We start from the raw sequence: 56,021 nt of genomic DNA, 5'->3' as shown, positions 1-56,021 counted from the left end.
GGCTTTTTGAATACCGCGCAGAACTTGGACGTTGTCCAGCCCTTCCGGGGTGATCAGGCATTCGCCCGGCAGACGCGCCGCAGCGACAATCGGCCGGTTGGCCGCCGGAAAGTCGTAGTTGGCCAGTTCACGAGAAGACACCCAGACCAGCGGCTGACCTTCGGCACCGTGCGGCTCGCCGGTGAACGCCGAGACTTCCCACACATCCAGCAGCACATGCTTGTCCGGATAGTCGTGCTGAATCTTGATCAGTGGACGTGCCGCCGTGACCACGATGCCCAGCTCTTCCTGCAGTTCGCGCCCCAGTGCAGTCTCGACCGCTTCGCCCGCTTCGACCTTGCCGCCGGGAAACTCCCAAAGACCGCCCTGGTGCTGACTGTCCGCCCGTCTGGCGATCAGTATCCTGCCGTCGGCGCCACGAATGACGGCAGCGGCCACGTGAATGCGTTTCACGATCAGGACTCCTCTAGACCAGCCTGCTGCCAGCGCTGGAAGGCAGGCCATTGGTAGATGGTTTCGATGTAGGCCAGCGCTTCGTCAGGCAATGCGACGCGATACGTGCGTAACCGGATCGCCACCGGCGCGAAGAACGCATCGGCAATGCTTGGGCGACCGAACAGGAAAGGCCCGTCTTGCGTAGCTGCCTTGCGACATTCAGCCCAAAGGGCGACGACGCGGTCGATGTCGGTCTGGGTGTCGACCGGAATGACTTCCAGCGCCTGGTCCTGGCGCAGGTCCATCGGCATGTTGGAGCGCAGGCTCATGAAGCCGCTGTGCATCTGCGCACAGGCAGAACGCGCCTGGGCACGGGCGGCAATATCACGCGGCCACAGATCAGCATCCGGGAAGCGCTCGACCAGATACTCACAGATCGCCAGTGAATCGATGATGGTGCCGTGTTCGCACTGCAACGCGGGTACTTTGCCGGTAGGCGAATACTTGAGGATGTTTTCGCGGGTATCAGGCAGGTTCAGGCGGATGACCTGATCGGTGAACGGCGCGCCGGTCATCTCCAGCACCAGCCAGGGACGCAGCGACCAGGAGGAATAGCGTTTGTCGCCGATGATTAGGTGCAGGCTCATGTTCAACTCCGTTGAATGGCGCAGGCGAGTGATCGCCCGCGCCGGAATGAATCAGGTGCGGTATTCCGCGTTGATCTTCACGTACTCGTGGGACAGGTCGGTGGTCCAGATCGTTTCGCTGCAATCACCTCGGCCCAGCTCAATGCGGATGGTGATCTCCTCTTCGGCCATGACGGCCGAGCCCTGCTCTTCGGTGTAGGTCGTGGCACGGCAACCCTGGCTGGCGATGCACACGCCGCTCAGGAACACGTCGATCCTGCTGACATCCAGATCCGGCACGCCCGCACGGCCTACCGCGGCCAGAATGCGACCCCAGTTCGGGTCGGAGGCAAACAGCGCAGTCTTGATCAGCGGCGAGTGAGCCACCGCGTAGCCGACATCCAGACATTCCTGATGATTGCCGCCGCCATTGACTTCAACGGTGACGAACTTGGTCGCGCCCTCACCATCACGCACGATGGCTTGGGCGACCTCCATGCAGACGTCGAACACGGCTTTTTTCAGCGCATCGAACAACGGACCTTTGGCTTCGGTCACTTCAGGCACGTTGGCCTGACCGGTCGCGATCAGCATGCAGCAATCGTTGGTCGATGTGTCGCCATCGATGGTGATGCGGTTGAAGGACTTGTTCGCGCCGTCGCGGATCAGGTCCTGCAGAACGCTCTGCGAAACCTTGGCGTCGGTGGCGATGTAGCCGAGCATAGTCGCCATGTTAGGCCGAATCATGCCTGCGCCCTTGCTGATACCGGTCACCGTAACGGTCACGCCGTCGTGCTGGAACTGGCGGCTGGCACCCTTGGGCAGGGTGTCGGTGGTCATGATGCCGGTGGCCGCAGCCGCCCAGTTATCCACAGACAGATCATCAAGAGCCGCTTGCAGCGCGCCCTCGATCTTTTCCACAGGCAGCGGCTCGCCGATCACGCCGGTGGAGTAAGGCAATACGGCAGACGCCTCGACACCGGTCAGCTCGGCGAGCTTTTCGCAGGTGCGGCGGGCGGCAGCGAGGCCGGGTTCACCGGTGCCCGCATTGGCGTTGCCGGTGTTGGTCAGCAGGTAACGCACGGTGCCCTGTACGCGCTGTTTGGCCAGGATGACCGGTGCCGCGCAGAACGCGTTCAGCGTGAACACACCGGCAACGCTCGAACCTTCGGCACAGCGCATGACCACGACATCCTTGCGCCCTGGGCGTTTGATGCCGGCAGAAGAAATGCCAAGTTCAAAACCGGGAACCGGGTGCAGCGTAGGCAACGGACCAAGACCAACAGCCATCGGGGTGCTCCTCGTGGAGTGTATGCGCCGCCCACATCGGTACGGCGATTCAATGAAAAAACGCCGCGACGGGCAAGCCGGTCGCGGCGCGGGTATTACAGTGTCAGGGCCTTAGTTGATCTGGCCGTGACAGTGCTTGAATTTCTTGCCCGAACCACACCAGCACAGCTCGTTGCGACCCAGCTTCTGGTCGTTGCGAACCGGTAAAGTGGCCACGGCAACAGCCTCGCCTTCTTCCTCGATCAGCGCAGGCTGGTCGATACCAGGAGCTTCGGCGTGTTCGAACTGCATGCGCTTGGCCAGCTCCTCGGCTTCCTGACGCTGACGCGCCTCTTCTTCCTCGGGGTCTTCGCGGCGAACCTGAACGTGGGACAGAACGCGGATGGTGTCGCGCTTGATCGAGTCCAGCAATTCCTGGAACAGGGTGAACGACTCGCGCTTGTATTCCTGTTTCGGGTTTTTCTGGGCATAGCCACGCAGGTGAATACCGTGACGCAGGTGATCCATGGTCGACAGGTGGTCTTTCCACAGGTCGTCCAGCACGCGCAACAGAATCTGCTTCTCGAAGGAGCGCAGCGCTTCGGCACTGGCCTGATCTTCTTTCTCGTTATACGCGACCAGCAATTGATCCATGATCTTGGTGCGCAGGCTGTCTTCGTGCAGGTGATCGTCTTCGTCGAGCCACTGCTGAATCGGCAGCTTCACGGCGAAGTCGGTGTTCAGTGCAGCTTCCAGGCCTGGAACATCCCACTGCTCGGGCAGCGATTGTGGCGGAATGTGTTGGCTGATCAGGTTGTTGAGCACTTCAGCGCGGAAGTCAGCGATGGTGTCGCCGATATTGTCGGCCGCCAGCAGCGTATTACGCATGTGATAGATCACTTTGCGCTGCTCGTTGGCCACGTCATCGAATTCAAGCAGCTGCTTGCGGATATCGAAGTTGCGACCCTCGACCTTGCGCTGCGCTTTCTCGATGGCGTTGGTCACCATGCGGTGTTCGATGGCTTCGCCGGACTGCATGCCCAGCGCCTTCATGAAATTCTTCACCCGGTCAGAGGCAAAGATGCGCATCAGGCTGTCTTCCAGCGACAGGTAGAAGCGGCTTGAACCGGTATCGCCCTGACGACCGGCACGACCGCGCAGCTGATTGTCGATACGGCGCGATTCATGGCGCTCGGAGGCAATCACGTGCAGACCGCCCGCTTCGATGACCTGCTGGTGACGCTTCTGCCAGTCGGCCTTGATCTGCGCGATCTGCTCGGGGGTCGGGTCTTCCAGGTTGGCGACTTCGACTTCCCAGTTACCGCCCAACAGGATGTCGGTACCACGACCGGCCATGTTGGTAGCAATGGTCAACGCGCCCGGACGACCGGCCTGAGCGATGATCTCTGCTTCCTTTTCGTGGAACTTGGCGTTCAGAACCTTGTGCTCGATGCCTTCAGCATTCAGCAGACGAGACATGTGCTCGGAGGTTTCAATGGTCGCCGTACCCACCAGCACCGGACGGTTTTCCGCCAGGCAGGCCTTGATGTCGGTCACGATGGCCGCGTACTTCTCTTCCGCCGTCAGGTAGACGAGGTCGTTGAAATCCTTACGGGCCAGTGGCTTGTTCGGCGGAATGACCATCACGGCCAGGTTGTAGATCTGGTGGAATTCGAACGCTTCGGTGTCGGCCGTACCGGTCATGCCGGACAGTTTGTTGTACAGACGGAAGTAGTTCTGGAACGTGGTCGATGCCAGGGTCTGGCTCTCGGCCTGAATGTTCAGGTTTTCCTTGGCTTCGATGGCCTGATGCAGGCCCTCGGACAAGCGACGACCCGGCATGGTGCGACCGGTGTGCTCATCGACCAGCAGCACCTGACCGTCCTGGACGATGTACTCGACGTTGCGGTTGAACAGTTTGTGCGCACGCAGACCGGCGTAGACGTGGGTCAGAAGGCCCAGGTTATGCGCCGAATACAGGCTCTCGCCTTCAGCCAGCAGGCCGACTTCGGTGAGCATCTCTTCGATGAACTGGTGACCGGCTTCGTTCAGCTCGACCTGACGGGTCTTCTCGTCGACGGTGAAGTGACCGGCCTTGGTGACCTGGCCTTCCACTTCCTCGATGTGCTGTTCGAGTTTGGGGATCAGGCGGTTGATTTCGGTGTACAGCTTGGAGCTGTCCTCAGCCTGACCGGAAATGATCAGCGGCGTACGCGCTTCGTCGATCAGGATGGAGTCGACTTCGTCGATCACGGCAAAGTTGAGTTCGCGCTGGAACTTGTCGTCCATGCTGAACGCCATGTTGTCGCGCAGATAGTCGAAGCCGTATTCGTTGTTGGTGCCGTAGGTGATGTCAGCGGCATAGGCTGCGCGCTTTTCTTCCGGAGGCTGGAATGGCGAGACGATACCTACGGTCAGACCGAGGAATTCGTACAGCGGGCGCATCCAGTTGGCGTCGCGGCGTGCCAGGTAGTCGTTCACGGTAACCACGTGAACACCCTTGCCCGACAAGGCATTGAGGTAGACCGCCAGGGTGCCGACGAGGGTTTTACCTTCACCGGTACGCATCTCTGCGATCTGACCTTCGTGCAGCGTCATGCCGCCGATCAGCTGGACATCGAAGTGGCGCATGCCCATGACACGCTTGCCCGCTTCACGCGCGACGGCAAATGCTTCCGGCAGCAGTTGATCGAGGGTCTCGCCTTTGGCTATGCGGGCCTTGAACTCTTCGGTCTTGGCGCGCAATTGCTCGTCCGAAAGGGCCACCATTTGCTCTTCGAAGGCATTGACGAGTTGAACCGTCTTGAGCATGCGTTTGACTTCACGCTCGTTCTTGCTTCCAAAAAGTTTTTTCAACAAAGGCGCAAACATATCGACAGGATCTTCCACACATAGGAATGGAGGGCGGCCCCGTGAGTCGCCCGTGCAGCCCTGATGGCTGCATGCGAACGAGCATTCTACCCGGAAACGATGGTGAGGAAAGTGGCGTTAGTCCACGATGCTGGCACAGCGCTGTGACGGGGCAGATTTACAATGGGGCCATTTTCAAGCACTTCAACCCGCAAAACGGGGAAGTTACTCATTGATTTGCATATGAAAGCACGGAAAGGCCTCTGAAAGCAGCCGTTACAATGCTTTCTGTTAAGATGAGCGCCTTGTCACCAAGGCACATTCCCATGGCTTTTCGTCCTCTGAACGCTCGCGCGCCTGCCGTGCTGCTGCGCGAAGCCAAGCCTTTGAAGGCTATCTTCAGGCACGCCGAGCGCCTGAGTCACCTGCAACGCCTGGTCGAAAGCCAGTTGCAGCCGGCTGCCCGCGAACATTGTCATGTAGCTTCGTGGCGCGAAGGCAGCCTGTTGCTGATCGTGACGGACGGTCACTGGGCCACCCGTCTTCGTTATCAGCAGAAGCGACTGCACCGACAATTGGTCGCGTTCGATGAATTCATCAATCTGACGCGCATTGTGTTCAAGGTTCAGCCACCGGCAGCGCCACGCGGTGCGGCAACGCACACAATCGACCTGTCCACGGTCGCCGCCGAAAATATTCAGGCCACCGCCGACGGCATTACCGACCCCAAGCTGCGCGCCGCACTGGAGCGGTTGGCCAGTCACGCCAGAGACAAGCGCTGAAAGGCTCACAGGCCGATCACGGACTCGCTGTGAGCCTCTCACGCATGGACAGCAGATTGAGTCGCAGCTCCGACGGCCTGAGCGGCTTGGACAATATCGAAACCTCCCGCCCCTGCAGCGCCTCCTGCACCTTCTCCACTTCCCGCCCTGTAACGATCAACGCCGGCACATCCCAGCCACGCGCAGCACGTACCTGATCAATGCAGTCGAGCCCATTGGCGGTCGTGCCCAGATCGTAATCGGCAACGATAATGTCGCAGTCGGTGGTCAGCCCCTCGGCGGAGCGCGCGGCCTGAACCAGGCACCCCCAGCGTTCGAGCAACGCGGCGGTGGCCATCAGGACGTTTTGGTCGTCCTCCACCAGACAAATCTTCACCCCCTTGAGCAGGCTGTCCCCCAGTACTTTCCTGCGCACAGGCTGAACGGGCGCGCCCACCTCTTCGAGTCCATCGATGGTGACTGTAGTACCACGATCCACCTTTGAGTCGATTCTGATCCTCACTCCCAGAATCTGGCTGAGCCGTTTCACGATAGACAGCCCCAGCCCGACGCCTTCAACGTCCTTGTCGCGCACGTGACGGACGCGATAGAACTCATCACACACGCGGGGCAGGTGCTCCGAGGCAATACCGCGCCCCTGATCATGAACACTGATTGAAAGCCCGCCTGAGGATCGGCGCACGCCAATCAAAACCGGGCGATCAGGCGCATATTTGAGCGCATTGGAGAGAATATTCTGGACCATGGTAGCAAGCAGCGTGCGATCGACTCTGGACCAGTGCCGACACGGCCTGAGTCTCAACTCGACGCCAGCCCAGCGTGCCGCCGCAGCGTTCTGCTGAACCACATCACGAAGCATCTCGCCCAGATGAACGATATCGGACTTGGCCGAGACCTTGCCGCTGTCCAGCGTATAAATATCCAGAATGGAGCGAAACAGTTGCGAGACGTTGTGCAGAGAGCGATCAATGTTGTCGACCAGTTGGCGCTCGTATTCGCCCAAAGGGCTTGAGCGCAGACAGGCCGTGAACATGCCGATCGAGTGAATGGGTTGACGCAGGTCGTGACTGGCCTGGGCCAGAAACCGCTCTTTCTCCTGATTGGCCATGGTGGCCTGCTCTGAAGCCTGACGGGTCCTTACCAACAGAATGTGGGCGTAGCCAGGCACCAGAATAGTGATCGCCACCAGCATCAGAACCATGAACGGCTGCGCCTGCCAATAAGGCGTCAACTGGTAGATGATGAGGATCGCCAACATCGCCAGAGACGCAGCGATCGCCAGATAGCGAGAGCCGTAGCGCATGCCGTTGCCGAGCGTGACCCAGACCATGACGCTGAAAATGGGCAATGTCGCTTCGCCCCCTACAACCAGCCCGACCGATATTCCGGTGTAGTCATGCACCATCCCAAACACACGTCGCACGACGAACTCACCGGGGTAGCTGATGATGTGCTGACGCAATACCAGTGAAACCACAAGGAAGGCGGCGTAATACATGATGATCGGCTTATATTGGGCGACGTTCAGCCCCGGCAGCAAGCCGATCAATGAGACATAGGTGATCGCAAAGGTAGCCACGATCAGACGCAAGGTCGCCTGATCCAGCTCGGCATTTTTCCGGTCGCTCATCTGCCATCTTCTCTCAATGGAAAAGCCTGTATGAGCTGTCACGATACCTGACACCTGCTGCCGATCGTTACAGACACCTCTTACCGGATAAACAAAAACTCACGGTTTTCTGCTCGCCACAAGGCGCGGCGGATTTGATGAGTGATATGGACAACCAGATCGACATTCTTCAACACATAAAAAAAGGCCACCCGAGGGCAGCCTTTAAAGAACAAAAGGAAAGAGAGTAAAGCTTGCTTACACGGCCGCGACAGGACGCATGTAAGAAATAGGTGCCGTACTGGCATCCTCGAAGGTCACCACTTCCCAGGCATCTGTCTGCGCGATAAGCGCACGCAGAAGACGATTGTTCAGTGCGTGCCCCGACTTGAAGCCCTTGAACTCACCGATCAGGCTATTGCCCAGCAGGTAAAGGTCACCAATGGCATCCAGGATTTTATGTTTGACGAATTCGTCCTCGTACCGCAGGCCGTCTTCGTTCAATACGCCTTCCTTGTCGACCACGATGGCGTTTTCCACACTGCCGCCGAGTGCGAGGTTGTGCTTGCGCAGGTACTCGATGTCACTCATGAACCCGAAAGTACGGGCACGGCTGACTTCCTTCACGAAGGAAGTGCTGGAAAAGTCCACGCTTGCACTCTGGGTGCGGTCACGGAAGACGGGGTGATCGAAATCGATCTCGAAACTGACCTTGAACCCTTCGAAAGGCACGAAAGTAGCGCGTTTACCGCCCTCTTCCACTGTGACTTCACGCAGGATCCGGATGAATTTCTTCGGCGCGTCCTGCTCTTCCAGGCCAGCCGACTGAATCAGGAATACGAAAGGGCCTGCGCTGCCGTCCATGATAGGAACTTCGGAGGCAGAGAGCTCGACGTAGGCGTTATCGATGCCAAGGCCAGCCATGGCCGAAAGCAGGTGTTCTACCGTGTCAACTTTGACATCACCATTGACCAGCGTGGTCGACAGCGTGGTGTCACCGACGTTTTCCGCACGCGCAGGGATCTGCACGACAGGATCAAGGTCGGCTCGGCAAAACACAATGCCGGTATTCACAGGTGCGGGCTTGAGGGTCAGGTAAACCTTCTCCCCGGAGTGCAGGCCTACACCTGTGGCACGGATAATATTTTTCAGGGTGCGTTGTTTAATCATGGCATGGGCCGCTTCAGCGCAAGTTGCGAACTGGTATCAACAAAGGCTGGCGATGATAGCAGACCATGCCTTTGCTGAACACCAATCACCCTAATACCCCTGATACATTTCATCAATCGGCCTGACGACGCAGGAAAGCCGGGATGTCCAGGTAGTCCAGATCATCGTTAGGGTTCATCTTCGCTGCCGCCGTTGCGCCTGCGTGTGCCTGATTGCGCATCACGGTAGGACGGTCCAGGTCGCGGTAGTTGACCGACGGAGCTTCCTGACGAGCCGCTGGCTGAGCCGAAGGCTGCTGAGTGGTCTGCAGGGTGTTGTCGATCACCTTGACAGGCTTCTCGATTTTCGCGCCCAGACCGGTCGCAACCACGGTCACGTGCAACTCGTCACGCATGTCCGGATCGATAACGGTACCGACTTTGACCATCGCGTGCTCGGAAGCGAACGCCTCGATGATGCTGCCCACGTCCGAGTATTCACCCAGAGACAGGTCAGGACCGGCAGTGATGTTGACCAGGATGCCGCGAGCGCCCTGCAGGTTGACGTCTTCGAGCAGCGGGTTACGGATGGCGGCCTCGGTCGCTTCACGTGCACGGTTAGGACCGCTGGCGCAGCCAGTGCCCATCATCGCCATGCCCATCTCGCTCATTACGGTACGTACGTCAGCAAAGTCGACGTTGATCATGCCCGGACGCTTGATGATGTCGGAGATACCGCGAACGGCACCGGCCAGAACATCGTCTGCCTTGGCGAAAGCCGACAGCAGGCTGGCGTCCTTACCCAGGATGGTCAGCAGCTTCTCGTTGGGAATGGTGATCAACGAGTCGACGCTTTCGGACAGCATGCGGATGCCTTCATCGGCGATCTGCATACGCTTGCGGCCTTCGAACGGGAACGGACGGGTCACGACTGCGACCGTCAGAATGCCCATTTCCTTGGCCACTTCGGCAATGATCGGTGCTGCACCGGTACCGGTACCGCCGCCCATGCCCGTGGTGATGAATACCATGTTGGTGCCTTGCAGGACTTCTGCAATGCGCTCACGGTCTTCCAGTGCAGCCTGACGACCGACTTCAGGGTTGGCGCCAGCGCCAAGACCTTTGGTCACGCCTGTGCCCAATTGCAGAATGGTGCGCGCGCCGATGTTTTTCAGCGCTTGAGCATCCGTGTTGGCGCAGATGAATTCCACGCCTTCGATGTTGCTCTTGACCATGTGATTGACAGCGTTACCGCCACCACCGCCTACACCGATGACCTTGATTACCGGGCTTTGCGGGACGTTGTCTACGAGTTCGAACATTTTCTCTCTCCTTCCGCTCTCTAGTTAGTTTGCCTACTGCCTGCCGCTATTGTTTTGAAGCTTTGAATCTTGAATCGTTGAAGCTTAGAAATTGCCCTGGACCCAGCGCTTGATACGCTCAAGCACCGGAGCCTTGGGTTCGTCGCCGTAACTGCTGTTGCCGACAATCCCCGACAGCGAAATGCCATCGGATTGTTTCTGCAGCCCGTACAGCAACAGGCCTACGCCTGTGGAGTAGATCGGGTTGCGTACGACATCAGCGAGCCCTTTGACGCTATGCGGAACGCCCAGGCGCACCGGCATGTGGAAGATTTCCTCGGCAAGTTCCACCGCACCTTCCATTTTCGAGGTACCACCGGTCAGCACGATGCCGGCCGGGATCAGGTCTTCATAACCACTGCGACGCAGCTCAGCCTGGATCAGGGTGAACAGCTCGTCGTAACGAGGCTCGACCACTTCGGCCAGCGCCTGGCGGGACAGCTCGCGAGGTGGACGGTCGCCCACGCTCGGTACCTTGATGGTTTCACCAGCGCCGGCCAGCTTGGCCAGGGCGCAGGCATAACGAATCTTGATTTCTTCGGCGTACTGGGTCGGTGTGCGCAGCGCCATGGCGATGTCGTTGGTCACCTGATCGCCCGCAATCGGGATCACTGCGGTGTGCCGGATCGCGCCTTCGGTGAAGATCGCGATGTCGGTGGTACCACCACCGATGTCCACCAGGCAGACGCCCAGCTCTTTCTCGTCATCGGTCAGGACCGAATAGGCAGAGGCCAGTTGCTCCAGGATGATGTCGTCGACTTCCAGACCGCAGCGACGCACGCACTTCTCGATGTTCTGAGCAGCGTTCACTGCACAGGTCACGACGTGCACCTTGGCTTCCAGACGTACGCCCGACATGCCCAGCGGCTCACGAACACCTTCCTGGTTGTCGATCACGTAGTCCTGAGGCAGCGTGTGAAGGACGCGCTGATCGGCAGGGATGGCAACGGCCTGGGCGGCGTCGAGTACGCGTTCAAGATCCGCAGAGCTCACTTCACGGTCGCGGATAGCCACGATGCCGTGGGAGTTCAGGCTGCGGATGTGGTTGCCTGCGACGCCGACGAACGCCGAGTGAATGCGGCAGCCCGCCATCAACTGGGCCTCTTCGACGGCGCGCTGGATCGACTGCACGGTCGACTCGATGTTCACCACCACGCCCTTTTTCAGGCCGCGGGAGGGATGGGTACCGATACCCACGATTTCCAGCGAGCCATCGGCCGCGACTTCGCCTACCAGTGCCACCACCTTGGAGGTACCGATATCCAGCCCGACGATCATTTTGCCGCTTTGCACATTTGCCATGGTCCTGCCTCTTATCAATTCTTCGCGACGGCGGGTTTTTCCGACGTCGGCGCTGCCTGTTCACGCCAGCCAACCGCAAGGCCGTTGGCGTAACGCAGGTCGATGCGCGCAATATTCGTGATTTGGTCTTTAAGCGTTTTGTCGTAAATCGCGATGAAGCGGCGCATTTTTTCGACGAGATGGTCGCGTCCCAGCAACAACTCGATACCCGGCCCGGCACTACCGGCGCCTGTTGTCAGGAACCAGCTGCCACGCTCGCGCAATTCCAGGCGCACGATGGAGAACCCCATGGGGCGCAACATCTGACTCAACACCTGGTACTGCTGCATCACCTGCTGCTGGGCCCGCTGCGGGCCGAACAACTGGGGAAGATGTTCATAGTTGGACAGTTCACGCGGCGTGAAAGCCTGTCCCTGGTTGTTGAGCAGTGACTCGTCACCCCAACGGGCAACGGGCAACTGCTCTTCCAGGCGAATCACCACCTGGTCCGGCCACACACGCCTGACTTCGGCATGTGCAATCCATGGCATCTGTTCAAGCTCGGTGCGCATCGCGGCCAGATCGATCTTGAAAAAGCTCGAGGCCACGAACGGTGCAATCCGCTGCTGCACGGCCTGCTGACTGATGTAGCTCAGATCGCCCTGCACATTGATGCGGGTGATCGGGCGGTCGGCGTACGGCATGATCCGCAGCGCCGCTTCGTACGTCCCAAAACCCAGCACCACCAGCATCACAGGCCAGAACAGACGCTTCAGGAAACCGAAGCTCGGCTTGGGCATGCGCGCAGACAGCGGCTCCTTGGCCACCATCCGGCTGGCGCCACGAGGCACTGGCTTGCGGTTGGGTGCTGGAGGCTGATGACGTGCCGAAGCGTTCATGCCTTAACCCCTCGCCTGAACGCTGTCGGCCAGAATCGCCAACACCAGTTGCTGAAAATCCAGGCCTGCAGCACGTGCAGCCATCGGAACCAGGCTGTGATCGGTCATGCCTGGCACTGTGTTGACTTCCAGCAGCCAGAACTTGCCTTGCGCGTCCTGCATGACATCCGTGCGCGCCCAGCCTGCGATGCCAATGGCTTCGCAGGCGCGTGCTGTCAGTTGCTTGAGTTCCTGCTCACGCTCGTCGCTCAGCCCGCATGGAATCCGGTACTGGGTATCGGAAGCCAGGTACTTGGCGTCGTAGTCGTAGAAACTGTGAGGAGTGCCCAGACCGATGACCGGGAGCACCTGATCGCGCAGAGAGGCCACAGTGAACTCCGGCCCCTGAATCCACTGCTCGACCAGGACTTGCGAATCGTAGGTACTGGCAGCTTTCCAGGCGGCGATCAATTCGTCGACGCTGGTCACTTTAGCCATACCGATACTTGAGCCTTCATGGGCCGGTTTGACGATCAAAGGGAAGCCCAGTTCCGTCGCGGCAGAAATACAATCCTGTTCGCTGACAAGTACCGCGTGCAAAGGCGTTGCAAGGCCCAGGCTCTGCCAGACCTGCTTGGTGCGCAGCTTGTCCATGGCCAGAGCAGAAGCGAGCACGCCGCTGCCGGTATAGGGGATTTCCAGGCACTCCAGCAGCCCCTGCATGGTGCCGTCTTCGCCGCCACGGCCGTGCAGCACGATGAACGCGCGGTCGATCCTTTCATTCACCAGTCGCTGCAGGAAATCGTCGCCCACGTCGATGCCGAACGCATCCACACCGGCAGCCTGCAGTGCCTCAAGCACTGCCTGACCGGATTTCAGGGACACTTCCCGCTCGGCACTCTTGCCACCAAAAAGCACGGCAACGCGGCCGAAGCTTTTCGGCTCGAGTGTCGAGCGCAGGGAAGACGGGGCGACGGCTGTCATTTCAGCTTACCTTCGGTAGAAGCCACTTTTGCGCCGACGAACAGCGGACTCTTGAGCAGTTGCGGAGCCAGACCACCGATGTCGCCCGCGCCCTGGCACAGCAGGATGTCGCCCGCGCGCAGCAGCGGCTTGACCAGCGGTGCCAGTTCGACGCCACGCTCGATGTAGATCGGATCAAGCTGGCCTCGCTGACGAATGCTGTGGCACAGGTTGCGGCTGTCCGCACCGGGGATCGGTTCTTCACCGGCCGGGTAGACTTCCATCAGCAGCAGTACATTGGCATCGGCCAGCACCTGCACGAAATCGTCGTACAGGTCACGGGTGCGGCTGAAACGGTGCGGCTGATAAACCATGACCAGACGACGATCCGGCCAGCCACCACGAACGGCATTGATCACCGCCGCCACTTCGCGCGGGTGGTGGCCGTAGTCGTCGACCAGCATCACGTTGCCGCCTTCAACCGGCAGTTCGCCATAGACCTGGAAGCGACGGCCCACGCCCTGAAAGCCGGACAGCCCCTGAACGATGGCTTCATCACTGACGCCTTCGTCGGTCGCGATCGCGATGGTCGCCAGCGAGTTGAGCACGTTGTGATTGCCCGGCATGTTCACGGACACATCCAGCGGCTCGCGGTCGCGACGCAGCACGGTAAAGAACGTCAGCATGCCGTCCTGGCGCACGTTGATTGCGCGCACATCGGCTTCTTCGCTGAAACCGTAGGTAAGGATCGGACGCTTGACCTGCGGCAGGATTTCACGGACCACAGGATCATCGATGCACATGACCGCCAGCCCATAGAACGGCAGGTTGTGCAGGAACTCGACGAAGGTTTTCTTCAACTTGTTGAAGTCACCTTCGTAGGTCGCCATGTGATCGGCGTCGATGTTGGTGACCACCGCAACCAGCGGCTGCAGATGCAGGAAGCTGGCATCACTTTCGTCGGCTTCGGCGATCAGATAACGGCTGGTGCCCAGCTGGGCATTGGTGCCGGCAGCATTCAGACGGCCGCCGATCACGAACGTCGGGTCCAGGCCACCGGCCGCGAACACCGAAGCGATCAGGCTGGTGGTGGTGGTCTTGCCATGGGTACCGGCAACCGCGATGCCGTGGCGATAGCGCATCAGTTCAGCCAGCATCTCGGCGCGTGGCACGACCGGAATACGGCGCTCCAGAGCGGTAGCCACTTCCGGGTTGGTCGTGTTGACCGCACTGGACACCACCAGCACATCGGCACCCACGGTGTTCTCGGCGCGATGGCCGAGGAAAATCTGCGCGCCGAACGATTCGAGACGTTCGGTCACCGGAGAACTTTTGAGGTCGGAACCCGACACTTCGTAGCCCAGGTTCAACAGAACCTCGGCAATGCCGCACATGCCGACACCGCCGATACCGACGAAGTGGATGCGACGGATGCGGCGCATTTCAGGTTGCGGCATGGCGCGCTGACTCTCAACCATTGACCACCTCCACACAGACATCGACCACGGTATTGGTTGCATCGGGCTTGGCCAGGCGACGTGCCGTGCGGGCCATGCTGTTCAATTGTTCGGGTTGCATCAAAACCTCTTTCAGGCGTGCAGCCATCTCGGCTACGCCAGTTGTCGCTTGCGGCATGACAAAGGCTGCGCCTTCGCGAGCCAGATAGTCAGCGTTACGGGACTGATGGTCATCGATCGCATGGGGCAACGGGATCAGCAGCGACGGCAGGCCTGCGGCCGCCAGTTCGCTGATGGTCAGTGCGCCTGCGCGGCAGACCACCAGATCGGCCCAGCTGTACGCTTGAGCCATGTTCTGGATGAATGGCGCCACTTGCGCCTCGACGCCCGCGTTGCGATAGCGCTCGGCGGTGATTTCGTCGTGATTCTTGCCCGCCTGATGAAACACCTCTGGACGGATCTCCTCGGGCAGTTGCGCCAACGCTTCGGGCAGCAGTTTGTTCAGCGGCTCCGCACCCAGGCTGCCGCCCAGCACCAACAGACGCGCCTTGCGACCGGCCAGCGCCTGACGCGGGGTTTCAAGAAACAGCTCGACACGCACCGGATTGCCGGTCGTGCGGCGTTTCTTCGAGGCCGCGAAGGTATTGGGGAACGCCTCGCATACACGGCTGGCGAACGACGCAAGGCTGCGATTGGCAGTGCCGGCCACAGCGTTCTGCTCGTGAATGATCAACGGTACGCCTGCCAGCTTCGCCGCAAGGCCACCGGGACCTGTGACATAGCCACCGAAGCCGACCACACACACGGGCTTGAGCTCACGCACCACCTTGCGGGCCTGCATCAGCGCCTTGAGCAACATCAGCGGAGCCTTGAGCAGGGACAGACGCCCCTTGCCACGCAAACCCGTGACATTGATCAGGTGCAGGGTCAGACCGGCCTGAGGCACCAGTTCGTTCTCGATGCCACGCGGGGTGCCCAACCAGTGAACCTTGTAGCCACGCGACTGGAATTCGCGCGCGCAGGCCAGCGCCGGGAATACATGCCCGCCGGTACCGCCTGCCATGATCAACACGTTAGCGTCCATGAGGCGTCTCCTCGGCGAAGTCGCTCTCTTTGAACTCGGCCTCTTCGCTGCCCATGTTGTTGCGCGATTCCCATTCGATGCGCAGCAGCAGCCCCAGGCTGGCACAGCAGATCACCAACGAGCTGCCGCCGTAGCTCAGAAACGGCAACGTCAGCCCCTTGGTCGGCAACAGACCGACGTTCACGCCGATGTTGATCAGGAACTGACCGATCCACAGGAAAGAAAGACCGTAGGCAACGTAGGCACCGAAGAACTGTTTGGCCCTTTCTGCCCACATACCGATATACATGCCGCGAATACTGACGAACAGGAACAGCGCAACCGTGAGCAACGAACCCACGACACCCAGCTCTTCGGCGAGCACAGAGAACACGAAGTCCGTATGCGCTTCCGGCAGATAGAATTGTTTCTGGACACTGTTGCCCAGACCGACACCGAACCATTCGCCTCGACCGAAGGCGATAAGCGCCTGGGTCAGCTGGTAGCCGGAGCCGAACTGATCGGCCCATGGATCGGTAAAGTTGGTCAGACGCGCCATCCGGTAAGGCTGGGCCTGAACCAGTACGACCACCGAAGCAACCGCCAGCACGACCATCAACGAAAAGCGGAACAGCCCGACGCCGCCCAGGAACAGCATTGCAGCCGCAGCCCCCATCATCACGACGGTTGCACCGAAGTCAGGCTCCATCAGCAACAGACCGGCCATGGGCAGCAGCACGATGAACGGCTTGAAGAACCCCATCCAGCTTTCACGCACTTCCTGCTGACGACGAATCAGGTAACCGGCCAGAAAGATCACCACGAAGACCTTGGCGATTTCGGACGGCTGCACGTTGAACGCGCCAAAACCGATCCAGCGCATCGAGCCGTTCACCTCGCGCCCGATACCCGGTACCAGCACCAGCAGCAGCAAGCCGAACGCACCGAGCAGCATCAGCCAGCCCAGGCGCTGCCAGGTGGCGACCGGGATCATCATGGTCACACCGCACGCGCCCAGACCGATCAGCAGGTACACCAAGTGACGCGTCATCATGTACAGCGTGTTGCCCGACTGCACGGCGGCGACTTCCGACGACGCAGAGGTAATCATCACCAGACCGAGGCCCAGCAAGGCAAGACAACCGACCAGCATCGGAAAGTCGAGGTCGATGCCCCGTCCGCTGATCAGCGGCGATGGATACGGCTTGATCACACCGAAGATCATGACAAGCACTCCACTGCCTGCGCGAACACTCGTCCGCGCTCTTCATAATTCTTGAACATGTCCAGACTGGCGCAGGCCGGGGACAGCAAAACGGCGTCGCCGCCCTGAGCCAGTTCAGCACTGCTTTCAACTGCTGCCTGTAGCGTGTCGACACGCACAAGCGGTGCCGCGTCGCCCAATGCCTGAGCAAGCCTTTCGGCATCACGCCCCAGCAGCACGACGCTGCGACAATGCGCAGCAACCGCAGCACGCAGGCCGCTGAAATCGGCGCCCTTGCCGTCGCCACCGGCGATCAGCACCAGCTTGCCCGGAATGTCTGCGCCCAGACCTTCGATGGCCGCCAGTGCAGCACCAACGTTGGTGGCTTTGGAGTCGTTGTAATAATGAACACCGTTCAGCTCACGGACCCACTGACAGCGATGCTCGAGACCCGAGAACTCACGCAGCGCCGACAACATGGCATCAAACGGCAGACCAACCGCATGGCCCAGCGCCAGAGCTGCCAGTGCGTTTGCGTGGTTGTGCGCACCGCGCATTTTCAGCTCGCGAACAGGCATCAGGTTTTCGAACTGGAAGGCCAGATACTTTTCGCCGTTTTCTTCGCGCAGACCAAAGCCGTGGAAGTCCGGTTTGTTCAAACCGAACGTCCAGCACGGCAGACCTTCGCCAATCAACGGGCGGGACAACGCGTCCTGACGATTGACCACCACCTGCCGCGCGCCCCGGAAGATCCGGTGCTTGGCCAGGTGATAGGCCGGCAGACCGCTGTAACGGTCCATGTGGTCTTCACTGATGTTCAACACGGTCGCCACTTCAGCATTGAGCTGATCGGTGGTTTCCAGTTGAAAGCTGGAGAGCTCCATCACGTACAGATCAACGTCATCGCTGAGCAGATCGAGCGCCGGAGTACCCAGATTGCCACCCACGGCAACGCGCTTGCCTGCGGCTGCAGCCATCTCGCCCACCAGCGTCGTCACGGTGCTTTTGGCATTGGAGCCGGTGATGGCAACAATCGGCGCTTTCGCGTAACGCGCGAACAGCTCGATATCGCCTGCCATCTTCACGCCACGCGCCTGAGCCTGTTGCAAGGCAGGCGTCGCGAGGGCAAGACCCGGGCTCACATAGACTTCGTCGGCACGGCAGAGGAATTCCACGTCCAGCTCGCCACAACGCACTTCCACCTGCGGGTAATCCCGGCGCAAGGTCGCCAGTTCCGGCGGATTCTCCCGCGTGTCGGCCACGGCAAAGGACACTCCCCGGTTCGCCAGGAAGCGAACCAGGGACATGCCGCTTTTGCCTAGACCCACGACAATGCGGAAGCGGTCGGAAACGATCAGGGACACTCGCTCTACCTCAGTTTCAGCGTGGCAAGGCCGATCAGCACGAGAATCACGGTGATGATCCAGAAACGGACAATCACGCGTGGCTCGGGCCAGCCTTTGAGTTCAAAGTGGTGGTGTATGGGCGCCATGCGGAAAACCCGGCGACCGGTCAGTTTGAAAGACGCAACCTGAATGACCACTGAAAGGGTTTCCATCACGAAGATGCCGCCCATGATGAACAGCACGATTTCCTGACGAACGATCACGGCCATTGTGCCCAGCGCAGCGCCCAGCGCCAGCGCGCCGACGTCGCCCATGAAAACCTGGGCCGGATACGTGTTGAACCAGAGGAACCCCAGTCCCGCCCCGATCAGCGCCCCGGAGAACACAATCAGCTCGCCCGCCCCCGGTACGTAAGGGATCAGCAGGTATTCGGCAAATTTCACGTTACCGGACAGGTAGCAGAAGATGCCCAGCGCGCCGCCGACCATCACGGTTGGCATGATCGCCAGACCGTCCAGGCCGTCGGTCAGGTTCACCGCGTTGCTGGACCCGACGATCACGAAATAGGTCAGCACCACGAAGCCGATACCCAGCGGGATACGGACATCCTTGAGCATCGGTACGATCAAGGTGGTTTCGGTGGCGGACGGCGCGGTCGTATAAAGGAAGATCGCGGCGCAGAGACCAAACACTGATTGCCAGAAGTACTTCCAGCGACTCGGCAAGCCACGGGAGTTCTTTTCGATCACCTTGCGATAATCGTCGACCCAGCCAATGGCACCGAACAGGAAGGTGACGAGCAGTACGACCCAGACATAGCGGTTGCTCAAGTCAGCCCACAGCAGAGTGCTGATGCCGATGGAAGAAAGAATCAACGCGCCGCCCATGGTGGGGGTGCCCGATTTGGACAGGTGCGACTGCGGACCGTCGTTGCGCACGGACTGGCCGATCTGACGCATCTGCAAGGTGCGAATCATCCACGGCCCCAGGCACAGCGACAGCGTCAGCGCAGTCAGCACGCCGAGGATCCCGCGCAGCGACAGGTACTGAAAGACTGCGAAGCCTTTGTAGAACTGTTGTAAGAACTCGGCCAACAGCAGCAGCATCAATGTTTCTCCAGGCTAGAACCGCACAAAGCAGCCACGACGTTTTCCATCGCAGCGCTACGCGAGCCCTTGATCAATAAAGTGGTGTTTTTATCTTGCTCGGCGCCCAGCGCTTCGATCAGCTCGGCCTGAGTGATGAAATGACGCGCGTGCGGCCCGAAGGCACTGACTGCGTGCGTCATCAGTGGCCCGACGGCATACAGCGCCGAAACCTTGTCTTTGGCGTAAGCCCCCACATCGTGGTGGCCCTGCTCGGCCCATTCGCCCAATTCGCCGATGTCACCCAGCACCAGGACGGTCCGCCCCGGAAAACTGGTCAGCAGATCGACGGCGGCGTTCACCGAAGAAGGATTGGCGTTATAGGTGTCGTCGATCACGCGCATGCCATTGCTGGCGATGTGCGGCACAGCACGGCCCTTGACCGGCTGCACGTTATTCAAACCTTCGACAATGCCGTCCAGGCTGACGCCCAGCGCGCAGGCAGCGGCCGCGGCGGCCAAGGCATTGGTCACGTTGTGCGTGCCCAGAAGATTCAGTTGTACCTGTGCGGAGCCTGACGGGCTGTGCAGCATGAAGCCCGGGCAGCCGCGCTCGTCGCGATGCAGCTCGCTGGCGTGCAGATCCGCGTCGACGTTGCTCAGTGCAAACGTCAGGACTTTGCGATCACCGGCACGTAAGCGCCAGATCGGGAATGCCTTGTCGTCGAGATTCAGAACCGCAGTGCCTTTGGCATCGAGGCCTTCAATGATCTCGCCTTTGGCCTCGACAATACGATCGGGACCGCCGAACTCGCCGACATGGGCCGTGCCCGCGTTGGTAAGAATGACCACATGCGGCTTGGTCAGACTGACGGTGAAAGCGATTTCTCCGACACGCGACGCGCCCAGCTCGATAACTGCAGCAGCGTGCTCGGCGCCCAGTTCCAGCAGGGTCAACGGCACGCCCAGTTCATTGTTCAGATTGCCGCGGGTCGCAAGAACGGAGCCGCGCGTGCGCAGAATGCTGGCGAGCATTTCCTTGACCGTGGTCTTGCCGCTGGAGCCGGTGACGGCAGCCACCGGGCGATCAACAAACGCATTACGATTCATTGCGCCCAGTTGCGCCAGTGCCTTGCGGGTGTCCAGCACGACCAGTTGCGGCAGGTTCGAACCTGGCACTTCGCTCTCGACCAGAGCACCAACAGCACCCTTGGCAGCGACTTGATCGAGGTATTCATGACCGTCGAAACGCGGCCCGGTCAGCGCGATGAACAATTGACCCGGCACGATGGCGCGGCTGTCGGTGCTTACACCGTCAAAGCTGCAGTCGCGGCCCGCCAGACGAGCGTTGAGCGGAGCAACCAGTTCGCTGAAGGTCAGTGGCTTAAACATGTGCAGGCTCCCATGCGGCCAGAGCTTTGGCAGCCTCTTCCAGATCGGAGAACGAATGGCGCTGGCCGTCGATTTCCTGATAGTCCTCGTGGCCCTTGCCGGCCAGCACAACGACGTCGTCGGCTTTGGCACTGGCAATGAGTTGCGCAATGGCTTGGCCACGGCCGTTGACGAACTTCACGTTATCCGCTGCGCTGAAACCGGCACGGATGTCATCGAAAATCTGCGATGGCGCTTCGGTACGAGGGTTGTCGTCAGTCACCAGAACACCATCCGCCAGACGCTCGACCACCTCGGCCATCAGCGGGCGCTTGCCGCGATCACGATCGCCGCCACAGCCGAACAGGCAGAGCAATTGGCCTTTGGAATGCGGGCGCAAGGCTTCGAGGACTTTTTCCAGCGCATCCGGCGTATGAGCGTAATCGACCACCACCAGCGGCTTGTCGGCACCACCCAGACGCTGCATGCGTCCGACAGGGCCTTCGAGTTTTGGCAGTACCTTGAGGATCTCGTCCAGCGCGTAATCCAGGCCGAGCAAGGCGCCAACCGCAGCCAGGACATTGCTCAGGTTGAAGCGGCCCAACAGGCTGCTGCGCAGGAAATGCTCACCTTGCGGGGTAACCAGTGTGGCGCGTACGCCATCGTCGTCGAATTTGGCGTCGCGGCAATAAAGATAGGCCGAGCTGTCCAGCAGGCTGTAGGTAATCAGGCGTGACTCCTGCTTTTCTGCCGCCAGCTCGCGACCGAATTCGTCATCCAGATTGATGACCCGGCAGCGCAGATCAGGCCAGGCAAACAGCTTCGCCTTGGCCGCACCATAGGCTTGCATGGTGCCGTGATAATCCAGATGGTCACGGGACAGATTGGTCAGCACCGCTACATCGAAGGCCAGCGCCGTCGCACGGCCCTGATCCAGACCGTGGGACGACACTTCCATCGCAACAGCACGGGCACCGGCCTTTCTTAGATCGGTGAGCGTGGCCTGAACGGCAATCGGGTCAGGCGTGGTGTGACGTCCGCTTTGCAGCGCGCCATAAAAGCCGGTGCCCAGCGTGCCGACAATGCCGCAATGCTGACCCAGCAGATCGAGCGCCTGGGCAACCAGTTGGGTCACGCTGGTCTTGCCGTTGGTGCCCGTTACGCCGACCAGATTCAGACTGCGGCTCGAATCGCCATAGAAACGGCCGGCGATGGCAGACAGTTGCGCGGCCAGGCCCTTGACCGGAATCAATGGCACATCGGTAATAGGCAACACAGTCGAGCCTTCGGCTTCATAAGCGACAGCGGCTGCGCCACGCTTGAGCGCGTCGGCAATGTGCGCGCGACCATCGACCTTGAGGCCGGGGATCGCCAGAAAAAGATCGCCTGGACGCACGTTACGGCTGTCCAGCGTCAACTCGCGAATCAATGCATCGCGGTCGGTGTGAGCGAAAAGCTTGCTCAGATTAAAGGCCATCAACCACGCCCTCCTTTGACGACTGCCGGGGCAGTGTTGACCTGCTCAGGTGCGAGGTTGTCGGGAGAGACGTTCATCAACCGCAACGTACCGGACATGACCTTGCTGAATACCGGGGCTGAAACCAGACCGCCGTAGTAACCGCCCTTGCTCGGCTCGTCGATCACCACAACGATGGCGTAGCGAGGGTTGCTCATCGGGCCGAATCCGGCGAACAGCGAACGGTAGGAATTCTCGGCGTAACCCTTGGTGCCGATGGACGTCTTTCGCGCCGTACCGCTCTTGCCGCCGACGTGATAGGACGGCACACGAGCGCGGTACACGCCGCGCGGGTCTTCGATCACCTGTTGCAACATGCCTTGCAGTGTCTTCGCGGTCGCTTCCGGAATTGCCTGAACCGCCGTCGGCGCTGCGTCACTTTTCAGAATGGTCAGCGGCACGATGCGGCCGTTGTTGGCCAGCGCGCCATACGCGTGCACCAATTGCAACGCGGTGACCGACAGGCCATAGCCGTAGGACAGCGTGGCCGTTTCAGCCTTGCGCCATTCGCGATAGTTCGGCAGGTTGCCCACACGCTCACCCGGGAAACCCAGGCCGGTGTACTGACCGAAGCCGACGCGCTGCATCGCGCGGAAAATCGACTCGCCGCCCACATCGAACGCAACCTTGCTCATGCCGACGTTACTGGAGTTGATCAGGATGCCGGTGAGGTCAAGCACCGGGCCTTCCGTCTTGGTAACGTCACGGATGGTGTATTTACCGATCTGCAGCGTGCCCGGATATACCTCGACCTTATCGGTCGGCTTCCAACGGCCACTGTCCAGTGCGGCCGTCATCGAAATCGGCTTCATGGTCGAACCCGGTTCGAACACGTCGATGATCGCCCGGTTACGCATGGCGGCCGGCACCATGGTGCGGCGGTTGTTCGGGTTGTAGGTTGGCTGGTTGACCATCGCCAGCACTTCGCCGGTCTTGACGTCCATGATCACCAGACTGCCTGCCTTGGCCTCGTTTTCGACGATGGCATTACGCAGTTCACGGGTAGCCAGATATTGCAGACGCAGATCAATAGACAAAGCCAAGGTCTTGCCGGCCTTGGCGTTCTTGGTGACCTGCACGTCCTTGATCAGTCGGCCTCGCCGGTCCTTGATGACCTGCCGCTTGCCGGGCACTCCCGCAAGCCAGTCGTCATAAGCCAGCTCGACCCCTTCGCGACCATGATCGTCCAGGTCGGTGAAGCCGACCATATGGGCGGTCACATCGCCAGCAGGATAGAAACGACGAAATTCCTCGATGCCATAGACACCGGGGACTTTGAGATCCAGTACCGACTGACCCTGCTCAGGTGTCAGGCCGCGGACCAGATAGATGAACTCCTTGGTGGCCTGGGCATCGAGACGCTCCGTCAGTGCCTTGAGGTCTTGCCCCATCGCCGCAGCGAGCATTGGCCACTTGGACTTGTCCTGCTGCATTTCGCGCGGGTTGGCCCACAGCGTAGTGACGGGCGTACTGACAGCCAGAGGCTCGCCGTTACGGTCAGTGATCAGACCACGGTGAGCCGGAATGGGGATGTGACGAAGGCTGCGCGCATCGCCCTGTTCCTTCAGGAACGTATGGTCGATGACCTGCAGATCGACGATGCGCCAGCAGATGGCGAGCACCAGACTGACGAGCAATCCTACGACAACCCGGAAACGCCACGGGTAGAGAGCGCCATCCAGCTTCATCATGGCGCCACCATCCGTACTTCTGCCGCATTGGGGATGCGCATTTTCAGCTGTTCGGTCGCCAGCGTCTCGATACGACTGTGAGCGGTCCAGGTGCTCTGCTCAAGAATCAGACGGCCCCACTCGGCCTGCGCCTTGTCACGCACACTCATCTCCGAATACAGCGAGTTGAGCAATTGACGATTCAAATGCGCGCTATAGGAAACGCCAATCGCCGAAACGAGGACGGCAATGAACAGCAGCAGCATAATAAAGCTGCCGCCGGGCAGGGGTTTCAGGAAAAGACGGCTCACCTGAGCTTCTCCGCTACGCGCATGACAGCACTGCGCGAGCGTGGATTGGCTTTGGTTTCGGCATCCGATGCAAATTGGGCCTTGCCGTGAATCCGGATCTTTGGCTCGAACGCCTTGTACTGGATCGGCAGGTTGCGCGGCATATTGTCGGCTTCGCCCTTGGCGAGCTTGCGCATGAACAGTTTGACGATGCGGTCTTCCAGCGAGTGAAAGCTGATGACCACCAGACGGCCGCCGATTTCCAGTGCGTCCAGCGCAGCTTCGAGACCCGCCTCAAGATCGCCCAGTTCGTTGTTGACGTGGATACGCAGCCCTTGAAAGGCGCGCGTCGCGGGATTCTTGCCTTTTTCCCAGGCCGGGTTGGCAACCTTGAGGACTTCTGCGAGGTCAGCAGTGCGCTCGAAAGGCTGGACTTCACGGCGCTGCACGACGGCGTTGGCCATACGTCTGGCGAAGCGCTCTTCACCGTATTCCTTGAAGACCCGGGCGATTTCCTCGGCAGGTGCCGTGGCGATGAACTCGGCCGCACTGATACCACGCGTCGGATCCATACGCATGTCCAGCGGACCATCATTCATGAAACTGAAGCCGCGCTCAGGGTCATCAAGCTGCGGAGAGGACACACCCAGGTCCAGCAGGATGCCGCTTACTTTGCCTGCCAGGCCCCGTTCTTGAGCTTCGGATCCCAATTCGGCAAAGCTGCGCTGCACAATGACAAAGCGGCCGTCTTCGGCCGCTAGCGTTTGCCCTGTGGCAATCGCTTGAGGATCCTTGTCGAACCCGAGCAGCCTGCCGTCCGGTCCGAGATGGCTGAGTATCAGTCGGCTGTGCCCGCCACGACCGAACGTTCCGTCCATATAGCAGCCATCCGCGCGCAACGCGAGAGCCTCCACGGCTTCTTCGAGCAGTACGGTGATGTGGGTAAAGCCGCTATTCATAGTCACAGGATCAGGTCACGTAATTCATCAGGCATCGCGCCAGGTTGTTGAATGGCAGCAAGGTCCGCATCAGCAAGTGCGTTCCAGGCGTCCTCGTCCCACAATTGAAACTTGTTGAGTTGCCCCACGAGCATTACGCGCTTATCCAACTTGGCATATTCGCGAAGACGCGGCGGGACCAGAAAACGTCCGCTGCCATCCAGCTCCAGATCGACTGCATTACCAATCAAAAGCCGCTGCAAACGGCGGTTTTCTTCACGAAACGTTGCCAACTCACGAAGTTTGGCTTCAATCAGTTCCCACTCGGAAAGCGGATAAAGACACAAGCAGGGGTCGACAGCGTCTATGGTCACGATCAACTGGCCGGCGCTACGCGAATCCAACTCGTCGCGATACCGGCTCGGCATAGCGAGACGGCCTTTGGCATCGAGATTGATCGCGTTGGCACCACGGAACACAGGCGCATTCTCCAAATATTAGCTTTTTGCGCTCAAAAAACCCACTTCGTGCCACTTTCTGCCACTTGCGCACACTATAGGAATGCGCCTGCCACACCGTCAAGGCACGCTCTCAAGGAAAAGCCTTACATTTCGCAGATTTAGGAGTGGTATTGGAGGGTTTGAGCTAATTTACGGAGGGTTCTGACAGACGAATCCCACTCAACTCAATCCGCTAGGGCTTGAAGTTAAAGTGATTTGTGAGGTTTAAGATTTTTTTGGTATTAAGAGTGGCTTTTGCTGATGAAAAGCAGAGGGGATAAAAAGGTGGAGAGTCGATCTGTAAGCCGGGTTCTGTCGAGGACAGTCATTCCTCTACGACGGCCATCACTGGACGTCTTTAGCAACCTACCCGGTTCCAGCGCGGGCCACGCCTAGGAACCCTATTTGGTCTTGCTCCGAGTGGGGTTTACCTTGCCACGAACTGTTGCCAGACGTGCGGTGCGCTCTTACCGCACCTTTTCACCCTTACCGGCACCGAAGTGCTTAGGCGGTTATTTTCTGTGGCACTTTCCGTAGGCTCGCGCCTCCCAGGCGTTACCTGGCACTCCGCCCTATGGAGCCCGGACTTTCCTCCCCCCCTTGTTGCGGAACAACAAGAGGCAGCGACTGTCCAATCGACTCTCCGCCGACAAGGTTAGCGGCACATGCCATCCAGAACAAGCTTTAAAAGCTTGCGTGGCCTGTGTGAGCTATTGAAAAACCGGCATTTCTCATTCTTTCTGCTTGTCCAGGGCAACCTGATAAAGCAGATTCTTGCGCACCCCGGTGATCTCTGCAGCCAGCGCAGCGGCGCGCTTCAGCGGCATTTCCTCAAGCAATAGATCCAGAATCCTGCGCGCCTCTGCGCCGATCACATCCTCGTCTTCAGGCGGCGTCCAGCCTGCGACCAGCACGACACACTCACCGCGCTGCTGATTGCTGTCCGCCTCGACGAAGGCGCGCAACTCACCCAGTGGCAGCCCCTTCAGGGTTTCAAACGTTTTGGTTATTTCACGCGCCAGCAAGGCTGGTCGACCTGCGCCGAACACCCGCTCCATGTCCTGCAGGCATTCCAGAATGCGATGCGGCGCCTCATAAAAGATCAGCGTACGGGGTTCTTCCTTTACCTGCTCAAGCCTGGCCTTGCGTCCGACCGCCTTGGCCGGCAGAAACCCCTCGAAGATAAATCGATCCGACGGCAACCCCGCTGCAGACAGCGCAGCGATCAAGGCGCAGGCACCCGGCACCGGCACGACAGGAACACCCGCAGCACGCGCCTGACGCACAAGGTGGTAGCCAGGATCGGAAATCAAAGGCGTGCCCGCATCGGAAATCAGTGCGACATCATCCCCGGCCAGCAATCGCGTGATAAACCGGCTACCCTCATCCCGTTCGTTATGCTCATGGCAGGCGGCCAGCGGGGTGGATATGCCGAAGTGTTGCATCAAACGCGACGAGTGACGCGTATCCTCTGCCGCTATCAACGCAACCTCACGCAGAACCTTTAGCGCACGCACGCTCATGTCATCCAGATTGCCGATAGGCGTAGCCACCACATAAAGCGAGCCAAGGGTGGAATTCGAAGCAACCGGGACAGTCAAAGCGCAGACCTCATGTTTATCAAGCAGGGCGTCATAAACGACGCATTGTACAGGCAACGACCCCGATCAGCGTTTTACGCATCAGGGAAGCCTATAAAAAAGGAGTAAGGACACATGATCTTTGTTCAAAGCCGCATGAAGACGCATACCCCGGTAACAGGGATTGCTGGATAGAACACTCTGTCACAATCAATATCACGCCTTCGAAGTCGCGCCCTGGCCAGTGCTTGGGTACAATTCGCCGTTAATTCGCTCGAGTATCAGGAACACATCAATGATCGCCTGCCTGCGGCTGTTCTCTGCCCTCTGCCTCGCTGCCCTTCTTGCAGCCTGTGCCAGCTCGCCCTCGTCCAGCCTTGGCGAGCTTCCTCGTACTCCTGATGCCAGCATCGAGCAACTGCTCGATCAGGCTGCGGCTGCCAAAACGCCTGAACAGGCGGCAACACTGCGCCTGAGCGCTGCCGACCTGGCCAACCGCCAGAACGACGCGGGGCGCGCCGCGCAGATTCTTGCCCAAGTGCAGATGGATCAACTCAAACCCGGCCTGCAGGTATTCGCCAGCACGCTGTCCGCCGAACTGGCGATGGGCCGCAACCAGCCCAAGGCCGCTCTGACCGCCCTGAACCACCCAAGCATGCAACGCCTGGGTGAGCTCTCGGTCGAGCAGCAGGTGCGCACCCATATGGTCAAGGCCCGCGCCCTGGAAGCTGACGGTCAGGTCCTGCCCGCTGCCAATGAGCGCGTCTTTGCAGGTCCATTGCTGAAAGATGCCGAAGCCGCCGCCAACAATGATGCGATCTGGAAACTGGTTTCCTCACTGCCTGCCGAACAACTGCAAGCCAACGCGACCGGCGACATGGGTGGCTGGCTGAGCCTTGCGCGCTCGGTTAAAGGTGCAGGCACACTGGAACAGCAGCAGGCCGCCATCGACACCTGGAAAGCACAGAACCCACAACACCCTGCCGCTCTGCAACTGCCAACGACACTCGCCCAACTGCGCGCCCTGACCAGCGAACCGCTGACCAAAATCGCATTGCTGCTGCCGCAGGATGGTCAACTGGCTTCCGTTGCAAAAGCACTGCGTGAAGGCTTCATGGCCGCACACTATCAGGCTCAGCAGGCAGGCCAGAATCCTCCGGCCATCCAGGTCTTCGACAGCTCGCGCCTGACGTCGATGGATGAGTTCTATCGTCAGGCTCAGGCGGCGGGCGTTCAGCTGGTGGTCGGTCCGCTGGAAAAGAATCTGGTCAAGCAATTGAACAGCCGCGAGCAACTGCCTATCACCACGCTGGCGCTCAATTACAGCGATGCAGGTAACGAAGGCCCTCCCCAGCTGTTCCAGTTCGGTCTGGCGGCAGAGGACGAAGCACGTGAAGTTGCACGTCGCGCCTGGGCGGACGGCAAGCGCAGCGCAGTTGCCATGGTGCCTAAAGGCGAATGGGGCGACCGCGTTCTGGATGCTTTCCGCAAGAGCTGGCAAGCCAAGGGCGGCACCCTGATCGCCGCTGAACACGTTGACCAGCCGGTCGAACTGGCCCAACAGGTTGCCGATCTGTTCCAACTGCGCAAGAGCGAAGGTCGTGCCCAGCGCCTGCAAAGCACGGTAGGCACCGACGTCGCAGCGCAACCGAGCCGCCGTCAGGACATCGACTTCATGTTCCTGGCCGCCACACCGCAACAGGCCCAACAGATCAAGCCGACCATGGTGTTCCAGTACGCAGGCGACGTTCCGGTCTATGCCACCTCGCACCTGTTCACCAACAGCAACGATCACGCCCAGTACATGGACCTGAATGGCGTTCGTTTCTGCGAAACACCCTGGTTGCTCGACGCCAACGACCCTTTGCGCCAGCAAGTGACCGCTCAGTGGCCACAGGCATCCGGCAGCCTGGGTCGCCTGTACGCGATGGGCATCGACGCCTATCGCCTGGCTCCGCGCCTGGGCCAGCTCAAGACCATGCCTGACAGCCGCATTGACGGACTGTCCGGCAGCCTGAGCATGAACCCTGGCCGCCGGGTCGAGCGCCAGCTGCCTTGGGCAGAGTTCGTGGACGGCAAGATCCAGCGCCTGCCGGACACTGCACCTTGATTGCAGGCAACACCCGTCAACAAGCAGGGCGCGAGGCCGAGGCCTACGCCCTGCAGCATTTGCAACAGCAGGGTTTGCGGCTCATTGCCCAAAACTGGTTATGCAAACGTGGCGAGCTTGATCTAGTCATGCTCGACGGCGATACAGTAGTATTCGTCGAAGTTCGCTACCGTCGCCATTCCGGCTGGGGTGGCGCGGTGGAAAGTGTCGATTTTCGCAAACAGGCGAAGCTCGTCACCGCGGCACAGCTCTTCCTGCAACAAGAGTCAGGCTGGGCACGCTATCCTTGTCGTTTCGACGTGATCGCGGTTGAAGGAGCTCCAGGCGACTCGACTCCCTTGAACTGGATCAAGAGCGCTTTCGACAGCTGACAGGCACGCAGCGCAGTCATGACCGGCAAGAAGCCATTACCATTACCGATTTCGCTATTGCTTTGCGGGCTGCACACCGGCAAGCCGGGCAGCCGCCGTACGCTCTAATTAAGGTCACATTGATGGACATGCAATCCCGGATTCGCCGGCTGTTTCAAGCCAGCATCGATACCAAGCAACAGGCGATGGAAGTCCTTGCACCCTTTATCGAGCAAGCCAGCCAGGTCATGGTCAATGCCCTGCTCAACGAAGGCAAAATGCTTTCGTGCGGCAATGGCGGTTCGGCAGGCGATGCGCAGCATTTTTCTTCCGAACTGCTCAACCGGTTCGAACGTGAACGCCCCAGCCTGCCAGCCATCGCACTGACGACCGACAGTTCGACCATCACCTCGATCGCCAACGATTACAGCTACAACGAGATCTTCTCCAAGCAGATCCGCGCACTGGGTCAGCCAGGCGATGTGCTGCTGGCGATTTCCACCAGCGGCAACTCTGCAAATATTATTCAGGCCATCCAGGCCGCACATGATCGCGAAATGATTGTCGTAGCATTGACGGGACGCGACGGTGGCGGAATGGCTTCGCTGCTGCTGCCGGAAGATGTGGAAATTCGCGTGCCGGCGACCGTTACGGCGCGCATACAAGAAGTCCATCTGCTGGCGATTCATTGCTTATGCGATCTGATCGACAGCCAACTGTTCGGGAGTGAAGAATGACCCCTAATCGTCTTAGCCTACTGGTTCTGACACTGTGCCTGAGCGTGACCGGATGCAGCTCGGTCATTACCGCAAGTCGCGACAAGCCGATCGAGGATGATCGAGGCACACGCACTTTTGGCAGCAAGATCGATGACTCACTGATCGAAACCAAGGCGGCGGTAAATATCTCCAAGGCCAACCCTGACCTGGCCGAAGGCTCGCACATCGTCGTCACCAGCTTCAACGGCATCGTGCTGCTGGCCGGCCAGGTTCCACGCGCAGATCTCAAGGCCATCGCCGAACAGGCTGCAAGCTCCGTACAACGCGTCAAGAAGGTCAACAACGAGCTGCAGGTCATGGCGCCCTCCTCGCTGCTGGCCCGCAACAACGACGCTTGGCTGACCACGAAAGTCAAAAGTCAGATGATCGCTGATGCGTCCATTCCCGGCTCACGCATCAAGGTCGTGACCGAGAACGGCATCGTGTTCCTGCTGGGTCTGGTGACTCAGGACGAAGCCAACCGCGCCACCAATCTGGTGCAGGGCGTGTCCGGCGTGCAGAAAATCGTCAAACTGTTCGAGTACATCGACTGACAGCCAGACGGCAGACATGAAAAAGGCGATCCTTGCGGATCGCCTTTTTTATTTCACCACTTTAAGGCTCGGCCTGCCCGTTGGGCGAGGCGGCTCGCTGTCTGGCGGCGTGTCGTCGCCGTCATCCAGCTCGATCTCTTCATCTTCCTCAAGGGAAGGCTCCAGATCGAAAACCATCCCCTGGCCGTTCTCGCGGGCATAAATGCCCAGAATCGCACCGACAGGGACGTAAAGGGTATGGGGCACACCGCCGAAGCGGCCTTCAAAACTGACGGCTTCGTTATCCATGTGCAGATGACGCACTGCACTTGGCGAAACATTCAGGACAATCTGTCCGTCATTGGCAAACCCTTGAGGGACCTGCACGGACGGGTACTCCGCATTGACCAGCATATGCGGGGTGCAATCGTTATCAACGATCCACTCATAAAGAGCACGAACCAGATAAGGGCGACTGGAGTTCATCAACGGCTCCTTAAGCCTTAGCGCATTTCACGTTCGGCGGCAGACAGACTTGCCTGAAAAGCCTCACGCGCAAATTGGCGCTCCATGTAATCAAGCAGCGGCTTGGCAGGCCGCGGCAATTCGATACCCAGAATCGGCAGACGCCAGAGTATGGGCAGTAGACAGCAATCGACAAGACTTTGCTCGTCACTCAGAAAAAAAGCCTTATCCGCAAACAATGGAGAAACCCCTGTCAGGCTCTCGCGCAATTCCTTGCGCGCCTGCACACGTGCCGGCTCCTTGCTACGCGGATCAAGGATCAGATCCACCAGCCCGCACCAGTCACGCTGGATCCGATGGATCAGCAGACGGCTGTTGGCACGCGCCACTGGGTAGACCGGCAACAGCGGCGGATGAGGATAGCGCTCGTCCAGGTATTCCATCACCACTGTGGACTCGTACAACGCCAGATCGCGATCGACCAGGGTTGGCACGCTGCCATAGGGGTTCACTTCAATCAGCTGTGGCGGATGACGCCCGGCCACAACATCAATGATTTCAGCGCTGACACTTTTCTCGGCGAGCACAATGCGCACACGATGTGAATAGTGGTCGGCGGGGTCGGAGTAACAGGCCAACCGGTTGGTCACGCCCATGGCGATCCTCCTCGCTTGTTGAAATTTATCGGACAGGGTGAAAAGCCCGCCCACAGAAAGCCTTTGATATGAGCGCAACAGGGCAGGTGCTCACTGCGGGCGACACGATAGCTCATTTACGCCCGTTAAATTCTGTAATCTTGCTCGGCTACGCTGTTCACCGCGTATTTGACTCACATTGCGACCGCGATGACGCATTCAGGCAAGGCTGGCATGACACCCGCTCAATGAACATCTTTCCAGTATTCACGTTTGAGCAGGTAAACGAAGACCAGCAGGAAGGCCAGATACAACAGCACATAAGTACCAATACGCTGATGCCGAAGCTTGACGGGGTTGGCTGAATAATCGAGAAAGGTCACCAGATTCCTGATTTTTTCATCGAACTGGGCAGGCGTCAGACTTCCGGATCCCGGAATGATCGTCAGTTGATCACAAGCCTCATGAGTCAAAGGCGCGCCACTCAACGGATCATATTGTTTTTTGCCATCCTCCTCGGTCTGCACCTGCTTGCAGCCGATCACCTGACGCCCCTGCAGCCCCACCAGCACATTCGGCATGCCGACATCAGGGAAAACCTTGTTGTTGACACCCCAGGGCCGCGCCGGATCCTCATAGAACGAACGCAGGTAGCCATAGAGCCAGTCGGTGCCCCGGACACGCGCCACCAATGTCAGATCGGGCGGTGCAGTGCCAAACCAGGCCTTCGCATCTGCCGGCTGCATACCGGCCTGCATGTGATCGCCGATTTTGGCGCCAGTGAATACCAGCTTTTCCAGCATCACCTCATGAGGAATACCCAAATCGTCGGCGACACGCTCATACCGCTGATACTTGGCGCCATGACAGCCCATGCAGTAATTGACGAAGGTACGCGCCCCATCCTGCAAGGCAGCCCGATCAGACACATCGATATCGACATGCTCAAGCGGCGCGCCACCCTGCGCCGCGAACACCAGTACCGGCAGCGCCGTGAAGATCAACACAGCCAGAAGTTTTCTCATGACCCCGTCACTCTCTCCGGAACCGGCCGTGCGCGCTCCAGCCGGGTGTAGAACGGCATCAACAGGAAATAGGCGAAGTACAGACAGGCACATATCCGCGCCACCACTGTCCCGCCCGGCGTAGGCGGCTGAACCCCCAGATAACCGAGCGTGACGAACGACACACAAAACAGGATCAGCGCCAACCGGCTGATCCAGCCCTTGTAGCGCATGGACCTGACCGGACTGCGATCGAGCCACGGCAGCACGAACAGCACCGCAATGGCTGAACCCATCGCCATGACGCCCATCAGCTTGTCAGGCACGGCGCGCAGAATGGCGTAGAACGGCGTGAAGTACCATACAGGCGCAATGTGCTCCGGGGTCTTGAATGCGTTTGCCGCCTCGAAATTGGGCTTCTCCAGAAAGTAGCCGCCCATTTCCGGAAAAAAGAACACCACCGTACAAAAGACGAACAGAAACACTACTACGCCGACCAGATCCTTCAGCGTGAAGTACGGATGAAAGGCGATACCGTCCAGAGGCTTTCCGTTTTCATCCTTGTGTTTCTTGATGTCGATGCCATCCGGGTTGTTGGAGCCCACTTCATGCAGCGCAAGGATGTGCAGCACGACCAGCCCCAGAATCACGATGGGCAGCGCCACAACATGCAGCGCGAAGAAACGGTTGAGGGTAATGCCAGACACCAGATAGTCGCCACGGATCCACTGAGTCAGGTCGTCGCCTATCACAGGAATCGCACCGAACAGCGAAATGATCACCTGAGCGCCCCAATAGGACATCTGCCCCCAAGGCAGCAGATAGCCCATGAACGCTTCAGCCATCAGACTCAGGTAGATCAGCATGCCGAAGATCCAGACCAGCTCTCGCGGCTTCTGATAAGACCCGTAAAGCAGGCCGCGAAACATATGCATGTACACGACGATGAAGAAGGCCGAAGCGCCTGTCGAGTGCAGCAGCCGCAAAATGGCCCCGTATTCGACGTCGCGCATGATGTACTCAATCGAGGCAAACGCGCCTTCTGCCGTAGGCGTGTAACTCATGGTCAGCCAGATACCGGTCAGTATCTGATTGACCAGCACGAGCAGCGCCAGCGAGCCGAAGAAATACAGAAAATTGAAGTTGCGTGGTACGTAATATTTGCTGAGATGGTCCTCCCACATTCGTGTGGCGGGGAAGCGCGCATCGATCCAGTCCACCAGCCTGCCCATTACACACCCTCCTGATCGACGCCAATGACGATGACCGTGTCCGACTCATAAGAATACGGGGGGACAGGCAGATTCAGGGGCGCCGGTTGAGACTTGTATACCCGACCGGCCAGGTCATAGTGAGAGCCATGGCACGGACAGAAATAGCCGCCCACCCAGTCCTTGCCAAGGTCGGCAGGGGCCACTTCAGGACGGAATGTCGGTGAGCACCCCAGATGAGTGCAGATGCCCACCAGCAAGACGATATCCGGCCTTATCGAGCGCAGCGCCGGATCGACATAGCGTGGCTGGACTGACGCCCTGGACTCGGGGTCCGATAACAGCCCGGTCAGCTTGCCCAGATTGTCCAGCATTTCAGGACCGCGCCGGAGAATGAACACGGGCTGGCCGCGCCATTCGGCGACCATCTGTTGGCCCGGCTCTATCTTGCTGATGTTGACCTTGACCGGCGCGCCTGCTGCACGAGCCCTGGCGCTCGGAGACCATGAGCCCACAAACGGAATCGCAGCCCCCGCGGCCCCGGCCGCACCCACCACGGACGTGGCAGCCACGAGAAAGCGACGCCGGCCCGCATTCACGCCGTCATTGCTCATTCAACCTTCTCCCATCAGCGATCCGGCCTGTCGAACGCAGGCGTCAGTCTGATAACAATTTAGCTGTTATAAACGCTGCCGGAGGGCAAAAACACCCTTCGGCAGACGACCGCCTCAAAAGCGCGGCAAGCTGTAAATCAGACGTTACAGCCCGAGACATTCCGCGCAAAACATCCAACAGATAAAACCCCGGCCCATAAAAAAACGCCCAACTCGTAAACGAGGTGGGCGTTCTTTTTGAACGAAGAACGAATTAACGCTTCGAGTACTGCGGACGCTTACGCGCTTTACGCAGACCGACTTTCTTACGTTCAACTTCACGAGCATCGCGAGTCACGAAGCCTGCTTTACGCAGCGCGCCACGCAGGGTTTCGTCGTACTGCATCAGAGCGCGAGTGATACCGTGGCGGATTGCGCCAGCCTGACCACTTACACCGCCACCGATAACGGTGACGTAGATGTCGAACTTTTCAACGGTCTCGGTCAGTTCCAGCGGCTGACGAACTACCATGCGGGCAGTTTCGCGACCGAAGAACGATTCCAGAGTGCGGTTGTTGATCGAGATGTTACCAGTACCCGGACGCAGGAAAACGCGTGCGGTTGCGGTCTTGCGACGGCCAGTGCCGTAATTTTGAGTCGCCGACATAATGAACTATTCCGTTAAAACTTCAGTTCTTGGGGCTGCTGAGCAGTATGAGGGTGTACAGCGCCCGCATAGACTTTCAGCTTACGATACATGTCGCGACCCAGCGGGTTCTTAGGCAGCATGCCTTTGACCGCGGTCTCGATCACGCGCTCAGGAGCTTTGTCGATCAGCTTTTCGAAGTTGATCGACTTGATCCCGCCCGGAAAACCGGAGTGTGAGTAGTAGATCTTGTCGGTAGTCTTGGCACCGGTAACGCGGATCTGCTCGGCATTGATCACGACGATGTAGTCGCCGGTATCAACGTGCGGAGTATATTCCGGCTTGTGCTTGCCACGCAGACGGCTCGCGATTTCGGTGGCCAGACGACCCAGGGTCTGACCAGCAGCGTCGACGACGAACCAGTCGCGCTTAACTGTTTCCGGTTTAGCAGTAAAAGTTTTCATTCTTTATAGCCTCAGGGGCCGCCCTGAAAATGAGACGGCGGATCTTACTGAATAGTGCGTACTTTGACAAGTCAAAGGCAGCCGGAAACAGACGCTATCGGGGGCTCGGGTCAGCGCGTCCGTTATACGGCAAGATTCTTCGGCAGACGGCGCATCACTTCCACTGCAAAGAGCTGGCGGATTATACAGGCTGAAAAAATAACCTCAACCGCTTTTTCGTTCACGTTCTGTTTATTGCTCCGAACCGCTGCGATGAAGGATATTTGGCACCTGTAATCCAGCCTTCGGAAGGTACACAGACCTCGGGCGGTCTGCGACCTGACTGGACACGCCCGAGAAAAAATAAGACGATCCAGCCGTTGATTGACCATTTACCCATATAAGAATAAAGACTATGCCAACCCAATACTCCACGCCCCTGCGGCGTGTCAGCATTCTGGCCACCGACAAGGTGTTTGCCTCGACCCTGATGCAGGCCAAGGACTTCTTCCACCTGGCAAGCCTCAGGTACAGCAGACAACTGGGACACGGTCTGGTCCCGGCCTTCGAAATACGTCTCGTCAGCCCTGACGGACAACCCGTCGACAGCTTCAGCGATGTCACGCTCCCGGTGGACGGCGATCTTTGCCAGAGCGACATCATCGTGATCCCGGCCTTCTGGGACGATTTCGATGCGCTCTGCCAGCGCTACCCGCAAATTCTGCCCTGGCTGCGCGAGCAGCATGCCCGGGGCGCAGTGCTGTGTGCAGAGGCCACCGGCGTGTTCTGGCTCGCCGAGGCCGGACTGCTCGACGGCAAGGAAGCGACCACCTACTGGCGCTTCTTCAATCAGTTCGCCGAACGCTACCCGAATGTGCTGCTCAATCAGGAAAAACACCTGACCGACGCCGACAACCTGTATTGCGCGGGCGGCACCACCTCCGCCTGCGATCTGTACATCTATCTGATCGAGCGCTTCTGCGGTGCGAATGTCGCGCAGGCCGTGGCTCGCGACATTCTTTATGAAGTACGGCGCACCTACTCGCCAGGAAGAATAGGTTTCGGCGGTCAGAAGCTGCATCAGGACGTCATCATCCTGCAGATCCAGCATTGGCTGGAGGAACATTTCGCTGACAAATTCCGCTTCGAAGATGTGGCAAGGGAACACGGCATGAGTATTCGCAACTTCATGCGCCGCTTCCAGACTGCGACCGGTGACAAGCCTTTGCATTACCTGCAACGCCTGCGCATCGAAACGGCCAAAGGCCTGTTGTCCGGCTCACGCAAAAGCATCAAGACCATCAGTTACGAGGTCGGTTACGACGACGCCAGCTTCTTCGCGCGCTTGTTTCGCCAGCACACCGAACTGTCACCGAATCAGTATCGCCAGCAGTTTCAGCAGGCAGCCTGACGGTTCAACACTCCATCATGCAAAGACGAAAAAGGCCTGCAATGCAGGCCTTTCCGTATCCGAACACAAACCGTCAAGGCTTGTGCGCACGTGACAGAAACTCATGGGACTGCATTTCCAGCAAACGGCTCAGCGTGCGCTGGAATTCGAACATCAGTCGACCGCCGGTGTACAAATCCTTCAGCTCCACTTCGGCAGAGATGATCAGCTTGACGTTGCGATCATAGAATTCGTCGACCATGTTTATGAAGCGACGGGCGATGTCGTCCTTCGAGACGTCCATCTGCTCGACACCACTGAGCAGCACGGCGTGGAAAATCTTGCCCAGCTCGATGTAGTCGTTCTGGCTGCGCGGGCCGTCGCACAACTCGCGAAAATCGAACCAGGCCACGTCGTCACAGGTGCGCAAGGCGCGAATCTCACGATTCTCGATTACCAGAACGTCGTTCTCGATGGTTTCTGCGCATTCCGGCGTCAGCGCCTTGAAGCTTTTACGCATGCTGTCCTGCGCCGCTTCATTGAGCGGGAAGTGGAACAGCTCGGCCTGCTCCAGGTGACGCAGACGATAATCAACGCCACTGTCGACGTTGACGATGTCGGTATTCTGCTTGATCAACGCGATGGCCGGCAGGAAGCGTGCGCGTTGCAGGCCATCCTTGTACAAACCGTCAGGCACGATGTTGGATGTGGCGACCAGCGTCACGCCGTTCTTGAACAACTCTTCCATCAAGGTGCCAAGGATCATCGCATCAGTGATGTCGGACACGAAGAATTCGTCGAAGCAGATCACTCGCGCTTCATCGGAAAAACGCCTGGCGATAATCGTCAGCGGGTTTTTCTCGCCCTTGAGGGTCTTCATCTCTTCGTGCACGCGCTTCATGAAGCGGTGGAAGTGAGTACGGACCTTGTCCTTGAACGGCAGTGCGTCGAAGAAGGTATCGACCAGATAGGTCTTGCCGCGCCCTACTCCACCCCAGAAATAAAGGCCTTTGACCAAGGCAGGCTCTTTCTTGCCAAACAGCTTGCCGAACAGGCCGGGCTTGCTGTCATGAGAGGCGACCAGATCGTCGTACAGGCGCTGCAAATGACGCACAGCATTCTCCTGCGCGGCATCGTGGAAAAAGTCCGGGCGCTTCAGATCAGCTTGATATCGTTCTAGGGGCGTCATATTCGTTAGCAAGGCAACAAAAACGGGCCGTCACTGTAACGACGACCCCGAGGAATGGCAATCAGTCCTGTTGAGGAGCAAGTGCCGACTTGAGTGTCTGGATCGCGTTGTCGCGTGCAGCAGCATCGGCAAATACCGGACTGTCTGCCACGCAGGCGCCATCCAGCCAGAGCGTGAAGCGATCAGCTTCGGTGCGCAGATCGAGCGCAGCGCCCTGCTGCAACTGCTTGCTCACCGCACCCGCCGCCTTGCCATCGGCAAAATGGCGCGATAACAGCAACTGCTCACCATCGGCCGCCAGCAGACGGAAGCGGAAGCTACCATCGTCTTCACGGAAGCTGACGAATCGCGCACCCTTGGCGGCTTTCTTCTTGCCGATATCGGCACCCTGCACCACAGTACGGAACGAGCGCAGGCCGACGGCTTCACGCAGCTCACCCAGGAACGGCGTGGCGACGCGACGAGCCTTCTCGGCCCCTGTCAGCAGAATGTCTTCCAGATCAGCGGGACGCTCGATCAGGCCCAGATACTTCTCACGCTTCTCCGCAAGCTCAGCGTCCAGCAAAGTGAACAGACGATTCTTAGCCTCACCCCAGCCAAGACCGTCCAGCAACTCGACACGGAACGCTGCGCATTGTTCGGGCGTGGAGAAGGCCTGATACAGCGTGAACAGATGGGAATTGTCCGGATCCTTCGCTTCGCCCGGCGCGCGCGAGTCCGTGACGATGCGCGAAATCGCATCCTTCATCTCTTTGGCGCTGCTGAACAGCGGGATGGTGTTGTCGTAGCTCTTGGACATCTTGCGACCGTCCAGACCCGGCAGGGTCGCCACGCTCTCTTCGATCAGCGCTTCGGGCATGACAAAGAACTCCTTGCCCTTGCCGAACAGGTGATTGAAGCGCTGGCCAATATCACGTGCCATCTCGACGTGCTGAATCTGATCGCGACCCACCGGAACCTGATGCGCGTTGAACATCAGAATGTCCGCAGCCATCAGCACCGGATAGCTGTACAGGCCCATGGTGATGCCGGAATCCGGGTCTTCGCCACTTTCGACATTCTTGTCCACCGACGCCTTGTAGGCATGCGCACGGTTGAGCAACCCCTTGGCGGCCACACAGGTCAGCAGCCAGGTCAGCTCAGGAATTTCCGGAATGTCGGACTGGCGGTAGAAAGTCACTCGATCGACGTCCAGACCCGCAGCCAGCCAGGTCGCTGCGATTTCCAGACGCGAGCGCTGAATGCGCAGCGGATCATCGCACTTGATCAGCGCGTGGTAATCGGCCAGAAAATAGAACGAATCGAAGCCGCTCTGACGGCTGGCAACGATGGCCGGGCGGATCGCGCCCGCGTAGTTGCCCAGATGGGGGGTGCCGGTGGTCGTGATACCGGTCAGGATACGAGTGGTCATGGCAGGTCGCTTATCTATGGGCTGCAATCAATTGGAGAGACGCGGCAGGATCAATTCTTTGAGATCGGTCAGCTTGCCGTGAAAAAAGTGTCCGCATTCTGCCACTTTCAGCAGCTCATGGGGACGCTGCAGCGCAGCCGACCAGGCGTAGACCGTTTCCGGGTCGATGACTTCGTCGGTTTCGGGTTGAATCACTGTCAACGGGCAGTTTTGCGGCAGCACGCTTTGATCCTGCAGGCGCGAAGCGGCGGCAGCGACCAGAAACAGATGCTTGAGCGTTTCACCCTGGGCTTCGAGCCGGCCGCCCAGATTCGCTGCGACGTATCCGCCAAAGGAAAACCCGAACAGGGTCATGGGCAGGTCAGGGTGTTTTTCACGCAGCCATCTGGCGGCAGCCTGTGCGTCGTCTATCTCGCCAGGCCCTGCGACCGACGTTCCGGCGCTGGCACCGACGCCGCGATAATTGAAACGCAGCGTGATCAGACCTTCGTCCCGCGCAGTACGCTGCAACGTGGAGACGACTTTATTGAGCATCGTTCCACCCTGGATCGGGTTAGGATGGCAGATCAGTGCGACGCCTCTGGCATCGGGTACGTCCTGATACAGTGCTTCGATCTGGCCCTCGGGGCCATCGATGAATAGTGGGGTTTCGCGCATGAGCAAAAAAGAACTCCGTGACCTCGAAATGGGTCGACTCGTCTAGCTGATTGTCTGTGGCTTGCATATCAACGACACGTCGCGGGTATACAGCGCAGGTTCGAGCCGTTAACGTAAAGCAAAGCCGTTTATAGAGGAAGGACTCGTGGAACACTCGCTCTTAGTCTGGTTGCTGCCGACTCTCGCCCTGGTTGCCGGTGTCGTCATTGGTTTCCTGGTCGCACGTCTGCTGCCCAACACCGTTCCGAACAGCACCCAGCGCCAGCTGGATGACATTCAGGAGCGTTTCGATACCTATCAGAACGAGGTGGTCACTCACTTCAACAGTACGGCTAACCTGGTCCAGAAGCTTTCGCAAAGCTATCACGACGTACAGGAGCATCTCGCCGAGGGCGCCAATCGTCTGGCCCTTGACGAGCTGACCCGCCAACGGCTGCTGGCCGCTCTGCACCCGGAGGCCAACCAGGCTCCCCGCGACCGCCTGACACCGCCACGCGACACCGAAGCCCCGAAGGATTACGCGCCAAAATCGCCTAACACCCCGGGCATGCTGGACGAGCATTACGGTTTGAAGAAGTAAGTCTTCGGACGGCACTACCAACAGCCCGCCATTTATCGCAAATGGCGGGCTTTTTTAATTATGGCAATTGCCGTCAAGGAAAAGTCCTACAACTTTCAAAGAAGCTGGCAACTGTATTATTTCCGTGCACGTCCATACGATCTCCAGAAAAAGGGAGAGCGTATGAAAACCATCAAAATACTGGCGACATGCCTATTGCTGGCAGGCTGCGTTCCGGGCGACTGCACGAAGGACTGTTACATTTTAAGAAACATCGATCTTGAACTTAGTTACAAGTGTGAAATAGACCCCTACAGACATGACTGCCCGGTAAGACGCTAGCAAAATCAGCCACACTCCATACATAAACATCCTTTTCAGGGTGCGAATCATTAACATTTATAATGTTTCAGCTTTTCAACCTGCCGAAACAACCCAAAACGAGCCCACAAAAGATCACCTGCCCGATCATGATAAATGCCCAACACTCCCATTATCCTCAACAGACATATGGCTGTGGGTACCAGTAGGACGTGTCCTTGGCGTGAGTGCCTTCAGCAATCCCTAGCTTGGCCCGCGCCGGATCGTAGAGAAAGCAACTGTTGCTGACTACGACCCATGGCGCCCCCATAAGTCTGCGCGAGAGCGTATTGCTGTAGGGTTGATTACCGTCTGCCACCCAGACAACAGCGCCGTTATCTTTAACAACCAAATTACCGTCAGGTTGCAAATCCAACTTAAAACGCCCATTGGGCGATTGCAGAAACTGACCAGGCCTCATTATTTGATTGGGAGGCAAAACAGCACCCCCGCTACCGGTAAAGGAACCGTAATTGATACTCATTTTTTACCCTCATACAAATCAATAGAGGGTTTATATAAGCACCTCACGACAAAATAAATACAATAAATAAGTAATGCAGCGCCCAAAAAATCACCTTTGCACACTCATCAAGAAAACAACTGCACATGGGTTAAATCCGGGCGATACAAACAAAAAACCCGCCATCATCGGCGGGTTTTCTGTAACAGACTGAGAATCAGATCGCGCCGCGGCTGCGCAACACGTCCAGCACCAGCTTCACGCCTTCATCCACTGTCAGCGTCTGGGTGTCGATCACCAGATCGGCGTCCAGCGGCACGTCGTACGGGAAGGACTCGCCCGGGATGTTATCCCCATCGGCAGCGTACAGGCCCTGAGGGTCACGCTCGCGGCAAATGGCAGGCGAGGCCTGGACATAGACCGTTACGAGGCGATCCTTGCCGATCAGCGCTTTCACGCGCTCTCGGCCTTCGGCATCCGGTGCCACGAAGGCAGCCAGGGTCAACAGACCGGCTTCGTTGAACTGACGCGCCACATGAGCGGCACGGCTCCAGTTCTCGGTACGACCGGCACGGTTCTGCGGCAGGCCTTTGTTCAGGTCGTGGCGCAGGTTCTGCCCATCCAGCACGTATACGGCGCGGCCCATGTCGAACAGCTTGCGCTCGACTGCATAGGCCAGCGTGCTCTTGCCCGCGCCCGACAGGCCGCTGAACAGCACGGTGGCGGGCTGCTGACCGAAGCGCTGGGCGCGCTCCTGAGTGGTCACGTGCGCCGACTCGCCATGATGCGTCGAACCACCGGCATTGACCGGCTTGGCGATGATCATGCCCGCCGCCACAGTGCCGTTGGTCAAACGGTCAATGACAATGAACGCACCGGTGGTGCGGTTGCTGTCGTAACCGTCCAGCGCGATAGGCGCATCGAGGCTGACCTTGACGCGGCCGATCTCGTTCAACTGCAACGAACTGGCAGGGCCTTCGACCAGCGTATTTACGTCAACCCGATGGGTGATGCTGGCAATCGAACCCGGCACGTAGCTGGTAGCGCGCTTGATGTCGTATTTCTTGCCCGGCAGCATCGGCTCTTCTGCCATCCAGACCAGCATGGCGTCAAACGCGTCGCTGACCTGCGGAACGTTGTCGGCATGCACCAACAAGTCGCCACGGGAGATGTCGATCTCGTCTTCCATGGTCAAGGTCACGGCCTGACCTGGGCCCGCCTGCTCCAGCTCGCCTTCGAAGGTGACGATGGACTTCACGCGGCTGCTCTTGCCCGACGGCAACACGACGATCTCATCGCCTTTGTGCACGATGCCGCTCGCCAGCGTACCGGCAAAGCCACGGAAATTGAGGTTGGGACGATTGACGTACTGCACCGGAAAACGCAAGTCGGTGTAGTTGCGATCACTGGCGATCTCGACCGTTTCCAGAATCTCCATCAGCGACTGACCGGTGTACCACGGCGAACGCTCGCTGCGGTTGACCACGTTGTCACCCTTGAGCGCCGACATCGGCACGAACGCCATTGTGGTCGGCTTGAAGGCAATGCCTTCGGCAAACTTCAGGTAATCAGCCTTGATCGACTCGAACACGCTCTCATCGAAGCCGTTGAGGTCCATCTTGTTGATGGCGACCACGATGTGCTTGATGCCCAGCAGGGACGCAATGTAACTGTGGCGACGGGTCTGGGTCTGCACGCCATAACGCGCGTCCACCAGAATGATCGCCAGATCGCAGGTCGATGCACCGGTGGCCATGTTGCGGGTGTACTGCTCGTGACCAGGGGTGTCAGCAATGATGAACTTGCGCTTGGCCGTGGAGAAATAACGGTAGGCGACATCAATAGTGATGCCCTGCTCCCGCTCGGCCTGCAGGCCATCCACCAGCAATGCCAGGTCGACGTCGTCGCCTGTGGTACCGGACTTCCTGGAATCGCGCGTAATGGCCTCCAGATGGTCTTCGTAGATCATCTTGGAGTCGTGCAGCAGGCGGCCGATCAGCGTGCTCTTGCCGTCGTCGACGTTGCCACAGGTGAGGAAGCGCAGCATTTCCTTGCGTTCGTGCTGGCCCAGATAAGCGAGGATGTCCTCGCTGATCAAATCAGATTGATGCGACATGTGACACCCCCTTAGAAATAACCCTGACGTTTCTTTTCTTCCATTGAGCCGGCACCATCGTGGTCGATGACACGGCCCTGACGTTCGGAAGTTCGCGTCAGCAGCATTTCCTGAATGATGTCAGTCAGGCTGGTGGCTTCGGACTCGACAGCACCGGTCAACGGGTAGCAGCCAAGTGTACGGAAACGCACCTTCTTCTTGACGATGCGCGCCTTTTCCTCGTCGGTCAGATGCTCGAGGATGCGATCGTCGTCGATCATGATCAGCGTGCCGTTCTTCTCGATCACGTCACGCTCGGCCGCGAAGTACAGCGGCACGATCGGGATACCTTCAAGGTAGATGTACTGCCAGATGTCCAGCTCGGTCCAGTTCGACAGCGGGAACACACGGATCGACTCGCCCTTGTTGACGTTGCCGTTGTACACGTTCCACAGCTCGGGACGCTGGTTCTTAGGGTCCCAGCGGTGCTTGCTGTCGCGGAAGGAGTAGACGCGCTCTTTGGCGCGGGACTTTTCTTCGTCACGGCGTGCGCCACCGAACGCTGCGTCGAAACCATGCTTGTCCAGCGCCTGCTTGAGGCCCTCGGTCTTCATGATATCGGTGTGCTTGGCACTGCCGTGCGTGAACGGGTTGATGCCTTGCGCCACACCGTCGGGGTTGATGTGGGTGATCAGGTCCAGGCCCATTTCCTCGACCATCTGGTCGCGGAAGCGATACATTTCCTGGAATTTCCAGCGGGTGTCGACATGCATGACCGGAAACGGCAGCTTGCCCGGAAAGAAAGCCTTGCGCGCCAAGTGCAGCATCACGGCCGAATCCTTGCCGATCGAGTACAGCATCACCGGGTTATCGAACTCGGCGGCGACCTCGCGGATGATGTGGATGCTTTCCGCCTCCAGCTGTTTCAGATGCGTCAGTTTATCAACCATGGTTACTCACGGATTGCGTTCGTTGGACCGGGAAAACCCGGGGCGGCCTGCGGGCCGTATTCGAGCCGCGCACTTTATCATGCGTGATATCGCTAATCAGCGCAGCGGCTAGATCGAAACGATCTATGCATATGCTCCGCCGTTTGATCGGTCAGATCGGGTTGGGGCAGTCGATAAAGATGTGCTCGACCGCAAAGCGCCGCGCCAGATAATCCCCCAGCGCCTGAACACCGTAACGTTCGGTGGCGTGGTGTCCGGCGGCAATGAAACTGATGTCGTTTTCACGGGCACTGTGAAAGGTCTGCTCTGACGCTTCGCCGCTCAGGAACAGATCGACGCCTTCAAGCACTGCCTGGTCGATGTAACCCTGCCCGCCCCCCGTGCACCAGCCGACCCGACGAATCATCTGACTGCCTTCGATCAGCAACGGCTCGCGCCCCAGCGCGTCCTGCACTCGACGGGCGAAATCACGCGCAGTCACGGCTTCGGACAGTGAACCGACCAGACCGACCACCTTGGGGTTTTCCGGATCAAGAGGGCCTTCGACGGTGATGTCCAGCTGCCGAGCCAGTTGTACGTTGTTGCCCACGTCCGGATGAACATCCAGCGGCAAGTGATAGGCCAGCAGGCTGATGTCATGCTTGAGCAACGTTTTCAGGCGGCGCTGTTTCATGCCGACGACACAGGGGTTTTCGCCTTTCCAGAAATAGCCATGGTGCACCAGGATCAGGTCGGCCTGGGCTTCGACCGCGGCGTCCAGCAACGCCTGGCTAGCAGTGACGCCACTGACGATGCGCATCACTTGCGGACGGCCTTCGACCTGCAGGCCGTTGGGGCAGTAATCCTGAATACGGGCGCTGTTCAGATAGCGATCGGCTTCTTCAACCAGGGTGCTCAGGGCAACAGCCATAAAAGACTCCTAAATATGCAGTTCAGAGCTGCTTTGTACTCGTATAATGCCCGCCATTATGGCGCACCCGCGGCAAAAATCTCTGCGCCGAAACCATCAGGACGTGTTCAATGCTCAAGGCACTGCGCTTTTTTGGCTGGCCGCTGCTGGCCGGTGTGCTTATCGCCATGCTGATCATCCAGCGTTATCCACAGTGGGTCGGACTGCCCAGCCTGGATGTCAATCTGCAACAGGCACCGCAGACCACCAATATCATGCAGGGCCCGTCGTCCTACGCGGATGCAGTCAGTGCCGCCGCGCCAGCGGTGGTCAACCTCTATACCACCAAGATGGTCAACAAGGGCAACAATCCGCTGTTCGAAGACCCGCAGTTCCGGCGTTTCTTCGGCGATAACACGCCCAAGCAGAAGCGCATGGAATCCAGCCTGGGCTCCGGCGTGATCATGAGCCCGGAAGGCTACCTGCTGACCAACAACCACGTGACCATTGGCGCTGACCAGATCGTGGTGGCGCTCAAGGACGGCCGCGAAACCATCGCGCGCGTAATCGGCAACGACCCGGAAACCGATCTGGCCGTTCTCAAGATCGACCTGAAAAACCTACCGTCGATCACCATCGCCCGCTCGGACGGCATCCGCATCGGTGACGTGGCGTTGGCCATCGGCAACCCGTTTGGCGTCGGTCAGACAGTGACCATGGGCATCATCAGCGCCACGGGTCGCAATCAGCTGGGCCTTAACACCTATGAAGACTTCATTCAGACCGACGCGGCGATCAACCCGGGCAACTCGGGCGGCGCGCTGGTGGATGCCAGCGGCAACCTGACCGGTATCAATACGGCGATCTTTTCCAAATCCGGTGGCTCGCAGGGCATCGGTTTCGCCATTCCGACCAAGCTGGCGATGGACGTCATGAAGTCGATCATCGAACACGGTCAGGTCATTCGTGGCTGGCTGGGTATCGAAGTTCAGCCGCTGACTCAGGAACTGGCAGAGTCGTTTGGCTTGAAAGATCGTCCGGGCATCGTGGTCGCCGGGATCTTCCGCGACGGACCGGCGCAGAAAGCCGGGCTGCAGTTGGGTGACGTGATTCTGAGCATCAATGGCGAACCGGCCGGCGATGGCCGCCGCTCAATGAACCAGGTGGCGCGCACCAAGCCCAAGGACAAGATCGCCATAGACGTGATGCGTAATGGCAAGGAGTTGCGACTCAGCGCCGAAGTAGGCCTGCGACCGCCTCCTGCGCCGACGCCTGCTGCGAATCCTGAGTGATTCGAAACGGGCGGGGTGACGGATTATGGCGCACAGACAGAACCGATAACCCTCGAACAAGATCGGGCCCTCGCTGCGCGCTCACCGTCAGACACCTGTCTTGTAGCAACCAACAGGCCGATCTGCCTCCCAGAAGCTGGACGCCCATCTGACTTCATGGGGTCAGGTCAGACTGTGGGGCGTCCCGTGGCGCTCCGCGTGTCACAGCTCTCAGATATCGCTCAACCCTTCCAGCAATGCCTGATGCTGTTCCGGCGTACCAATGCTGATGCGCAGGAACTGCGCGATGCGTTGCTGCTTGAAGTGACGCACGATCACGCCTTGCTCGCGCAGTTTCGCAGCCAGTTCGGCGGCATCGTGCTGTGGGTGGCGAGCGAAGATGAAGTTGGCGGCTGAAGGCAGCACCTCGAAACCCTTGGCCTGCAACTGTTCAACCAGCGCTTCACGGCTTTGGATGACCTTGTTGCGCGTCACCTCGAAGTGCTCTCGATCGTCGAATGCTGCCGCTCCGCCCACATTCGCCATGCGGTCCAGCGGATAGGAGTTGAAGCTGTTCTTGACCCGTTCCAGCGCCTCGATGAGATCAGGGTGGCCGACCGCAAGACCGACGCGCAGTCCCGCCAGTGAACGCGACTTGGACAGGGTCTGGGTCACCAGCAGATTCGGATAACGATTGACCAGCGCAATCGCGGTCTCGCCACCAAAGTCGATGTACGCCTCGTCCACAACCACTACCGAATCCGGACTGGACTTGATGATCCGCTCGACCGCCTCCAGCGCCAACAGACAGCCGGTGGGCGCGTTGGGGTTGGGAAAGATGATACCGGCGTTCGGACGCGCATAATCCTGGACACGGATCTGAAACTGCTCGTCCAGCGCTACCGCTTCGTAATCGATGCCATACAGGCCGCAATAGACCGGGTAGAAGCTGTAGCTGATGTCTGGAAACAGCAACGGTGCATCGTGCTTGAACAACCCGTAGAAGATATGCGCCAGCACCTCGTCGGAACCGTTGCCCAGGAAGACCTGATTGGGCTCGACGCTGTAATAACGGGCCACCGCCTGCTTGAGCAGGTCGCTATTGGGATCAGGGTAAAGACGCAGGTCGTCGGTGAGCGCACCGCGCATGGCTTCGAGCGCCTTGGGCGACGGGCCATACGGGTTTTCGTTGGTGTTGAGTTTGACCAGCTTGCTCAGTTTGGGCTGCTCGCCCGGCACGTAAGGCACCAGATCGCGAACGAAGGGACTCCAGAATTTGCTCATCAGTTGCCTTCCTCTGTGCGACCGGCTTTCCAGCTCGGGTCTGTAATTCGATATTCGGCGCTGCGGGCATGGCCACTCAGCGATTCGCCACGAGCCAGCACGGAAGCCGTCTTGCCAAGTTCCGACGCACCTTCTGGCGAGCAAAAGATAATCGAAGAGCGCTTCTGAAAATCGTAGACCCCCAGTGGCGACGAGAAACGCGCCGTGCCGGAGGTCGGCAACACGTGATTGGGACCGGCGCAGTAATCGCCCAGCGCCTCGGAGGTGTGACGGCCCATGAAGATCGCGCCGGCATGGCGAATCTGCGGCAGCCATGCTTCAGGGTCGGCCACCGACAACTCCAGGTGCTCGGGTGCAATGCGGTTGGCCACTTCAATGGCCTGCGCCATGTCAGCCACCTTGATCAGCGCGCCGCGGCCATTGATGGACGTCTCGACAATCGCTGCACGCTCCATCGTTGGCAGCAGACGAGCAATGCTGGCGGCGACACGGTCCAGGAACTCAGCGTCCGGACTGACCAGAATCGCTTGCGCATCTTCGTCATGCTCGGCCTGGGAGAACAGGTCCATGGCGATCCAGTCAGGATCGGTCTGACCGTCACACACCACCAGAATCTCGGACGGCCCGGCGATCATGTCGATGCCCACCTGGCCAAACACGTGGCGCTTGGCCGTGGCGACATAAATGTTGCCGGGACCCACGACCTTGTCGACCTTCGGCACGCTTTCGGTGCCATAGGCCAAGGCCGCAACGGCCTGTGCGCCACCGATGGTGAACACGCGGTCGACGCCAGCGATGCAGGCCGCAGCCAGCACCAGTTCGTTGATCTCGCCACGCGGCGTCGGCACGACCATGACCACTTCGGTCACGCCCGCTACTTTGGCAGGAATAGCGTTCATCAATACCGATGACGGGTAGGATGCCTTGCCGCCCGGCACGTAAAGGCCTGCACGATCCAGCGGCGTAACCTTCTGGCCAAGCACCGTGCCGTCGGCTTCGGTGTAGCTCCAGGAGTCCTGCTTCTGCTTTTCGTGATAACTGCGAACACGCTCGGCAGCCTTCTCAAGCGCCTGTCGCTGGACTGGCGTGATACGCGTCAGCGCAAGTTCCAGACGTTCGCGGGGCAGAATCAGATCGGCCATCGACGCGACCTGCAGGCCATCGAAGCGCTGGGTGAACTCGACCAGTGCGGCGTCGCCACGTTCACGCACAGCCTTGATGATGTCGAGCACGCGCTGATTGACCGAGTCGTCAGACACACTTTCCCAGCTCAGCAGATGATCCAGATGTCGGGCGAAATCCGGGTCGGCAGCATCGAGTCGGCGAATAGCGGTGGAAGTGGTCATGGCGAGGGCCTCAATAATTGGCGGATGCTCAGGAGCCTAAAGCTACCAAGCTATCCGCGCAGGCACCTGAGAAATTTGGCTATGACACGGATAGCTGGACGCAACTCAACGTTGCGTGATCGGGTCAGCCGCGGTGTCGCGACTCCACTGCCTTGCGCAGGGTGTCGATGAGCGCCTGAATACGCGCGTGCTGCATTTTCATGGAAGCCTTGTTGACCACCAGACGCGAACTGATGGTCGCGATCAGTTCCTGTGGCTCAAGACCATTGGCACGCAGTGTGTTGCCGGTGTCGACCACGTCGATGATCTTGTCGGCCAGACCGATCAGCGGGGCCAGCTCCATCGAGCCGTACAGCTTGATGATGTCGACCTGACGACCCTGCTCGGCGTAATAACGCTTGGCGACGTTGACGAATTTGGTAGCGACGCGCAGGCGGCCCTTGGGCTCTACAGCGCCGATGGCACCGGCAGTCATCAGCTTGCACTTGGCAATCTGCAGATCCAGCGGCTCGTAAAGCCCCTGTCCGGTGTATTCCATCAACACATCCTTGCCCGCCACACCCAGGTCAGCGGCACCATGCTCGACATACGTCGGTACGTCCGTGGCCCGCACGATCAGCAGACGCACGTCAGGCTGGGTCGTGGGAATGATGAGCTTGCGGCTCTTGTCCGGATTCTCGGTCGGCACGATGCCTGCCTCAGCAAGAAGCGGCAGGGTGTCGTCAAGAATGCGGCCCTTGGACAGTGCGATGGTCAACATGGGAAACGTAAGTCCTTATCAGGAAACTTTTGGCATGACGCAAGCGGCGCATGACAATCCTCAGGCACAGAATGCCGGAGGTGAAACGAATCGGAAATCACACCTGCTATCGAACGACAACCCCGGCGCACTTGAGGCGCCAGGGTCGTTGACCACTAGCCCGGAACGCGACGGATCTTGGCGCCCAGCATCTGTAGCTTCTCTTCGATGCACTCGTAACCACGGTCTATGTGGTAGATGCGGTCGATCAGGGTATCGCCTTCGGCGACCAGAGCCGAAATCACCAGACTGGCCGAAGCGCGCAGGTCAGTCGCCATCACTGGCGCGCCCTTGAGGCTTGTCATGCCGGTCACGATGGCCGTATTGCCTTCCACCTGGATATGCGCGCCCATGCGGTGCATTTCGTACACGTGCATGAAACGGTTTTCGAAGATGGTTTCGATCACTGCGCCAGTGCCTTCGGCAATGGCGTTGAGCGAAATGAACTGCGCCTGCATATCGGTCGGGAACGCTGGGTAAGGGGCGGTCCGCACATTGACGGCCTTGGGCCGCTTGCCATGCATGTTCAATTCGATCCAGTCGTTGCCGGTGGTGATCTCGGCGCCGGCTTCCTGAAGCTTGAGCAGAACGGCTTCCAGGATGGTCGGATCGGTGTCCTTGACCTTGACGCGACCGCCGGTAACGGCCGCCGCAACCAGATAGGTACCGGTTTCGATACGGTCAGGCATGACCTTGTAGGTCGCCGAACCCATACGCTTTACACCATCGATGGTGATGGTGTCGGTGCCTGCGCCGTGGATTTTCGCACCCATGGCGATCAAAAAGTTCGCCAGATCGACCACTTCAGGCTCACGCGCGGCGTTCTGCAGCACGCTGCGACCGTTCGCCAGGCTGGCGGCCATCATGATGTTCTCTGTACCGGTCACGCTTACGGTATCGAAGAAGAAATTGGCACCGCGCAGGCCGCCCTCAGGCGCCTTGGCCTTGATGTAGCCGCCTTCGACGTCGATGATCGCGCCCATGGCTTCAAGACCGCGGATGTGCAGGTCAACCGGACGAGAACCGATGGCGCAACCGCCAGGCAGCGCAACTTCTGCTTCGCCGAAGCGCGCAACCATCGGGCCGAGTACCAGAATCGATGCACGCATGGTCTTGACCAGTTCATACGGTGCGATCAGGGTCTTGATGGTGCGAGGGTCGATTTCCACGCTCAGCTTTTCGTCGATCACAGGCTCGATGCCCATGCGACCGAACAGCTCGATCATGGTGGTGATGTCGTGCAGGTGCGGCAGGTTCTGAACGGTGACCGGCCCATCGGCCAGCAAGGTCGCAGCCAGGATCGGCAGCGCAGCGTTCTTTGCCCCGGAAATGCGGATTTCGCCATCAAGACGAGCACCACCGGTAATAATCAATTTATCCATTAGAATCTCGACACCAATTGGCTCAGGTGCGCTCGGCCCAGGCAGCGCGGCTGAAAAATTTCATAGTCACCGCGTGGATACTGCCGTCGGCAATCCAAGGGTTCAGATGGGCATAAATCTGTTGCTGACGCTTGACGGGGCTCAGACTGGCCATCTCGTCACTGATCACGTTCAGCTGGAAGTTGCAGCCTTCGCCTTCGACTTCCACATTGATTTCGGGCAGCTTTCCTTCAAGGAAGGCTTTCACTTCTAGGGCCTGCATGCTTAACCTCGATCGGCGCTGAACGCGCGCGGGTCGGCCATGATACAAAAAAGCCCATGCTATGCGAACCCCGATGATGGGGTGCCGGACAGAGGGCTTTTCCGATTGACCTGTTAATGGATGTCCAGAAGCTCGTTCAGTCCTGAAACCTGAGCGATTTCACGCATGTCTTCGGGTAGACACTGCACCTTGAGCGACTTGCCGGCTTCGCTCGCGTCACGCATGAAGGCCAGCAACAGGGCCAGGCCCACGCTGCTGGATTTCTCGACGCCTGAACAGTCCAGGGTCAGGGTCTCGAGATCACCGGACCTGATCAGCGCCGCGCCCTGCTTACGCAGTTGCGGCCCGGTGCGATAATCCAGAACCCCGACCAGTTTCAGCTCGCCAGGCCCGACCAGACGGACAGCCGTCTCACTCATTGTGCAGACTTCTGCGCAGCTTGGTCGGTGGTTTCCTTGGCCTTGGCGACTACGCCAGCCCAGCCATCGATCGTCTTGTCCAGGTCGTTGCCGTTGCGCTGCATGGCGTCGGCGAACTGATCGCGGAACAATTTTCCAATGTTGATACCGTTGATGATGACGTTACGCACCTTCCACTCACCGCTGACCTTTTCAAGGGTGTAGGAAACCGGGTACACAGCGCCATTATTACCCTTGACCTGCATGTCTACGCTGGTGCGGTCGGCCCCCTCTTCCTTGGCAGGCGAAACGGTGATGCCCTGGTTGTTGTACTCAAGCAAGGCGTTGCCATAAAACTGCATCAGGCTGCGTTTGAAGTTTTCCTGAAAGCGCTGCATCTGCTCAGGCGTAGCCTTGCGCGAATACTTGACTGTCATGATGCTGCGGGAAATGCCATCGGCATCCACCACAGGACCGACGATGCGGTTCAGGGCATCGTAAAACGCACCCGGATTGGCTTTGTACTGCTCTCTGTTGGCCGAAAGGTCACTCAGCAATTCCTTGGTGGTGCGATCGACCAGATCATGGGCTGACGTTGCCGACGCGGCATTGGCCAGCATGGGCAGAGCGGCCAGTAATACCAGAAGGCCACGGCGCAGAATCGAGATCATTTATAGCTCCTCATTTGGCGTCTTTGCTTACAGTATTGAGCAGGAACTTCCCGATCAGATCCTCAAGAACGAGGGATGACTGCGTGTCATGGATGGTCGACCCGTCCTTGAGCAGCGCTTGATCGCCACCTACGCTCAAACCTATGTATTTCTCACCCAGCAGGCCCGCCGTCAGGATCGACGCCGTGGAGTCTGCCGGAAGATTGTCTACCTTCTTCTGGATCTCCAGCGTGACACGACCGGTGTAGGTATCGCGGTCCAGATCGATCGCGGTGACCCTGCCGATCGTGACGCCGGCCATGCTTACCTTGGCTCTGACAGTCAAACCGGCAATATTGTCGAAGTAGGCATAAAGTTTATAACTGTCGTTGGTCGCACTGGTGCTCAGACCACTGACCCGCAGGGCCAGCAAGAGCAGAGCCAGTATCCCGGCCAGCAGGAACAGGCCGACACCGGTTTCGATGGCGCGGTTTTGCATCAGAAATCTCCAAACATCAAGGCGGTCAAAATAAAGTCCAGGCCCAGCACTGCAAGCGAGGCATACACCACGGTCTTGGTCGTAGCACGGCTGATCCCCTCGGAAGTGGGATCACAGTCATAACCCTGGAAAACGGCAATCCATGTCACCACAAAAGCAAATACGACGCTTTTGATGACGCCATTGAGCACATCGTTCGTGAAAGAAACGCTGTTCTGCATGTTCGACCAGAAGGAGCCCTGATAGACGCCCAGCCAGTCGATCGCCACCCACGATCCACCCCAGATACCGACCACGCTGAAAATCATCGCCAGAATCGGCAAAGAAATGAAGCCTGCCCACAGGCGCGGCGCAACGATGTACTTGAGCGGATCGACACCGATCATTTCGAGGCTCGACAACTGCTCCGTGGATTTCATGTTGCCGATCTCGGCGGTGAGTGCGGAGCCCGCACGACCGGCGAACAGTAGAGCGGTCACGACCGGACCCAGTTCACGCAATAGCGTCAGCGCAACCATCTGCCCGACCGCCTGCTCGGAACCGTACTTGGTCAGAATACTGAAACCCTGCAGCGCCAGTACCATGCCGATGAACGCACCGGAGACGACAATGATGACCAGCGACATGACGCCGACCGAATACAGTTGCTTGACCAGCAACTGAAAACTGCTGCCCGTGCCGCCCCGACCCAGCAGGGCATGGCCGAGAAATATGCCTGAACGCCCCAGAACGGTAATGATATCTATGGCCGAACGCCCAAGCAGGCGGATACGGTCCATCAGTGACTTATTGCGCATCAGCGCTTCCCCAACAGGTCTTCGCGAAAATCCGGCGCCGGATAATGGAATGGCACAGGGCCGTCTGGCTCACCGGTCATGAATTGACGAATGCGCGGATTGTCCGAGGACATCAATTCCTGCGGCGTGCCCTGCCCCAACACCTGTCCATCACCGACGACGTACAGATAATCGGCAATGCTCGCGGTTTCGCTCAGGTCATGGGACACCACGATGCTGGTAATTCCCAGTGCATCGTTGAGCAGCCGGATCAGACGCACCAGAACCCCCATGGCGATCGGGTCCTGCCCGACAAAGGGTTCGTCATACATCAGAATCTGAGGATCAAGGGCTATGGCACGGGCCAGCGCAACACGGCGCTTCATGCCACCTGACAGTTCGTCGGGCATCAATTCAACCGCTCCGCGCAACCCAACGGCCTGCAGCTTGAGCAGCACGATATCGCGAATCATCTCTTCGGGCAGTTCGGTGTGAACACGCAGCGGGAATGCCACGTTTTCGAACACGTCCAGATCCGTGAACAGGGCGCCGCTCTGAAACAGCACGCCCATCTGCTTGCGAGCGTCAAACAGATCACTACGCGACAGCTCTGGCAGATTCTGACCGTTCACCCACACCTGGCCTTCGCTCGGGCGAAGCTGTGCGCCCATCAGACGCAGCAACGTAGTCTTGCCGCAGCCGGACGGACCCATGATTCCCGTGACCTTGCCGCGGGGAATACGAATATCGACATTATTGAAAATGCTGCGCGTGCCGCGTTTGAAGGAAACCCCTTTCAACTCGACCGCGTAAGCGTTATCAGGACTCATCTAAACTCCTTGCGATACAGCCTCCCTCCTCAGCCGCCAACCCCCGAAGGGAGACAAGCCGTCCAGGCGGGCCGAACGAGCGGCGGACTATACCATCGCAGCGACACGCCACCCAAGAAGAGAACCAGTAGGTTCAGATATTCACCGGATAACCATTGAGCGCTCCATCAGCAGCGCCATTCGCAGTGCAACCTGCACCGCCCAGCTACAGACCCTCCAACGCGCAGGAAATTCGTTTATAAACGACACAACGACGATCAGACGTGAGGGAATCGTACAATACCGCTATAATCGCCGCCTTTCAGCAGCGCGATCCTTTCAAGATATGAACCAACCCAGCGACCTGATTCAATCCGCGCAACGTACCATTCGCCTGGAAATGGAAGCGATTGAAAGCCTGCTTGCACGCCTTGATGCAGATTTCGTGCGCGCCTGCGAAATGATTCTCTCCAGCAAAGGCCGCGTTGTCGTGGTTGGCATGGGTAAATCAGGGCACATTGGCAACAAGATTGCCGCCACACTGGCAAGCACCGGGACGACCTCGTTTTTTGTTCATCCGGCAGAAGCCAGCCACGGCGACATGGGGATGATC

General features: G+C 58.9%; 55 protein-coding genes and 1 other RNA gene (2 of these 56 only partly in view). 9 read left to right on the top strand and 47 right to left on the bottom strand.

From position 1 onward, the window contains the following. The 4 genes from JTJ32_RS13605 to secA form a co-directional block, all read right to left on the bottom strand. Positions 1 to 453 carry the 5' end (the start) of a Nudix family hydrolase gene (locus JTJ32_RS13605; protein ID WP_210042343.1) on the bottom strand. Its footprint begins 495 nt before the window's first position, so 453 of the gene's 948 nt are visible here — the first part of the coding sequence; it begins with the start codon at positions 451 to 453; the stop codon falls past the left edge of the window. A 2-nt stretch (positions 454 to 455) separates the two neighbouring features. After that, positions 456 to 1,082 (bottom strand): glutathione S-transferase family protein, encoded by a 627-nt coding sequence (locus JTJ32_RS13600; protein WP_099226291.1) that lies wholly within the window; start codon positions 1,080 to 1,082, stop codon positions 456 to 458. A gap of 51 nt (positions 1,083 to 1,133) precedes the next feature. Then, entirely contained in the window at positions 1,134 to 2,351 is a 1,218-nt protein-coding gene (gene argJ, locus JTJ32_RS13595) for a bifunctional glutamate N-acetyltransferase/amino-acid acetyltransferase ArgJ (RefSeq protein ID WP_099226292.1), read from the bottom strand. Between the two features lie 111 nt (positions 2,352 to 2,462). Further along, entirely contained in the window at positions 2,463 to 5,201 is a 2,739-nt protein-coding gene (secA, locus tag JTJ32_RS13590; RefSeq protein ID WP_099226293.1) for a preprotein translocase subunit SecA, read from the bottom strand. A gap of 305 nt (positions 5,202 to 5,506) precedes the next feature. Here secA and JTJ32_RS13585 point away from each other — a divergent pair, with 305 nt between their 5' ends. Next, positions 5,507 to 5,962 carry a DUF721 domain-containing protein gene (locus tag JTJ32_RS13585; protein ID WP_004881496.1) on the top strand — a complete coding sequence of 152 codons (456 nt, stop codon included), beginning with the start codon at positions 5,507 to 5,509 and terminating at the stop codon, positions 5,960 to 5,962. 16 nt (positions 5,963 to 5,978) lie between these two features. Here the strand turns inward: JTJ32_RS13585 and JTJ32_RS13580 are convergent, their stop codons facing one another. The 19 genes from JTJ32_RS13580 to rsmI all read right to left on the bottom strand — a co-directional run bounded on the left by JTJ32_RS13580 (position 5,979) and on the right by rsmI (position 27,242). After that, on the bottom strand, positions 5,979 to 7,592 hold the full coding sequence (locus JTJ32_RS13580) for a hybrid sensor histidine kinase/response regulator (RefSeq protein WP_210042341.1): 1,614 nt from the start codon (positions 7,590 to 7,592) through the stop codon (positions 5,979 to 5,981). A gap of 237 nt (positions 7,593 to 7,829) precedes the next feature. After that, complete coding sequence (gene lpxC, locus JTJ32_RS13575; protein ID WP_099226296.1) at positions 7,830 to 8,741, bottom strand: UDP-3-O-acyl-N-acetylglucosamine deacetylase; 912 nt, start codon at positions 8,739 to 8,741, stop codon at positions 7,830 to 7,832. Between the two features lie 112 nt (positions 8,742 to 8,853). Then, positions 8,854 to 10,041 (bottom strand): cell division protein FtsZ, encoded by a 1,188-nt coding sequence (gene ftsZ, locus JTJ32_RS13570; RefSeq protein ID WP_099226297.1) that lies wholly within the window; start codon positions 10,039 to 10,041, stop codon positions 8,854 to 8,856. An 84-nt stretch (positions 10,042 to 10,125) separates the two neighbouring features. Beyond that, on the bottom strand, positions 10,126 to 11,382 hold the full coding sequence (gene ftsA, locus JTJ32_RS13565; RefSeq protein ID WP_004881500.1) for a cell division protein FtsA: 1,257 nt from the start codon (positions 11,380 to 11,382) through the stop codon (positions 10,126 to 10,128). A gap of 14 nt (positions 11,383 to 11,396) precedes the next feature. Further along, positions 11,397 to 12,260: a cell division protein FtsQ/DivIB gene (locus JTJ32_RS13560; protein WP_099226298.1), complete on the bottom strand. Its 864-nt coding sequence runs from the start codon at positions 12,258 to 12,260 to the stop codon at positions 11,397 to 11,399. A 3-nt stretch (positions 12,261 to 12,263) separates the two neighbouring features. Next, positions 12,264 to 13,223 (bottom strand): D-alanine--D-alanine ligase, encoded by a 960-nt coding sequence (locus tag JTJ32_RS13555; protein ID WP_210042339.1) that lies wholly within the window; start codon positions 13,221 to 13,223, stop codon positions 12,264 to 12,266. Continuing rightward, positions 13,220 to 14,680 (bottom strand): UDP-N-acetylmuramate--L-alanine ligase, encoded by a 1,461-nt coding sequence (murC, locus tag JTJ32_RS13550; RefSeq protein ID WP_099226300.1) that lies wholly within the window; start codon positions 14,678 to 14,680, stop codon positions 13,220 to 13,222. Before murC ends, JTJ32_RS13555 begins: the two co-directional genes overlap by 4 nt. Further along, on the bottom strand, positions 14,673 to 15,743 hold the full coding sequence (murG, locus tag JTJ32_RS13545) for an undecaprenyldiphospho-muramoylpentapeptide beta-N-acetylglucosaminyltransferase (RefSeq protein ID WP_099226301.1): 1,071 nt from the start codon (positions 15,741 to 15,743) through the stop codon (positions 14,673 to 14,675). Before murG ends, murC begins: the two co-directional genes overlap by 8 nt. After that, entirely contained in the window at positions 15,733 to 16,947 is a 1,215-nt protein-coding gene (gene ftsW, locus JTJ32_RS13540; RefSeq protein WP_099226302.1) for a putative lipid II flippase FtsW, read from the bottom strand. The genes murG and ftsW overlap by 11 nt, the downstream gene beginning before the upstream one ends. Continuing rightward, on the bottom strand, positions 16,944 to 18,290 hold the full coding sequence (gene murD / locus JTJ32_RS13535; protein WP_210042337.1) for a UDP-N-acetylmuramoyl-L-alanine--D-glutamate ligase: 1,347 nt from the start codon (positions 18,288 to 18,290) through the stop codon (positions 16,944 to 16,946). The genes ftsW and murD overlap by 4 nt, the downstream gene beginning before the upstream one ends. 5 nt (positions 18,291 to 18,295) lie before the next feature. After that, complete coding sequence (gene mraY, locus JTJ32_RS13530; RefSeq protein ID WP_025996294.1) at positions 18,296 to 19,378, bottom strand: phospho-N-acetylmuramoyl-pentapeptide-transferase; 1,083 nt, start codon at positions 19,376 to 19,378, stop codon at positions 18,296 to 18,298. Then, entirely contained in the window at positions 19,378 to 20,748 is a 1,371-nt protein-coding gene (locus JTJ32_RS13525) for a UDP-N-acetylmuramoyl-tripeptide--D-alanyl-D-alanine ligase (protein ID WP_210042336.1), read from the bottom strand. Before JTJ32_RS13525 ends, mraY begins: the two co-directional genes overlap by 1 nt. After that, entirely contained in the window at positions 20,741 to 22,204 is a 1,464-nt protein-coding gene (locus JTJ32_RS13520) for a UDP-N-acetylmuramoyl-L-alanyl-D-glutamate--2,6-diaminopimelate ligase (protein ID WP_210042335.1), read from the bottom strand. Before JTJ32_RS13520 ends, JTJ32_RS13525 begins: the two co-directional genes overlap by 8 nt. After that, complete coding sequence (locus JTJ32_RS13515; RefSeq protein ID WP_162864191.1) at positions 22,204 to 23,931, bottom strand: peptidoglycan D,D-transpeptidase FtsI family protein; 1,728 nt, start codon at positions 23,929 to 23,931, stop codon at positions 22,204 to 22,206. Before JTJ32_RS13515 ends, JTJ32_RS13520 begins: the two co-directional genes overlap by 1 nt. Then, a complete protein-coding gene (ftsL, locus tag JTJ32_RS13510; protein ID WP_083182598.1) occupies positions 23,931 to 24,224 on the bottom strand; it encodes a cell division protein FtsL in 294 nt (97 codons plus the stop codon). The genes JTJ32_RS13515 and ftsL overlap by 1 nt, the downstream gene beginning before the upstream one ends. Then, the gene (rsmH, locus tag JTJ32_RS13505) at positions 24,221 to 25,162 is read right to left on the bottom strand and encodes a 16S rRNA (cytosine(1402)-N(4))-methyltransferase RsmH (protein WP_210042502.1); all 942 of its coding nucleotides are present in this window, start codon (positions 25,160 to 25,162) and stop codon (positions 24,221 to 24,223) included. Before rsmH ends, ftsL begins: the two co-directional genes overlap by 4 nt. 2 nt (positions 25,163 to 25,164) lie before the next feature. After that, on the bottom strand, positions 25,165 to 25,620 hold the full coding sequence (gene mraZ, locus JTJ32_RS13500; RefSeq protein WP_004881513.1) for a division/cell wall cluster transcriptional repressor MraZ: 456 nt from the start codon (positions 25,618 to 25,620) through the stop codon (positions 25,165 to 25,167). A 306-nt stretch (positions 25,621 to 25,926) separates the two neighbouring features. Further along, positions 25,927 to 26,284: RNase P RNA component class A (rnpB, locus tag JTJ32_RS13495), an RNA gene on the bottom strand. An 88-nt stretch (positions 26,285 to 26,372) separates the two neighbouring features. Then, positions 26,373 to 27,242 (bottom strand): 16S rRNA (cytidine(1402)-2'-O)-methyltransferase, encoded by an 870-nt coding sequence (gene rsmI, locus JTJ32_RS13490; RefSeq protein ID WP_099226308.1) that lies wholly within the window; start codon positions 27,240 to 27,242, stop codon positions 26,373 to 26,375. A gap of 274 nt (positions 27,243 to 27,516) precedes the next feature. Here rsmI and JTJ32_RS13485 point away from each other — a divergent pair, with 274 nt between their 5' ends. From JTJ32_RS13485 to JTJ32_RS13470, 4 genes are all read left to right on the top strand, one after another. After that, positions 27,517 to 29,331, top strand: a complete 1,815-nt coding sequence (locus JTJ32_RS13485) for a penicillin-binding protein activator (protein ID WP_099226309.1) — start codon at positions 27,517 to 27,519, stop codon at positions 29,329 to 29,331. Then, positions 29,331 to 29,702, top strand: coding sequence for a YraN family protein (locus JTJ32_RS13480; RefSeq protein WP_371682127.1), 372 nt, complete (start codon positions 29,331 to 29,333; stop codon positions 29,700 to 29,702). The genes JTJ32_RS13485 and JTJ32_RS13480 overlap by 1 nt, the downstream gene beginning before the upstream one ends. 122 nt (positions 29,703 to 29,824) lie before the next feature. Further along, the gene (locus JTJ32_RS13475) at positions 29,825 to 30,418 is read left to right on the top strand and encodes a phosphoheptose isomerase (protein ID WP_025996304.1); all 594 of its coding nucleotides are present in this window, start codon (positions 29,825 to 29,827) and stop codon (positions 30,416 to 30,418) included. Beyond that, on the top strand, positions 30,415 to 30,993 hold the full coding sequence (locus JTJ32_RS13470) for a BON domain-containing protein (RefSeq protein ID WP_004881518.1): 579 nt from the start codon (positions 30,415 to 30,417) through the stop codon (positions 30,991 to 30,993). The genes JTJ32_RS13475 and JTJ32_RS13470 overlap by 4 nt, the downstream gene beginning before the upstream one ends. 48 nt (positions 30,994 to 31,041) lie before the next feature. Here the strand turns inward: JTJ32_RS13470 and JTJ32_RS13465 are convergent, their stop codons facing one another. The 7 genes from JTJ32_RS13465 to rplM form a co-directional block, all read right to left on the bottom strand. Further along, positions 31,042 to 31,458 carry a ClpXP protease specificity-enhancing factor gene (locus tag JTJ32_RS13465; protein WP_025996305.1) on the bottom strand — a complete coding sequence of 139 codons (417 nt, stop codon included), beginning with the start codon at positions 31,456 to 31,458 and terminating at the stop codon, positions 31,042 to 31,044. A 17-nt stretch (positions 31,459 to 31,475) separates the two neighbouring features. Beyond that, positions 31,476 to 32,093, bottom strand: a complete 618-nt coding sequence (locus JTJ32_RS13460; protein ID WP_099226311.1) for a glutathione S-transferase N-terminal domain-containing protein — start codon at positions 32,091 to 32,093, stop codon at positions 31,476 to 31,478. 224 nt (positions 32,094 to 32,317) lie between these two features. After that, positions 32,318 to 33,097 (bottom strand): cytochrome c1, encoded by a 780-nt coding sequence (locus tag JTJ32_RS13455; RefSeq protein ID WP_210042334.1) that lies wholly within the window; start codon positions 33,095 to 33,097, stop codon positions 32,318 to 32,320. Then, positions 33,094 to 34,308, bottom strand: coding sequence for a cytochrome b (locus JTJ32_RS13450; protein ID WP_210042333.1), 1,215 nt, complete (start codon positions 34,306 to 34,308; stop codon positions 33,094 to 33,096). Before JTJ32_RS13450 ends, JTJ32_RS13455 begins: the two co-directional genes overlap by 4 nt. Beyond that, positions 34,308 to 34,901: a ubiquinol-cytochrome c reductase iron-sulfur subunit gene (petA, locus tag JTJ32_RS13445; RefSeq protein ID WP_099226314.1), complete on the bottom strand. Its 594-nt coding sequence runs from the start codon at positions 34,899 to 34,901 to the stop codon at positions 34,308 to 34,310. Before petA ends, JTJ32_RS13450 begins: the two co-directional genes overlap by 1 nt. Before the next feature lie 253 nt (positions 34,902 to 35,154). Continuing rightward, the gene (gene rpsI, locus JTJ32_RS13440; protein ID WP_004881524.1) at positions 35,155 to 35,547 is read right to left on the bottom strand and encodes a 30S ribosomal protein S9; all 393 of its coding nucleotides are present in this window, start codon (positions 35,545 to 35,547) and stop codon (positions 35,155 to 35,157) included. Positions 35,548 to 35,561: 14 nt separating this feature from the next. Further along, positions 35,562 to 35,990 (bottom strand): 50S ribosomal protein L13, encoded by a 429-nt coding sequence (rplM, locus tag JTJ32_RS13435; RefSeq protein ID WP_004881525.1) that lies wholly within the window; start codon positions 35,988 to 35,990, stop codon positions 35,562 to 35,564. Positions 35,991 to 36,483: 493 nt separating this feature from the next. Here rplM and JTJ32_RS13430 point away from each other — a divergent pair, with 493 nt between their 5' ends. After that, positions 36,484 to 37,380 carry a GlxA family transcriptional regulator gene (locus JTJ32_RS13430; protein ID WP_180274241.1) on the top strand — a complete coding sequence of 299 codons (897 nt, stop codon included), beginning with the start codon at positions 36,484 to 36,486 and terminating at the stop codon, positions 37,378 to 37,380. Between the two features lie 73 nt (positions 37,381 to 37,453). On the opposite strand, the gene zapE is transcribed toward JTJ32_RS13430, so the two are convergent. The 3 genes from zapE to JTJ32_RS13415 all read right to left on the bottom strand — a co-directional run bounded on the left by zapE (position 37,454) and on the right by JTJ32_RS13415 (position 40,616). After that, positions 37,454 to 38,548 carry a cell division protein ZapE gene (zapE, locus tag JTJ32_RS13425; protein ID WP_210042332.1) on the bottom strand — a complete coding sequence of 365 codons (1,095 nt, stop codon included), beginning with the start codon at positions 38,546 to 38,548 and terminating at the stop codon, positions 37,454 to 37,456. 61 nt (positions 38,549 to 38,609) lie between these two features. After that, complete coding sequence (locus tag JTJ32_RS13420) at positions 38,610 to 39,959, bottom strand: tryptophan--tRNA ligase (RefSeq protein WP_210042331.1); 1,350 nt, start codon at positions 39,957 to 39,959, stop codon at positions 38,610 to 38,612. A 27-nt stretch (positions 39,960 to 39,986) separates the two neighbouring features. Next, on the bottom strand, positions 39,987 to 40,616 hold the full coding sequence (locus tag JTJ32_RS13415; RefSeq protein WP_184321200.1) for an alpha/beta hydrolase: 630 nt from the start codon (positions 40,614 to 40,616) through the stop codon (positions 39,987 to 39,989). A 145-nt stretch (positions 40,617 to 40,761) separates the two neighbouring features. Here JTJ32_RS13415 and JTJ32_RS13410 point away from each other — a divergent pair, with 145 nt between their 5' ends. Then, positions 40,762 to 41,196, top strand: coding sequence for a Z-ring associated ZapG family protein (locus JTJ32_RS13410; protein ID WP_083183647.1), 435 nt, complete (start codon positions 40,762 to 40,764; stop codon positions 41,194 to 41,196). A 478-nt stretch (positions 41,197 to 41,674) separates the two neighbouring features. Here the strand turns inward: JTJ32_RS13410 and JTJ32_RS13405 are convergent, their stop codons facing one another. The 4 genes from JTJ32_RS13405 to JTJ32_RS13390 form a co-directional block, all read right to left on the bottom strand. Continuing rightward, on the bottom strand, positions 41,675 to 42,019 hold the full coding sequence (locus JTJ32_RS13405; RefSeq protein ID WP_236059292.1) for a hypothetical protein: 345 nt from the start codon (positions 42,017 to 42,019) through the stop codon (positions 41,675 to 41,677). A gap of 196 nt (positions 42,020 to 42,215) precedes the next feature. Next, positions 42,216 to 44,114 (bottom strand): sulfate adenylyltransferase subunit CysN, encoded by a 1,899-nt coding sequence (cysN, locus tag JTJ32_RS13400; RefSeq protein ID WP_210042329.1) that lies wholly within the window; start codon positions 44,112 to 44,114, stop codon positions 42,216 to 42,218. Between the two features lie 11 nt (positions 44,115 to 44,125). Beyond that, positions 44,126 to 45,043, bottom strand: coding sequence for a sulfate adenylyltransferase subunit CysD (cysD, locus tag JTJ32_RS13395; protein WP_024687156.1), 918 nt, complete (start codon positions 45,041 to 45,043; stop codon positions 44,126 to 44,128). Positions 45,044 to 45,194: 151 nt separating this feature from the next. After that, complete coding sequence (locus JTJ32_RS13390; RefSeq protein WP_099226321.1) at positions 45,195 to 45,953, bottom strand: Nif3-like dinuclear metal center hexameric protein; 759 nt, start codon at positions 45,951 to 45,953, stop codon at positions 45,195 to 45,197. 110 nt (positions 45,954 to 46,063) lie between these two features. Here JTJ32_RS13390 and algW point away from each other — a divergent pair, with 110 nt between their 5' ends. Further along, positions 46,064 to 47,224 (top strand): Do family serine endopeptidase AlgW, encoded by a 1,161-nt coding sequence (gene algW, locus JTJ32_RS13385; protein WP_099226322.1) that lies wholly within the window; start codon positions 46,064 to 46,066, stop codon positions 47,222 to 47,224. A gap of 210 nt (positions 47,225 to 47,434) precedes the next feature. Here the strand turns inward: algW and hisC are convergent, their stop codons facing one another. The 10 genes from hisC to JTJ32_RS13335 all read right to left on the bottom strand — a co-directional run bounded on the left by hisC (position 47,435) and on the right by JTJ32_RS13335 (position 55,429). Continuing rightward, positions 47,435 to 48,487: a histidinol-phosphate transaminase gene (gene hisC / locus JTJ32_RS13380; protein ID WP_099226323.1), complete on the bottom strand. Its 1,053-nt coding sequence runs from the start codon at positions 48,485 to 48,487 to the stop codon at positions 47,435 to 47,437. Further along, the gene (gene hisD / locus JTJ32_RS13375) at positions 48,487 to 49,833 is read right to left on the bottom strand and encodes a histidinol dehydrogenase (protein ID WP_210042327.1); all 1,347 of its coding nucleotides are present in this window, start codon (positions 49,831 to 49,833) and stop codon (positions 48,487 to 48,489) included. Before hisD ends, hisC begins: the two co-directional genes overlap by 1 nt. 124 nt (positions 49,834 to 49,957) lie before the next feature. Then, on the bottom strand, positions 49,958 to 50,593 hold the full coding sequence (gene hisG, locus JTJ32_RS13370) for an ATP phosphoribosyltransferase (protein WP_004881537.1): 636 nt from the start codon (positions 50,591 to 50,593) through the stop codon (positions 49,958 to 49,960). Positions 50,594 to 50,748: 155 nt separating this feature from the next. Beyond that, a complete protein-coding gene (gene murA / locus JTJ32_RS13365; RefSeq protein WP_099226325.1) occupies positions 50,749 to 52,014 on the bottom strand; it encodes a UDP-N-acetylglucosamine 1-carboxyvinyltransferase in 1,266 nt (421 codons plus the stop codon). Positions 52,015 to 52,036: 22 nt separating this feature from the next. Further along, positions 52,037 to 52,276 carry a BolA family protein gene (locus JTJ32_RS13360; protein WP_099226326.1) on the bottom strand — a complete coding sequence of 80 codons (240 nt, stop codon included), beginning with the start codon at positions 52,274 to 52,276 and terminating at the stop codon, positions 52,037 to 52,039. 113 nt (positions 52,277 to 52,389) lie between these two features. Beyond that, positions 52,390 to 52,695, bottom strand: coding sequence for an STAS domain-containing protein (locus JTJ32_RS13355; RefSeq protein ID WP_099226327.1), 306 nt, complete (start codon positions 52,693 to 52,695; stop codon positions 52,390 to 52,392). Continuing rightward, on the bottom strand, positions 52,692 to 53,345 hold the full coding sequence (locus JTJ32_RS13350; RefSeq protein ID WP_099226328.1) for an MlaC/ttg2D family ABC transporter substrate-binding protein: 654 nt from the start codon (positions 53,343 to 53,345) through the stop codon (positions 52,692 to 52,694). Before JTJ32_RS13350 ends, JTJ32_RS13355 begins: the two co-directional genes overlap by 4 nt. A 10-nt stretch (positions 53,346 to 53,355) precedes the next feature. Then, positions 53,356 to 53,823: an outer membrane lipid asymmetry maintenance protein MlaD gene (gene mlaD, locus JTJ32_RS13345; RefSeq protein WP_004881542.1), complete on the bottom strand. Its 468-nt coding sequence runs from the start codon at positions 53,821 to 53,823 to the stop codon at positions 53,356 to 53,358. Next, entirely contained in the window at positions 53,823 to 54,620 is a 798-nt protein-coding gene (gene mlaE, locus JTJ32_RS13340; RefSeq protein ID WP_099226329.1) for a lipid asymmetry maintenance ABC transporter permease subunit MlaE, read from the bottom strand. The genes mlaD and mlaE overlap by 1 nt, the downstream gene beginning before the upstream one ends. Then, entirely contained in the window at positions 54,620 to 55,429 is an 810-nt protein-coding gene (locus JTJ32_RS13335) for an ATP-binding cassette domain-containing protein (RefSeq protein ID WP_099226330.1), read from the bottom strand. The genes mlaE and JTJ32_RS13335 overlap by 1 nt, the downstream gene beginning before the upstream one ends. A 325-nt stretch (positions 55,430 to 55,754) precedes the next feature. Here JTJ32_RS13335 and JTJ32_RS13330 point away from each other — a divergent pair, with 325 nt between their 5' ends. After that, positions 55,755 to 56,021, top strand: partial view of a KpsF/GutQ family sugar-phosphate isomerase gene (locus tag JTJ32_RS13330; protein ID WP_099226331.1) — the 5' portion only. Its footprint extends 708 nt past the window's final position; only the first 267 of its 975 coding nucleotides appear in the window; its start codon is at positions 55,755 to 55,757; the stop codon falls past the right edge of the window.

This window comes from Pseudomonas alliivorans (assembly GCF_017826695.1).
GTDB classification, from domain to species: domain Bacteria; phylum Pseudomonadota; class Gammaproteobacteria; order Pseudomonadales; family Pseudomonadaceae; genus Aquipseudomonas; species Aquipseudomonas alliivorans.
The sequence above is the reverse complement of the archived record's forward strand: the minus strand, read 5'-3'. Positions and strand labels throughout refer to the sequence as shown.

What these genes read in the sequence shown, in the direction of transcription:
- JTJ32_RS13555 (WP_210042339.1), bottom strand. Translation starts at nt 13,223, where the DNA reads ATGACAGCCGTCGCCCCGTCTTCCCTGCGCTCGACACTCGAGCCGAAA.
- rsmH (WP_210042502.1), bottom strand. Translation starts at nt 25,162, where the DNA reads ATGAATAGCGGCTTTACCCACATCACCGTACTGCTCGAAGAAGCCGTG.
- JTJ32_RS13405 (WP_236059292.1), bottom strand. Translation starts at nt 42,019, where the DNA reads ATGAGTATCAATTACGGTTCCTTTACCGGTAGCGGGGGTGCTGTTTTG.
- JTJ32_RS13465 (WP_025996305.1), bottom strand. Translation starts at nt 31,458, where the DNA reads ATGAACTCCAGTCGCCCTTATCTGGTTCGTGCTCTTTATGAGTGGATC.
- JTJ32_RS13455 (WP_210042334.1), bottom strand. Translation starts at nt 33,097, where the DNA reads ATGAGAAAACTTCTGGCTGTGTTGATCTTCACGGCGCTGCCGGTACTG.
- petA (WP_099226314.1), bottom strand. Translation starts at nt 34,901, where the DNA reads ATGAGCAATGACGGCGTGAATGCGGGCCGGCGTCGCTTTCTCGTGGCT.
- JTJ32_RS13420 (WP_210042331.1), bottom strand. Translation starts at nt 39,959, where the DNA reads ATGACCACTCGTATCCTGACCGGTATCACGACCACCGGCACCCCCCAT.
- ftsA (WP_004881500.1), bottom strand. Translation starts at nt 11,382, where the DNA reads ATGGCAAATGTGCAAAGCGGCAAAATGATCGTCGGGCTGGATATCGGT.
- lpxC (WP_099226296.1), bottom strand. Translation starts at nt 8,741, where the DNA reads ATGATTAAACAACGCACCCTGAAAAATATTATCCGTGCCACAGGTGTA.
- zapE (WP_210042332.1), bottom strand. Translation starts at nt 38,548, where the DNA reads ATGACGCCCCTAGAACGATATCAAGCTGATCTGAAGCGCCCGGACTTT.
- cysN (WP_210042329.1), bottom strand. Translation starts at nt 44,114, where the DNA reads ATGTCGCATCAATCTGATTTGATCAGCGAGGACATCCTCGCTTATCTG.
- JTJ32_RS13335 (WP_099226330.1), bottom strand. Translation starts at nt 55,429, where the DNA reads ATGAGTCCTGATAACGCTTACGCGGTCGAGTTGAAAGGGGTTTCCTTC.
- mraY (WP_025996294.1), bottom strand. Translation starts at nt 19,378, where the DNA reads ATGCTGCTGCTGTTGGCCGAGTTCTTACAACAGTTCTACAAAGGCTTC.
- JTJ32_RS13580 (WP_210042341.1), bottom strand. Translation starts at nt 7,592, where the DNA reads ATGAGCGACCGGAAAAATGCCGAGCTGGATCAGGCGACCTTGCGTCTG.
- hisG (WP_004881537.1), bottom strand. Translation starts at nt 50,593, where the DNA reads ATGTTGACCATCGCACTGTCCAAGGGCCGCATTCTTGACGACACCCTG.
- algW (WP_099226322.1), top strand. Translation starts at nt 46,064, where the DNA reads ATGCTCAAGGCACTGCGCTTTTTTGGCTGGCCGCTGCTGGCCGGTGTG.
- JTJ32_RS13350 (WP_099226328.1), bottom strand. Translation starts at nt 53,345, where the DNA reads ATGATCTCGATTCTGCGCCGTGGCCTTCTGGTATTACTGGCCGCTCTG.
- hisD (WP_210042327.1), bottom strand. Translation starts at nt 49,833, where the DNA reads ATGACCACTTCCACCGCTATTCGCCGACTCGATGCTGCCGACCCGGAT.
- ftsZ (WP_099226297.1), bottom strand. Translation starts at nt 10,041, where the DNA reads ATGTTCGAACTCGTAGACAACGTCCCGCAAAGCCCGGTAATCAAGGTC.
- ftsW (WP_099226302.1), bottom strand. Translation starts at nt 16,947, where the DNA reads ATGATCTTCGGTGTGATCAAGCCGTATCCATCGCCGCTGATCAGCGGA.
- murG (WP_099226301.1), bottom strand. Translation starts at nt 15,743, where the DNA reads ATGGACGCTAACGTGTTGATCATGGCAGGCGGTACCGGCGGGCATGTA.
- JTJ32_RS13585 (WP_004881496.1), top strand. Translation starts at nt 5,507, where the DNA reads ATGGCTTTTCGTCCTCTGAACGCTCGCGCGCCTGCCGTGCTGCTGCGC.
- JTJ32_RS13450 (WP_210042333.1), bottom strand. Translation starts at nt 34,308, where the DNA reads ATGGGCAGGCTGGTGGACTGGATCGATGCGCGCTTCCCCGCCACACGA.
- JTJ32_RS13520 (WP_210042335.1), bottom strand. Translation starts at nt 22,204, where the DNA reads ATGGCCTTTAATCTGAGCAAGCTTTTCGCTCACACCGACCGCGATGCA.
- JTJ32_RS13525 (WP_210042336.1), bottom strand. Translation starts at nt 20,748, where the DNA reads ATGTTTAAGCCACTGACCTTCAGCGAACTGGTTGCTCCGCTCAACGCT.
- JTJ32_RS13415 (WP_184321200.1), bottom strand. Translation starts at nt 40,616, where the DNA reads ATGCGCGAAACCCCACTATTCATCGATGGCCCCGAGGGCCAGATCGAA.
- JTJ32_RS13470 (WP_004881518.1), top strand. Translation starts at nt 30,415, where the DNA reads ATGACCCCTAATCGTCTTAGCCTACTGGTTCTGACACTGTGCCTGAGC.
- argJ (WP_099226292.1), bottom strand. Translation starts at nt 2,351, where the DNA reads ATGGCTGTTGGTCTTGGTCCGTTGCCTACGCTGCACCCGGTTCCCGGT.
- JTJ32_RS13390 (WP_099226321.1), bottom strand. Translation starts at nt 45,953, where the DNA reads ATGGCTGTTGCCCTGAGCACCCTGGTTGAAGAAGCCGATCGCTATCTG.
- JTJ32_RS13360 (WP_099226326.1), bottom strand. Translation starts at nt 52,276, where the DNA reads ATGCAGGCCCTAGAAGTGAAAGCCTTCCTTGAAGGAAAGCTGCCCGAA.
- murC (WP_099226300.1), bottom strand. Translation starts at nt 14,680, where the DNA reads ATGGTTGAGAGTCAGCGCGCCATGCCGCAACCTGAAATGCGCCGCATC.
- JTJ32_RS13560 (WP_099226298.1), bottom strand. Translation starts at nt 12,260, where the DNA reads ATGAACGCTTCGGCACGTCATCAGCCTCCAGCACCCAACCGCAAGCCA.
- rplM (WP_004881525.1), bottom strand. Translation starts at nt 35,990, where the DNA reads ATGAAAACTTTTACTGCTAAACCGGAAACAGTTAAGCGCGACTGGTTC.
- cysD (WP_024687156.1), bottom strand. Translation starts at nt 45,043, where the DNA reads ATGGTTGATAAACTGACGCATCTGAAACAGCTGGAGGCGGAAAGCATC.
- murA (WP_099226325.1), bottom strand. Translation starts at nt 52,014, where the DNA reads ATGGATAAATTGATTATTACCGGTGGTGCTCGTCTTGATGGCGAAATC.
- hisC (WP_099226323.1), bottom strand. Translation starts at nt 48,487, where the DNA reads ATGAGCAAATTCTGGAGTCCCTTCGTTCGCGATCTGGTGCCTTACGTG.
- mlaD (WP_004881542.1), bottom strand. Translation starts at nt 53,823, where the DNA reads ATGCAAAACCGCGCCATCGAAACCGGTGTCGGCCTGTTCCTGCTGGCC.
- mlaE (WP_099226329.1), bottom strand. Translation starts at nt 54,620, where the DNA reads ATGCGCAATAAGTCACTGATGGACCGTATCCGCCTGCTTGGGCGTTCG.
- JTJ32_RS13475 (WP_025996304.1), top strand. Translation starts at nt 29,825, where the DNA reads ATGGACATGCAATCCCGGATTCGCCGGCTGTTTCAAGCCAGCATCGAT.
- JTJ32_RS13600 (WP_099226291.1), bottom strand. Translation starts at nt 1,082, where the DNA reads ATGAGCCTGCACCTAATCATCGGCGACAAACGCTATTCCTCCTGGTCG.
- rpsI (WP_004881524.1), bottom strand. Translation starts at nt 35,547, where the DNA reads ATGTCGGCGACTCAAAATTACGGCACTGGCCGTCGCAAGACCGCAACC.
- JTJ32_RS13485 (WP_099226309.1), top strand. Translation starts at nt 27,517, where the DNA reads ATGATCGCCTGCCTGCGGCTGTTCTCTGCCCTCTGCCTCGCTGCCCTT.
- JTJ32_RS13460 (WP_099226311.1), bottom strand. Translation starts at nt 32,093, where the DNA reads ATGGGCGTGACCAACCGGTTGGCCTGTTACTCCGACCCCGCCGACCAC.
- JTJ32_RS13515 (WP_162864191.1), bottom strand. Translation starts at nt 23,931, where the DNA reads ATGAAGCTGGATGGCGCTCTCTACCCGTGGCGTTTCCGGGTTGTCGTA.
- JTJ32_RS13355 (WP_099226327.1), bottom strand. Translation starts at nt 52,695, where the DNA reads ATGAGTGAGACGGCTGTCCGTCTGGTCGGGCCTGGCGAGCTGAAACTG.
- secA (WP_099226293.1), bottom strand. Translation starts at nt 5,201, where the DNA reads ATGTTTGCGCCTTTGTTGAAAAAACTTTTTGGAAGCAAGAACGAGCGT.